The sequence below is a fragment of the Spiribacter onubensis genome, assembly GCF_040838425.1.
GTDB classification, from domain to species: Bacteria; Pseudomonadota; Gammaproteobacteria; order Nitrococcales; family Nitrococcaceae; genus Spiribacter; species Spiribacter onubensis.
This window is the reverse complement of record NZ_JBAKFI010000001.1, coordinates 1-56,814: the sequence shown is the minus strand read 5'-3', so window position 1 is coordinate 56,814 and position 56,814 is coordinate 1. Positions and strand designations below refer to the sequence as shown.

General features: G+C 64.5%; 57 protein-coding genes and 1 pseudogene (1 of these 58 only partly in view). 26 read left to right on the top strand and 32 right to left on the bottom strand.

The annotated features are described in order from the left end of the window. Positions 1-744 carry the 3' portion of a S9 family peptidase gene (locus V6X63_RS00290; protein WP_367977831.1) on the top strand. It extends 555 nt beyond the left edge of the window, so 744 of the gene's 1,299 nt are visible here — the last part of the coding sequence; its start codon lies off the left edge, out of view; it ends in the stop codon at positions 742-744. On the opposite strand, the gene pqqE is transcribed toward V6X63_RS00290, so the two are convergent. The 5 genes from pqqE to pqqA are packed head-to-tail and all read right to left on the bottom strand — an operon-like array spanning position 741 to position 3,917. Beyond that, positions 741-1,874, bottom strand: coding sequence for a pyrroloquinoline quinone biosynthesis protein PqqE (gene pqqE / locus V6X63_RS00285; protein WP_367966589.1), 1,134 nt, complete (start codon positions 1,872-1,874; stop codon positions 741-743). The genes V6X63_RS00290 and pqqE overlap by 4 nt on opposite strands. Continuing rightward, a complete protein-coding gene (pqqD, locus tag V6X63_RS00280) occupies positions 1,867-2,133 on the bottom strand; it encodes a pyrroloquinoline quinone biosynthesis peptide chaperone PqqD (RefSeq protein WP_367977830.1) in 267 nt (88 codons plus the stop codon). The genes pqqE and pqqD overlap by 8 nt, the downstream gene beginning before the upstream one ends. Before the next feature lie 11 nt (positions 2,134-2,144). Then, entirely contained in the window at positions 2,145-2,912 is a 768-nt protein-coding gene (gene pqqC, locus V6X63_RS00275; RefSeq protein ID WP_367966587.1) for a pyrroloquinoline-quinone synthase PqqC, read from the bottom strand. Next, a complete protein-coding gene (pqqB, locus tag V6X63_RS00270) occupies positions 2,890-3,804 on the bottom strand; it encodes a pyrroloquinoline quinone biosynthesis protein PqqB (protein WP_367977829.1) in 915 nt (304 codons plus the stop codon). Before pqqB ends, pqqC begins: the two co-directional genes overlap by 23 nt. A 38-nt stretch (positions 3,805-3,842) precedes the next feature. Further along, positions 3,843-3,917 (bottom strand): pyrroloquinoline quinone precursor peptide PqqA, encoded by a 75-nt coding sequence (gene pqqA / locus V6X63_RS00265; protein ID WP_367967832.1) that lies wholly within the window; start codon positions 3,915-3,917, stop codon positions 3,843-3,845. Between the two features lie 273 nt (positions 3,918-4,190). Here pqqA and V6X63_RS00260 point away from each other — a divergent pair, with 273 nt between their 5' ends. Beyond that, positions 4,191-5,492 carry a M16 family metallopeptidase gene (locus V6X63_RS00260; protein ID WP_367977828.1) on the top strand — a complete coding sequence of 434 codons (1,302 nt, stop codon included), beginning with the start codon at positions 4,191-4,193 and terminating at the stop codon, positions 5,490-5,492. Continuing rightward, complete coding sequence (locus V6X63_RS00255; protein ID WP_408022289.1) at positions 5,492-6,754, top strand: M16 family metallopeptidase; 1,263 nt, start codon at positions 5,492-5,494, stop codon at positions 6,752-6,754. The genes V6X63_RS00260 and V6X63_RS00255 overlap by 1 nt, the downstream gene beginning before the upstream one ends. A 5-nt stretch (positions 6,755-6,759) precedes the next feature. On the opposite strand, the gene V6X63_RS00250 is transcribed toward V6X63_RS00255, so the two are convergent. After that, positions 6,760-8,676, bottom strand: a complete 1,917-nt coding sequence (locus tag V6X63_RS00250; RefSeq protein WP_367977826.1) for an ATP-binding cassette domain-containing protein — start codon at positions 8,674-8,676, stop codon at positions 6,760-6,762. Between the two features lie 77 nt (positions 8,677-8,753). Between V6X63_RS00250 and V6X63_RS00245 the strand changes: the two genes are divergently transcribed. The 9 genes from V6X63_RS00245 (at position 8,754) to V6X63_RS00205 (ending at position 16,674) form a co-directional block, all read left to right on the top strand. Then, the gene (locus V6X63_RS00245; RefSeq protein WP_367966582.1) at positions 8,754-9,407 is read left to right on the top strand and encodes a MotA/TolQ/ExbB proton channel family protein; all 654 of its coding nucleotides are present in this window, start codon (positions 8,754-8,756) and stop codon (positions 9,405-9,407) included. Further along, on the top strand, positions 9,404-9,820 hold the full coding sequence (locus tag V6X63_RS00240) for an ExbD/TolR family protein (RefSeq protein ID WP_367966581.1): 417 nt from the start codon (positions 9,404-9,406) through the stop codon (positions 9,818-9,820). Before V6X63_RS00245 ends, V6X63_RS00240 begins: the two co-directional genes overlap by 4 nt. Before the next feature lie 2 nt (positions 9,821-9,822). Further along, on the top strand, positions 9,823-10,230 hold the full coding sequence (locus V6X63_RS00235; RefSeq protein WP_367977825.1) for an ExbD/TolR family protein: 408 nt from the start codon (positions 9,823-9,825) through the stop codon (positions 10,228-10,230). Positions 10,231-10,268: 38 nt separating this feature from the next. Beyond that, positions 10,269-10,985, top strand: coding sequence for an energy transducer TonB (locus V6X63_RS00230; protein WP_367977824.1), 717 nt, complete (start codon positions 10,269-10,271; stop codon positions 10,983-10,985). 380 nt (positions 10,986-11,365) lie between these two features. Beyond that, complete coding sequence (locus V6X63_RS00225; protein ID WP_367977823.1) at positions 11,366-12,127, top strand: bacteriorhodopsin-like; 762 nt, start codon at positions 11,366-11,368, stop codon at positions 12,125-12,127. A 100-nt stretch (positions 12,128-12,227) separates the two neighbouring features. Then, positions 12,228-13,208, top strand: coding sequence for a polyprenyl synthetase family protein (locus V6X63_RS00220; protein ID WP_367977822.1), 981 nt, complete (start codon positions 12,228-12,230; stop codon positions 13,206-13,208). A gap of 6 nt (positions 13,209-13,214) precedes the next feature. After that, positions 13,215-14,687 (top strand): phytoene desaturase family protein, encoded by a 1,473-nt coding sequence (crtI, locus tag V6X63_RS00215; RefSeq protein ID WP_367977821.1) that lies wholly within the window; start codon positions 13,215-13,217, stop codon positions 14,685-14,687. Next, positions 14,684-15,523, top strand: a complete 840-nt coding sequence (locus V6X63_RS00210; RefSeq protein ID WP_367977820.1) for a phytoene/squalene synthase family protein — start codon at positions 14,684-14,686, stop codon at positions 15,521-15,523. The genes crtI and V6X63_RS00210 overlap by 4 nt, the downstream gene beginning before the upstream one ends. Further along, entirely contained in the window at positions 15,520-16,674 is a 1,155-nt protein-coding gene (locus tag V6X63_RS00205; RefSeq protein ID WP_367977819.1) for a lycopene cyclase family protein, read from the top strand. The genes V6X63_RS00210 and V6X63_RS00205 overlap by 4 nt, the downstream gene beginning before the upstream one ends. On the opposite strand, the gene V6X63_RS00200 is transcribed toward V6X63_RS00205, so the two are convergent. The 7 genes from V6X63_RS00200 to V6X63_RS00170 form a co-directional block, all read right to left on the bottom strand. Continuing rightward, entirely contained in the window at positions 16,665-18,446 is a 1,782-nt protein-coding gene (locus V6X63_RS00200) for an ABC transporter transmembrane domain-containing protein (protein ID WP_367977818.1), read from the bottom strand. The genes V6X63_RS00205 and V6X63_RS00200 overlap by 10 nt on opposite strands. Before the next feature lie 42 nt (positions 18,447-18,488). Next, entirely contained in the window at positions 18,489-19,562 is a 1,074-nt protein-coding gene (locus V6X63_RS00195; protein ID WP_367977817.1) for an ABC transporter ATP-binding protein, read from the bottom strand. A gap of 14 nt (positions 19,563-19,576) precedes the next feature. Next, on the bottom strand, positions 19,577-20,689 hold the full coding sequence (locus V6X63_RS00190; protein ID WP_367977816.1) for an ABC transporter ATP-binding protein: 1,113 nt from the start codon (positions 20,687-20,689) through the stop codon (positions 19,577-19,579). 4 nt (positions 20,690-20,693) lie between these two features. Then, positions 20,694-21,536 (bottom strand): carbohydrate ABC transporter permease, encoded by an 843-nt coding sequence (locus tag V6X63_RS00185; protein WP_367977815.1) that lies wholly within the window; start codon positions 21,534-21,536, stop codon positions 20,694-20,696. Beyond that, positions 21,533-22,399: a carbohydrate ABC transporter permease gene (locus V6X63_RS00180; RefSeq protein WP_367977814.1), complete on the bottom strand. Its 867-nt coding sequence runs from the start codon at positions 22,397-22,399 to the stop codon at positions 21,533-21,535. Before V6X63_RS00180 ends, V6X63_RS00185 begins: the two co-directional genes overlap by 4 nt. An 87-nt stretch (positions 22,400-22,486) precedes the next feature. Beyond that, the gene (locus V6X63_RS00175) at positions 22,487-24,028 is read right to left on the bottom strand and encodes an ABC transporter substrate-binding protein (protein WP_367977813.1); all 1,542 of its coding nucleotides are present in this window, start codon (positions 24,026-24,028) and stop codon (positions 22,487-22,489) included. A gap of 36 nt (positions 24,029-24,064) precedes the next feature. Continuing rightward, positions 24,065-24,820 (bottom strand): SDR family NAD(P)-dependent oxidoreductase, encoded by a 756-nt coding sequence (locus V6X63_RS00170; protein ID WP_367977812.1) that lies wholly within the window; start codon positions 24,818-24,820, stop codon positions 24,065-24,067. A 264-nt stretch (positions 24,821-25,084) separates the two neighbouring features. Between V6X63_RS00170 and V6X63_RS00165 the strand changes: the two genes are divergently transcribed. Together V6X63_RS00165 and V6X63_RS00160 are read left to right on the top strand one after the other, a co-directional pair. After that, positions 25,085-26,887 carry a sigma-54-dependent Fis family transcriptional regulator gene (locus V6X63_RS00165; RefSeq protein WP_367977811.1) on the top strand — a complete coding sequence of 601 codons (1,803 nt, stop codon included), beginning with the start codon at positions 25,085-25,087 and terminating at the stop codon, positions 26,885-26,887. Between the two features lie 18 nt (positions 26,888-26,905). After that, positions 26,906-27,847: an acetamidase/formamidase family protein gene (locus tag V6X63_RS00160; protein ID WP_367977810.1), complete on the top strand. Its 942-nt coding sequence runs from the start codon at positions 26,906-26,908 to the stop codon at positions 27,845-27,847. On the opposite strand, the gene queF is transcribed toward V6X63_RS00160, so the two are convergent. Together queF and gloA are read right to left on the bottom strand one after the other, a co-directional pair. Further along, entirely contained in the window at positions 27,844-28,308 is a 465-nt protein-coding gene (gene queF / locus V6X63_RS00155; RefSeq protein ID WP_367977809.1) for a preQ(1) synthase, read from the bottom strand. The two genes, V6X63_RS00160 and queF, sit on opposite strands and share 4 nt — an antisense overlap. Beyond that, positions 28,305-28,847 (bottom strand): lactoylglutathione lyase, encoded by a 543-nt coding sequence (gloA, locus tag V6X63_RS00150; protein ID WP_407826359.1) that lies wholly within the window; start codon positions 28,845-28,847, stop codon positions 28,305-28,307. The genes queF and gloA overlap by 4 nt, the downstream gene beginning before the upstream one ends. 88 nt (positions 28,848-28,935) lie before the next feature. Here gloA and panD point away from each other — a divergent pair, with 88 nt between their 5' ends. Next, on the top strand, positions 28,936-29,295 hold the full coding sequence (gene panD / locus V6X63_RS00145; protein WP_367966563.1) for an aspartate 1-decarboxylase: 360 nt from the start codon (positions 28,936-28,938) through the stop codon (positions 29,293-29,295). A 6-nt stretch (positions 29,296-29,301) separates the two neighbouring features. Here panD and V6X63_RS00140 read toward each other — a convergent pair whose 3' ends face one another. Together V6X63_RS00140 and fabI are read right to left on the bottom strand one after the other, a co-directional pair. Beyond that, positions 29,302-30,732 (bottom strand): bifunctional enoyl-CoA hydratase/phosphate acetyltransferase, encoded by a 1,431-nt coding sequence (locus V6X63_RS00140; RefSeq protein WP_367977808.1) that lies wholly within the window; start codon positions 30,730-30,732, stop codon positions 29,302-29,304. Positions 30,733-30,746: 14 nt separating this feature from the next. After that, entirely contained in the window at positions 30,747-31,535 is a 789-nt protein-coding gene (gene fabI / locus V6X63_RS00135) for an enoyl-ACP reductase FabI (RefSeq protein WP_367977807.1), read from the bottom strand. A 332-nt stretch (positions 31,536-31,867) separates the two neighbouring features. On the opposite strand from fabI, the gene xylB reads away from it, so the two are divergent. After that, positions 31,868-33,343 (top strand): xylulokinase, encoded by a 1,476-nt coding sequence (xylB, locus tag V6X63_RS00130; RefSeq protein ID WP_367977806.1) that lies wholly within the window; start codon positions 31,868-31,870, stop codon positions 33,341-33,343. Here the strand turns inward: xylB and V6X63_RS00125 are convergent. From V6X63_RS00125 to V6X63_RS00080, 10 genes are all read right to left on the bottom strand, one after another. Then, positions 33,324-34,898 (bottom strand): FGGY-family carbohydrate kinase, encoded by a 1,575-nt coding sequence (locus tag V6X63_RS00125; RefSeq protein WP_367977805.1) that lies wholly within the window; start codon positions 34,896-34,898, stop codon positions 33,324-33,326. The two genes, xylB and V6X63_RS00125, sit on opposite strands and share 20 nt — an antisense overlap. Next, positions 34,895-35,566 (bottom strand): HAD family hydrolase, encoded by a 672-nt coding sequence (locus V6X63_RS00120; protein ID WP_367966558.1) that lies wholly within the window; start codon positions 35,564-35,566, stop codon positions 34,895-34,897. Before V6X63_RS00120 ends, V6X63_RS00125 begins: the two co-directional genes overlap by 4 nt. Next, a complete protein-coding gene (locus V6X63_RS00115; RefSeq protein WP_367966557.1) occupies positions 35,563-37,029 on the bottom strand; it encodes a mannitol dehydrogenase family protein in 1,467 nt (488 codons plus the stop codon). The genes V6X63_RS00120 and V6X63_RS00115 overlap by 4 nt, the downstream gene beginning before the upstream one ends. A gap of 7 nt (positions 37,030-37,036) precedes the next feature. Beyond that, positions 37,037-37,810 carry an L-iditol 2-dehydrogenase gene (locus V6X63_RS00110; RefSeq protein WP_367977804.1) on the bottom strand — a complete coding sequence of 258 codons (774 nt, stop codon included), beginning with the start codon at positions 37,808-37,810 and terminating at the stop codon, positions 37,037-37,039. Continuing rightward, positions 37,807-38,811, bottom strand: a complete 1,005-nt coding sequence (locus V6X63_RS00105; RefSeq protein WP_367966555.1) for an ABC transporter ATP-binding protein — start codon at positions 38,809-38,811, stop codon at positions 37,807-37,809. The genes V6X63_RS00110 and V6X63_RS00105 overlap by 4 nt, the downstream gene beginning before the upstream one ends. An 11-nt stretch (positions 38,812-38,822) precedes the next feature. Continuing rightward, complete coding sequence (locus V6X63_RS00100; protein WP_367977803.1) at positions 38,823-39,653, bottom strand: carbohydrate ABC transporter permease; 831 nt, start codon at positions 39,651-39,653, stop codon at positions 38,823-38,825. Between the two features lie 3 nt (positions 39,654-39,656). Continuing rightward, on the bottom strand, positions 39,657-40,529 hold the full coding sequence (locus tag V6X63_RS00095; protein ID WP_367966553.1) for a carbohydrate ABC transporter permease: 873 nt from the start codon (positions 40,527-40,529) through the stop codon (positions 39,657-39,659). A 70-nt stretch (positions 40,530-40,599) separates the two neighbouring features. Further along, positions 40,600-41,913 (bottom strand): ABC transporter substrate-binding protein, encoded by a 1,314-nt coding sequence (locus tag V6X63_RS00090; protein WP_367966552.1) that lies wholly within the window; start codon positions 41,911-41,913, stop codon positions 40,600-40,602. Between the two features lie 104 nt (positions 41,914-42,017). Continuing rightward, a complete protein-coding gene (locus tag V6X63_RS00085) occupies positions 42,018-42,962 on the bottom strand; it encodes a sugar-binding transcriptional regulator (RefSeq protein WP_367977802.1) in 945 nt (314 codons plus the stop codon). Continuing rightward, positions 42,959-43,900, bottom strand: a complete 942-nt coding sequence (locus tag V6X63_RS00080) for a carbohydrate kinase family protein (protein WP_367977801.1) — start codon at positions 43,898-43,900, stop codon at positions 42,959-42,961. The genes V6X63_RS00085 and V6X63_RS00080 overlap by 4 nt, the downstream gene beginning before the upstream one ends. Before the next feature lie 116 nt (positions 43,901-44,016). Between V6X63_RS00080 and V6X63_RS00075 the strand changes: the two genes are divergently transcribed. From V6X63_RS00075 to V6X63_RS00055, 5 genes are all read left to right on the top strand, one after another. Then, on the top strand, positions 44,017-44,487 hold the full coding sequence (locus V6X63_RS00075; protein WP_367977800.1) for a hypothetical protein: 471 nt from the start codon (positions 44,017-44,019) through the stop codon (positions 44,485-44,487). Between the two features lie 54 nt (positions 44,488-44,541). Continuing rightward, positions 44,542-45,471 carry a DMT family transporter gene (locus V6X63_RS00070; protein ID WP_367966548.1) on the top strand — a complete coding sequence of 310 codons (930 nt, stop codon included), beginning with the start codon at positions 44,542-44,544 and terminating at the stop codon, positions 45,469-45,471. An 83-nt stretch (positions 45,472-45,554) separates the two neighbouring features. Beyond that, the gene (locus tag V6X63_RS00065; RefSeq protein ID WP_367966547.1) at positions 45,555-46,562 is read left to right on the top strand and encodes a TRAP transporter substrate-binding protein; all 1,008 of its coding nucleotides are present in this window, start codon (positions 45,555-45,557) and stop codon (positions 46,560-46,562) included. A gap of 3 nt (positions 46,563-46,565) precedes the next feature. Further along, positions 46,566-47,069: a TRAP transporter small permease gene (locus tag V6X63_RS00060; protein ID WP_367966546.1), complete on the top strand. Its 504-nt coding sequence runs from the start codon at positions 46,566-46,568 to the stop codon at positions 47,067-47,069. After that, positions 47,066-48,319, top strand: coding sequence for a TRAP transporter large permease (locus tag V6X63_RS00055; protein WP_367966545.1), 1,254 nt, complete (start codon positions 47,066-47,068; stop codon positions 48,317-48,319). The genes V6X63_RS00060 and V6X63_RS00055 overlap by 4 nt, the downstream gene beginning before the upstream one ends. Here V6X63_RS00055 and V6X63_RS00050 read toward each other — a convergent pair whose 3' ends face one another. After that, entirely contained in the window at positions 48,320-49,225 is a 906-nt protein-coding gene (locus V6X63_RS00050; protein WP_367977799.1) for a hypothetical protein, read from the bottom strand. It lies immediately after the preceding gene. A 151-nt stretch (positions 49,226-49,376) separates the two neighbouring features. On the opposite strand from V6X63_RS00050, the gene V6X63_RS00045 reads away from it, so the two are divergent. The 3 genes from V6X63_RS00045 (at position 49,377) to V6X63_RS00035 (ending at position 52,751) form a co-directional block, all read left to right on the top strand. Further along, positions 49,377-50,465 carry a PQQ-dependent sugar dehydrogenase gene (locus V6X63_RS00045; RefSeq protein ID WP_367966543.1) on the top strand — a complete coding sequence of 363 codons (1,089 nt, stop codon included), beginning with the start codon at positions 49,377-49,379 and terminating at the stop codon, positions 50,463-50,465. 125 nt (positions 50,466-50,590) lie between these two features. After that, positions 50,591-51,520 (top strand): sulfurtransferase, encoded by a 930-nt coding sequence (locus V6X63_RS00040; RefSeq protein WP_367977798.1) that lies wholly within the window; start codon positions 50,591-50,593, stop codon positions 51,518-51,520. 31 nt (positions 51,521-51,551) lie between these two features. After that, positions 51,552-52,751 (top strand): YeeE/YedE family protein, encoded by a 1,200-nt coding sequence (locus V6X63_RS00035; protein ID WP_367977797.1) that lies wholly within the window; start codon positions 51,552-51,554, stop codon positions 52,749-52,751. Positions 52,752-52,766: 15 nt separating this feature from the next. Here the strand turns inward: V6X63_RS00035 and V6X63_RS00030 are convergent, their stop codons facing one another. Continuing rightward, complete coding sequence (locus tag V6X63_RS00030; protein ID WP_367977796.1) at positions 52,767-53,156, bottom strand: DUF423 domain-containing protein; 390 nt, start codon at positions 53,154-53,156, stop codon at positions 52,767-52,769. Between the two features lie 139 nt (positions 53,157-53,295). Here V6X63_RS00030 and V6X63_RS00025 point away from each other — a divergent pair, with 139 nt between their 5' ends. Next, a complete protein-coding gene (locus V6X63_RS00025; RefSeq protein WP_367977795.1) occupies positions 53,296-54,222 on the top strand; it encodes a YihY/virulence factor BrkB family protein in 927 nt (308 codons plus the stop codon). Here the strand turns inward: V6X63_RS00025 and V6X63_RS00020 are convergent. Both V6X63_RS00020 and V6X63_RS00015 read right to left on the bottom strand, forming a co-directional pair. Then, positions 54,173-54,853, bottom strand: coding sequence for a haloacid dehalogenase type II (locus tag V6X63_RS00020; protein ID WP_367977794.1), 681 nt, complete (start codon positions 54,851-54,853; stop codon positions 54,173-54,175). The two genes, V6X63_RS00025 and V6X63_RS00020, sit on opposite strands and share 50 nt — an antisense overlap. 10 nt (positions 54,854-54,863) lie before the next feature. Next, complete coding sequence (locus V6X63_RS00015; protein ID WP_367966537.1) at positions 54,864-55,328, bottom strand: YaiI/YqxD family protein; 465 nt, start codon at positions 55,326-55,328, stop codon at positions 54,864-54,866. Between the two features lie 72 nt (positions 55,329-55,400). On the opposite strand from V6X63_RS00015, the gene V6X63_RS00010 reads away from it, so the two are divergent. After that, positions 55,401-56,099, top strand: coding sequence for a histidine phosphatase family protein (locus V6X63_RS00010; protein WP_367966536.1), 699 nt, complete (start codon positions 55,401-55,403; stop codon positions 56,097-56,099). 17 nt (positions 56,100-56,116) lie between these two features. Here V6X63_RS00010 and V6X63_RS00005 read toward each other — a convergent pair. Beyond that, positions 56,117-56,814: pseudogene (locus V6X63_RS00005) on the bottom strand (hypothetical protein); the annotation flags it as partial.

The window sequence follows — 56,814 nt, the reverse complement described above, 5'->3', positions numbered from 1 at the left end:
CATCTGTATCGCCCTTGCTGTCCGGGTACGAGAGGACCGGGCGATCGCCCGCCGCCACTCGTGGTCAGAGCGCATGGTGGGCCAACGGCCATGCGGAGTCCGGCATGGAACCCCGAGGTTCAGTTCTGGACCGGGCATGGCATCGCGGTCGTGGAGGTCAATTATGGCGGGAGTAGTGGCCACGGCCGGATTTACCGGGAACGCCTGCGTCGCCGATGGGGCATTGCCGATCGTGATGACTGCATCTGCATGGCGAAAACCCTTGCCGCAGAGGGCCTATGCGACATCCAAGAGATGTTCATTGCCGGTAACAGCGCGGGCGGGCTCACCGTATTGAATGCGCTGCGTCATTCCGATCTGTTCCGCGCAGGCCTCTGCCGATGGGCCGTGACGGATCTCGCCCGGCTGGCGACGCTCACCCACCGCTTCGAGCGCGGCTATCTAGACTTCCTGGTAGGCGATCGCAAAACCAGTGCATCCTGCTATGCCGAACGCTCACCGGCGGCCCATGCCCATGAGATCACGGCCCCGGTGCTGCTGATCCAGGGCGATGCGGACCGGATCGTGCCTGTCAGTCAGGCAACCGCCATGGCAGATGCGATGACTGTCAATGGGGGCAAGGCCGAACTCCATATCTATCCTGGCGAAGGACATGGTCTGCGCAGGGCGGAGAACATCCGCTCCGCGGCGGAGACCGAGCTGGCGTTCGTCCGCGGGCTGATCGAGCACCAGGGCTCAGGCTAGGAGAGAGAGCGACTGTTCTTAACGCTCCGCATCACCAGTGGAACCTCGACCCGGCGCTCATCGGCTACCTCCACCGCGCGGAGGACCCGATCATGCACAGGGGATTTCGGGCATACCGGATCGGTTGCCCAAGCGTCGCCGGCCAGCAACAGCGCCTGGCACCGGCAACCCCCGTGACAGCTCTGGAGCAGATCACAGCTCCTGCACGGTTCAGGCTGCCAGTCGTGGCCGCGGAAGACGTTGAACGCATGGGAGTCTTCCCAGATCGCCTTCAATGGCTCCTCACGCACGGAAGGTAGTTCAATCGGCAACTCCGCCGCGCCATGGCACGGCATGGCGCGGCCATCCGGCGCCACACCGAGAAAGGTTGTTCCCCAACCGTTCATGCAGGGCTTCGCCGTCTCGTCGTAGTAGTCCGACCCGACAAAATAAATACGCATGCGGTTCCCGGCTTTCTCCCGCCAGCGCTGGGTCGTCTCTTCGGCACGTCGTATCTGTTCGCGCGTCGGCATGAGCGCCGCCCGGTTGTGATAGGCCCAGCCGTGATACTGGGTATTGGCGAGCTCCACGTAATCGGCACCGAGATCCCAGGCGAGCTGGAGAATGCCATCGACCCGATCGAGATTGTGACGATGCATCACGACATTGAACACCATCGGGTAGTCATGCGCCTTGATCGCCTGGGCCATCCGCTCCTTGGTCTGGAAATGGTGACCTCCCGCAATCTCATCGGATGGTCCGCTCCGATCGGCCTGGAAACTGATCTGAATGTGGTCGAGGCCAGCCTGCTTGAGCCGCCCCAGCCGGTCCTCGTCCAGCCCTACCCCCGAGGTCAGGAGATTACTGTAGAAGCCAAGCTCCCGCGCGCGTCCGACGATCGTCTCCAGGTCCTTGCGCAGGAGCGGCTCTCCGCCGGAAATTCCAAGCTGGACCGCACCCATGGCTCGTGCCTGCTCCAGCACCGAAATCCACTCCTGCGTCTCAAGTTCGTCCCGATAGCGCGCGAAGGCGATGGGATTAGAGCAGTAAGCGCATTGCAGCGGACACCGATAGGTGACTTCGGCCAGCAGCCAGAGCGGGATTGGAGCCGCGTCGGCGGCAGCCCCTCTCGGCGTTTCCGCGCTAGCCATGATCCTCTCCTTCTGTCCTCAGCCAGCCCTTGGCATCCGCCTCGTCGAGAAACGCGATCACATCATCCGCGAGTTCCACGTCTGGAAACATTGCCTCGAGGTCGGTAATCAGGGCGTCCACGGTCCGACCGTCGCAGCGCGAGAGGATATGGCCAGCCGGTTCATTGAGACGGATCATCCCCTCAGGATAGAGCATGACGTAGGCCGACTGGGCTGCCTCCCACTGAAGGCGCATACCGGTGCCAAGCCGAAGTTTCACATTGCGCTCCATTAATGGTCTCTCACGGCTTGATAGGGCGGCATTCCGACGATGTAGGCCAGATACATGGCATCGAGCATGCTCCAGAGCACATCGAGCTTGAACTGGAGTATCTGCATCGCCCGCCGCTGCGCTTCGGCGGTGCGGAAGTGATTCAGCGTCAGTGCGAGTCCATGCTCCACATCCCGTCTTGCCTGGCCGAGCCGAGCCCGGAAATAGGCCAGACCGTCCGCCTCCACCCAGGGGTAGTGCGTCGGCCATGTTGCCAATCGCGACCGGTGCGCCTCGGGGGCGAAGAGCTCGGTGAGTGAGGAGCAGACGGCCTCTTCCCAGGGGCGCTGTTGGGCGAAGTTGACATACGCATCGACGGCGAAGCGAACCCCCGGGAGCACATCCTCCAGCGAGAGCATCCGCTCGCGCGGGACACCGACCGCCTCGCCAAGCCGGAGCCATGCGTCAATGCCGCCGGGATCCTCATCCCGCCCATCATGGTCGATCATGCGCTGGACCCAGTGGCGCCGGACCTCGGGATCCGGGCAGTTCGCCATAAGCGCCGCATCCTTACGGGGGATACTGATCTGGTAGTAGAAGCGGTTGATGACCCAGCCCTGGAGCTGGTCACGGTCGAGCTCGCCCCGTGCCATCATCTGCTGGAATGGATGGTGCAGATGATAGTAGCGACCAAGCGACTTAAGCTGCCGCTCGAACGCCGAGGTCGACCAGGGCGTGTCGCGATCGTGCCATTCGAGGTGGTCCTCAGAGCTCGATATCCATGCCATCCCGCGATACCTCAATGTCAAGTTCCTGTAAGCGCGCCCGCTCGGCGGACGCCGGGTCAAGAATCGGGTTGGTGTTATTGATATGAACAAGGATCCGGCGCGCTGCGGGGTAAGCCGAAAGGTACGCGATCATGCCATCGGGCCCGTCCAGCGGCAGATGGCCCATCTCCCGGGCCGTCTTGCGTCCACCGACAACTCGGGCCATCTCGTCATCAGTCCAGGTCGTTCCATCCACCATGATGACATCGGCTTCTGAAAGCCAACGATGCAGATGCTCCCCGATCTCACCGAGCCCGGGGGCGTAAAAGGCACGACGACCGTTATCCGGGTTCTCGATCAGTAAGCCGATGTTGTCTCCCGGCTCGGGGGATTCCCGGTGCGGCGAATACGGCGGCGCCTTACTCGTCAGCGGCACCGGCGTCAACCGCACCCCGGGCACTTCCGCGGGCTGCACGGACGAGCCATCCACCGGCAGGGATGCCACACGGCTTCCACAGTAATGCTTCAGTATCTCGAGGATCGGAAAACCGGTCCGGAGGTCCTCCTCAGTCCGGCTCGTGCAGTAGATTGGCAGTGGATCGCGGCTCTCCCGCAGCATCAACAATCCGGTGACATGATCGATCTGACTGTCCATGAGCGCGATGGCCGCGATGTTGCTGCTGCGCACCTCACCACTGGGATGAAGCACCGGATTGTCGATGATCTGTTGACGGATATCCGGCGAAGCATTGATCAGGAGCCAATCCCGACCGTTCCCAGAAACCGCGATCGAAGACTGGGTACGCCGCTCTCCTGTCAGCCGACCGGCGCGCGCTTCACGACACCTCGGAGAGTTGCAGTTCCACTGAGGAAAGCCGCCGCCTGCGGCGGAGCCAAGTATGCGTATGTGCATGGGTAGATGCGGGGGCGGCAAGCCGCCCCCGAGAGACTTCAGCGAGCAGTCACGTAGAGGTTGACCTCGAATCCGAGACGCATCTCTTCATATTCGGGCTTGCTCCAGTTCATCCTCAATCCTCCTGTCTTGGTTGTAACGCGCCGCATTGCACGGCAGCACGTGACCGGTTGGTCGCCCTCATGAGATGCAAGAGGCATACCACGTCAGGGCACCCCGTCCAGACATGTGAAGTGTCCCGTCGTTGCACGGAGTGACCGCCATCCCGCTGGCCGCTGTCACGTGGATGACACAGTGGATCAGCCGGGTGAAGCAGAGGGATAGCCGACGCTGGAAGGCGTGCTAGGCTCGGCTCAAACAGCCTCGGATGCGTAGCGAGACGAGTCATGACAACGAGCAGTATGCCGCGGATTGACGCGGTGGATCACATCACACTGGGCAATGGCCTGCAGGTCTTTGTCAAACAGGATCATCGCGCGCCGATCGCCGTCTCGCAAATCTGGTATCGCGTCGGCTCGAGCTACGAGAAGCGCGGCCGGACCGGGATATCGCATCTGCTCGAGCATATGATGTTCAAGGGCACAGAACGTTACCCGGAAGGCCGGTTTTCAGAAATCATTTCCCGACAGGGGGGTCGAGAGAACGCCTTTACCGGCCGGGACTTCACCGCCTATTTCGAGATTCTGGCCGCTGATCGCCTGCCGGTGGCCCTGGAACTTGAGGCCGATCGAATGACCAATCTCGATATCCGCGCGGAGGCATTGAGCACCGAGCGGGGCGTTGTACTGGAGGAACGTCGACTGCGCACCGACGACCGTCCCGAGGGACGTTTCCTGGAGCGCTACGCCGCCATCGCGGAGCCCGGCACCGGATACGCTCATCCCATCATCGGATGGGCCGACGATATCAACGCGATCGATGAAGGAGATCTCATAGACTGGTACCAGAAATGGTACTCTCCGGCCAACGCCAACCTCGTGGTCGCGGGCGCGGTGGACCCGGATGAGGTCTTCGGACTGGCACAGACCTACTTCGGCATGCTGCAGGGCTCTCCGGCCGCCGACCCCAGCGACCCGTCCCCCCTGGAGCCACCCGGAGAGCGCCGTCTCGTCCATCGCGACGCCCAGAGCCGGCTTACGCATCTGCGACTGGGCTACCGTGTTCCTTCCTTCGCCACGGCCGAAAACGAGGACGAAGGCTACGCACTCATGATGCTGGCCGGTGTGCTGGACGGCGGCGAAGGCGGACGGCTGACCGAAACGCTCATCCGCCGCAGTCGTCAGGCAACGGTGATCGACGCGACCTACAACGGCATGACCCGGCTGGATGCCGAATTCACTATCCATGCAGTCTGCCCGGATGGTCATACCGACCGGCTGGAGGAATCCCTGCGTTCGCAAATCGCGCGACTGCGGGATGAACTGATTCCCGACGGCGAACTGCAGCGGACAAAGAGCCAGCTCATCGCGGATCACTTCTTCAACATGGATGATATTTTCAATCAGGCCATGCAGGTCGGCATGCTCGAGGCGATCGGCGCGGGCTGGGAAACGTCGTCGGCCTTCGAGCATAAGGTCCGGTCCGTGACACCCGCGCAGCTGCAGGAAGTGGCAAGACGCTATCTGAAACCCGAGCGCTTGATGGTCGGCATACTCTGCCCGGCCGATGCCGGGAACGAGCCGCTCTGATGGAAACCCGGATACAGCAATGGCGCACGGGAACGGGTGTCCGCGTCCTGTTTGTCGAGCGCCGTGCGCTACCCACGGTGGACATACGCCTGACTTTCAATGCCGGCAGCTGCCGTGACGGCGCGATGCCGGGACTGGCGCGCATGACGAGCAACTTGTTGCTTGAGGGGACCGATCATCGCGACGCTGGATACATCTCCCAGCAGTTGGAGCAGCACGGCGCCCGCGCATCCACCCGCTGCTCGCGAGACACCGCGGAACTCAATGTCCGGTCCTTGAGCCATGATGCGCATCTGAAACCGGTTATCGCCGAACTCGGCGAGTGCATCAGCGGCTCGACTTTCCCGGCCGCGGCCCTGGAACGCATCCGCCAGCGCATGCTGGCAGGGCTGGCCCAGCAGGACACTGCGCCGATGGAGATGGTTGAGAAAGCCTTCACTGCGGCAATCTTCGCGCACCACCCCTACGCCACGTCGCCCGGCGGTGAGCCAGCCAGCCTGCAGTCCATCGATCCAGACGCATTACGTCTTTTCCATCGACGCTATTATGTCGCCGCCAATGCCACTCTGGCAGTTGTCGGCGATCTCTCGCGGCAGGAGGCGGAACGCATCGCCGAGCAGCTGGTTGCCCAATTGCCATCGGGAGAACCGGCGACGGCGCTGCCTCTCGCCCGCGCCTGTCCTGCGCCATGCGTCGTGCGGATTCCACTCGACGCGGAACAGACTCATGTCTCAATCGGCCAGCCTTCCCCGCCGCAAGGCCATGAGGATCATTCCGCTCTACATCTCGGCTGCCACATCCTCGGTGGCGCAGGTCTCACCTCATTACTGGCCCGCCGAATGCGCGTTGAGCGGGGGCTTTCCTACAGCAGCGCATCCAGACTGACGGCCGGGGCTGCCGGCGGCCGCTTTCAGATGAAAACCCACGTCCGCAACGATGCGCTGGCGGAGGCGCTAGCGGTACTGCGGGAAAGCCTGCAGGAGCTTCTCGAATGCGGCCCCGAGGCTGATGCGCTCGCTCTCGCCAGAGAGAACCTGCTGGGGAGCTTGCCTTTGCAGCACGCGAGCAATCAGGACCTGATCGGTCACGTCTCCACAGTGGGTTTTTATGATCTACCGATGGATCATATCCATCACTTTACTGAACAGCTGAAGGCACTTGATGCCCAGGGCGTTCGCGACGCAATGCAGCGGCATCTCGATCCCGCCTCGATGACGACGGTCACCGTAGGGCCTGAATCGGCGATTAATGCCGTGCGCTGACCGCCTCACGCCTCACGCCGGCTCTCCAGAAACTCCCAACGCTCATACGCGCGGGCCAGCTCGGCTTCGGCCGCTTCCAGGTCGGCCATGGCAGCCTGGATAGTGGTTCCGTCCGCCTGGTAAAGCGCGGGGTCGCCCACCCGCTGGCGTTCCCTGTCGACCACCGCCTCCAGCGACTCGATGCGGGCGGGCAGACCCTCAAGCTCCAGCGCCTCCCCATAGGTCAGGCTTTTCGGGTTCCTGGAACGACGCGCCTGTCCCTTTGCACCCGCCGAGCCGTCCTGGCGGTCGGCAGCGCTCCCGACCGTCCGGGTGGCCTTTGCAGGCGCCGGAGTGCGCTGCCGGAGCCAGTCCGCATAGCCGCCGACATACTCGCCGATCACGCCATCCCCTTCTGGGACCAGGACGCTGGTCACGACATTGTCGAGAAAGGCACGGTCGTGGGAGACCAGCAGCAACGTGCCGGCATAGCCCACCAGCCGTTCCTCCAGCAGCTCCAGCGTCTCCACGTCAAGGTCGTTGGTGGGCTCATCAAGGACCAGCAGGTTCGAGGGCCGGGCGAAGAGCTGAGCCAGCAGCAGACGATTGCGCTCGCCGCCAGAGAGCCTGCTGATCGGCGCGTTGGCCCGCTCCGGCGAGAACAGGAAGTCCTGCAGGTAGCCCATCACATGACGTCGTCCACCGGCTCCGAGATCAATGAACTCCTCGCCACCGGCGACGTTCTCCCGGGCGCTGCGGCTGTCATCCAGTGATGCCCGGTGCTGGTCGAAATAGGCGATCTGCAGCCCGGTTCCCTGGATCACCCGCCCGCGATCGGGTGCGAGATCGCCCACCAGCAATCGCAGCAGTGTCGTTTTGCCGGCGCCATTGGGCCCGAGGATCCCCACCCGGTCGCCACGCTGGATCCGGGTACTGAAGCCCCTCACCAGCGGCCGGCCGGCAATGGCGAAGTCGATATGTTCGGCCTCGATCACCCGCTTACCCGAGCGCTCGCCCTCGGCCATCGTCAGGCGGGCATTCCCCGGCCGCTCGCGCCGTTCCGCCCGCTCTTTGCGCATGGCCTGCAGGGCCCTCACCCGCCCCTCGTTGCGCGTCCGACGGGCCTTGATGCCCTGGCGAATCCACGCCTCCTCCTGCCTGAGCTTCCTGTCGAAGCGCGCCTGTTCCTCCGCCTCGGCGTGATCGCGCTCGGCGCGCCGGCGCAGGTAGTTCGCATAATCGCCGGGCCAGCTGGTGAGCTGCCCGCGGTCTATCTCGACGATGCGCGTCGCCACCGCCTGGAGGAATGCCCGGTCATGGGTGACGAAGACGATACTGCCGCTGAACTCGCGCATGAACGACTCGAGCCAGCTGATGGCCTCGATGTCCAGGTGATTGGTGGGTTCGTCGAGCAGCAGCACATCCGGCGCCGAGACCACGGCCCTGGCCAGCAGAACGCGGCGCTTGAGACCGCCCGATAACCCCTGGAACGGACTATCCGCGGGGAGGGCGAACCGTGTCAGGACCGACTCGACCCGCTGCTCGATCTGCCATCCACCGGCGGCATCGATGCGCGAGTGCAGGTCGGCGAGCGCCGCCGGATCGCCATCTCCCGCCCCGAGCGCCTGACTCAGGTCATGATGCCGCGCGAGCAACTGCCCCAGCTCGCCGAGGCCCTCGGTGACCACATCGAATACGCTGCCCGCCACATCATCGGGGACCGCCTGTTCGAGGCGGGCGACCACCGCCGACTCGCTGGTCTGCACGCTGCCGGCCTCCGGCTCGATCGTTCCGTCGATGATGCGCAGCAGCGTTGATTTGCCGACGCCGTTGCGCCCGACAAGGCAGATGCGCTCGCGCGGCTCCACGGTGAGCGATGCGCCATCCAGCAGCGGCGGCCCACCCACCGAGAACTCGATATCAGTGAGACGAATCAGACTCATTGGGACTCCCGACGTACAATGCACCAGCTTAACAGAGCGAATTTCATGACGGACGTGCACTGAAGTATGCTCTTCCAATGACGATTGCCGAGACGATCCTGCAGCTGTACCAGACCGGTGGGCCCGTCATCGCCGTTCTTCTGCTCATGTCGGTTATCGGCCTGACCATCATCCTGGCGAAGAGCCTGCAGTTCGCCATGAACCGTATTCATCGGTTCAGGGAGGCCCGCGCAGCGGTTGAGCTGTTCCTTGGGGGTGATCGCGAGGCCGCCCGCGCACTGGTCAGCGGAACACGCGCGCCGGCCGCCCGGCTCACGGCGCTGGCCATTCAGGGCCTGGACGCCGGCCAGATCAGCGAACCCCGGCTGCGCGAAGAACTCACCCGGGTCGGTAACGACGAGCTGCGGGCGCTGCGCGGCGGCCTGCGCCCGCTGGAACTGATCGCAGGCCTTGCACCATTGCTCGGCCTGCTCGGGACCGTGCTGGGGATGATCGAGGCCTTTCAGGCGATGGAGCGTGACGGATCCGGTGTCAGTCCGGCAGTGCTCTCCGGCGGTATCTGGCAGGCGCTCAGCACCACCGCGGTGGGGCTCGGCGTTGCGATCCCCGCGGTGGCCGCGCTGAGCTGGCTCGAGTCGCGGGTTGAGCGCCTTGGCCAGGAGATGGACAGTCTGGTGACCCGGCTCTTCACCCAAGCGCCGGTGAACCACTCGACGCCGGCCGCTCGATGACCGCCTCGACGCCAGCCATCCGGGCACCGGCATCCCGCTCAGTACGCCTGATACGACTGACGCCGCTCATTGACGTCATTTTCATCCTGCTGATCTTCTTCATGCTGGCAAGCACCCTCGAGGATCACGGCCGCGTGCCACTGGGCATCGCCGAAGGGCGCGCGAGCAGTGAGCGGCCGACCGACCGGATCCATATCGAGCTCGCGCCCGACGGCGTGACGGTGAACGGGGCGCTGATCGCAGCGGACGATATCAGCGAGGCGGTTCTCCAACACCGCCGCGAGACACCGGGAGGCATAGTCACCATCCGTGCCCGGGAGGGGGTCGGGCTGGCGCGACTGCTGCGTACGACGGCCGATCTGCGCGGGGCAGGAATCAATGACGTCGCCCTCCTTCCAGCGGCGGAGCGGTAGCGATGGGTCTCGGCCTCGACACCAGACGCGAAGTGCGGGATAGCGAGGCCGCCGTGCTGCCGTTGATCAACATCGTCTTCCTGCTACTCGCGTTTTTCATCATCGCCGGCCAGCTGATGCATCTCCCCCCCTTCGAGGTAAATCCACCCACCCTCGGCGGTGATCCGATCGATATGCCGCCCGAGGTCATCATCCACATGGCCCGCGATGGCACGCTGGCCATCGACTCACGGCCAACCAACCGGACCCGCCTCGAGCAGCGACTGGGCGAAATGGTCGGTCATGGCATGAACCCGCGGATTCAGATCATCGCTGACGGCGGAGTGGAAGCGAACACCGTGATCACCCTGCTGACGCGCATGAGAGCAGCCGGGGTGGAGACCACCGATCTCACGACACGGCAACCATGAGACGGCTTCATCCGGCGCACTGGGCACTGGCCCTTTTGATGGCGACGGTCCTGCATGGGCTGCTGCTCGTCGGCACGCCCCGCTCGCCCATCGCCAGCGGCGAGAGTGACGGCGCGCGGACGGTCACGATCAACCTCGGTTCAGCGGCTGCGCCATCTCCCGCACCCGAACCCCGTCCCGCTGAGCAGCCGACGTCATTCACCGAATCCAGCGTTACGCCGCGGGATGATGACATGAAGCCCGCGCGAGAGAAGGCAGCGGCACCGAAAGCGAGACCATCCCTGAAAGCGGAGCGCACAATCCGGCCGACACAACCGTCAAACGAAGCCACAACGGACACTGGTCCGACCGCCCGCCCCGATAAAAATAAAACTGAATTAAAAAAAGTGGCGCAGGACGCTGAAAAAGAGGGTAATTCATCTGCCTCACCGATCGGTTCGGATCAGACTGCGGAATCCTCGGCGCGCCAGATTGAATCGTACTTCGGGGAGTTGCGGCAGTGGCTGGCGCAACACCGACAATACCCCCGACGGGCGCGAATGCGGCGGCTCGAGGGAACCGCCGTGCTGGAAATCGAGCTGACCGCCGACGGCCAGGTGCGGATGTCACGCATCACCCGGAGTAGCGGCCATCAACGACTCGACGATGCCGTGCGCGAGATGCTGGTCCGCGCACAGCCCCTGCCTCCGCCGCCGGATGCGCTGGACGTCACCGGCCGGCTCGTCAGCGTCCCGGTGGAATTCTCGCTGCGTTAGCCCGCTCAGATGCCGGGCACCAGCGGGATACCGCTACATCCGCTGACGAAGACCATTGTCAGCGTCAGCGCGACAATCAATCTCGTCCATCGGCTCCGGGCTCCATCGCATCGCTGCCGGGCAGAATTGATAAATGTCATGTAAGTCTCCGTCGTTTTGATGCATAGTGTCGACCGTGGACTTTGCACCACGAAGGGGCCGGATAAAAACATCGAACGAATCGGACCCGTCACATGTCCATGGACGTGGTCTGGACCGAACAATGTTTCCGGCCGATTTCCTCAGTCAATCGAATGCACCGCAGCCGTGCGTTTCAGGCGATTGACCTGCTCCATAACGGGGCGTAGCGTCTGGAACGATTCCAAAAGGAGGAATTAACCATGGACCTTTCGACTCTCAGTCTTGGCCAGTACACATTCATTGCCAACGCCTTCTCATTCGGCCTTGCGGTGATGGCCGCCGCAACCCTGTTCCTGTGGTTCGCCCGCAGTCAGGTGGCCCCGGCCTACAAGATGGCAGTCACCATCTCCGGCCTGGTCACCGCCATCGCGGCATATCACTACCTGCAGATCATGCTGTCGTGGGATGCCGCCTTCTCGGTGATGAACGGCAACCTAGAAGTGACGGGCTATCCCTTCAACCAGGCCTATCGTTACGTCGACTGGCTGCTCACGGTACCGCTGCTGCTCATCGAGCTGATTCTCGTCATGCGGCTGTCGCGTAGCGAGACCGTATCGAAGAGCGTCTGGCTCGGTGGTGCGGCTGCCCTGATGATCATTCTGGGCTATCCGGGTGAAGTGGCCGAATCGGCCGGCACGCGCTTCACGTTCTGGGTGCTGTCGATGATTCCGTTCGTCTACATCGTCTACCAGCTCGTGGTGGGCCTGAAGGGTTCGATCGGCAAGCAGCCGGAGAACGTCCGTGGCCTGATCAACGGCGCCGCGACACTCGTGGTCATCTCCTGGCTGTTCTACCCGATCGTCTTCCTCTTCCCGCTGATCGGCCTGACCGGCGGTGCAGCGATCACGGCGGTCGAGGTGGGTTACACCATCGCCGACATCGTGGCGAAGGCGGTCTTCGGCATCCTCATCCTCGTGATTGCCATGCGCAAGTCCGAGGCCGAGGCCAACGCCGAGGCCTGATCGGGAGACCGGTCAACTGGCTCTGCCAGTGCCAATCCAGTGGTTGCCGGACGCCGTCCGGCAATCACTTCAGCGGACCGAGCGTGAGGGGGTAATCCAAGTGGCCGCAGTCGACGTCACTCAATCTCGGACACCCGACACAGTCACCGCCGCCGGGCGGGACGCGCTGAACGCATTCGCTGAACCTTCCCTGCTTGAGCAGGTTGATCAGTTCATGGTCGACCTTGTCCGCGGCATGCCGGCGACGCCGGCGCGTGATGCCGCGCTCTATCACCTTGGAACCGGCGGACACCGGATGCGGGCGAGACTGGCGCTGGCCAGTGGCGCCAACCGGTTGAGCGCCAGGGACAATATCGCGGCAGCCGCGGCCTGCGAGCTGCTGCATAACGCCTCACTGGTGCATGACGACATCAGCGATGGCGATGAATACCGACGGGATCGGCCGACCGTCCGTGCGATCCATGGCGACGATGTCGCGCTCTGCGCAGGCGACCTGCTGCTGACCAGCGCCTTCCGCGCGGCAACCCGAGTCGCTGATGCGGCCACCGCCCGCAGTCTCGCCGACTTCATGGCGGAGCATGCCGGGCGCGTCATTGGCGGTCAGAGCGTGGAGCTGGGCCAGAAATATTCCACGGTGCCCCGGCGGTTGAGGGACTATCTGCGGGCGACGCGCGACAAAACCGCGCCGCTGATCGAACTCTCGCTGAACGTCGGCATCACCACCCCTGCCCCGGCCCGCTATTCCCCCGCGCTCAGTCGCGGGATCGCCGAGGCGATCGGGCTCGCCTACCAGATTCTCGACGACATGGATGATCTGCGGGAGATGACCTGCGCGATGGATTCCGCTCGGCTCCATCCCCTGCATGCCTGGCGGCATCATCAGCCGCCGGGTCGGGCTGGAGACCATGACCGCATCCGCCGGCGATGCCTGCGACACGTCGACGCCGCCCTGGGCCGGGCCGAGCGGCTCAGTGCACAGCTGCCAGCGCCACTCAGCGATGACGTGTTTCACCTGATCGAACGACTCGCCGACAAGGCCCGTCGAGTAGCCCGGACGACCCCGCCAGTACAAAAAGGATAGGCGCCTATGCACTCCCTGATCATGGGTGGCGGTTTCGGGGGCATCGCCGCGGCACTGCGCCTCAGGGCGCGGGGCCATGACGTGACCCTCGTGGACCGCTGTCCGAGGCTCGGCGGACGGGCACAGGTGTTCGAGCGCCAGGGCTATCGGCACGATGCCGGTCCGACGGTCATTACCGCGCCGTTCCTGTTCGCCGAACTCTTCGAGCTCTTCGGGGAATCACTGCACGATCATCTGGCGTTAAGGCCCCTGGATCCGTGGTATCGCTTCCGTTTCCCGGACGACACCTTCTTCGACTACGGCCCCGGCATCGAGCGCATGGAGGCCGAGATCGCGCGCTTCAACCCGGAAGACGTCTCCGGTTACCACGGGCTGCTCGCCGAGTCCCGCGAGCTGTTCGATATCGGGTTCCGCGAGCTCGGCGACCAGCCCTTCCACCGCGCGTCATTCATGGCGCGGCAGATCCCCAGGCTGTTGCGCCTTCGCTTCGACCGCAGTGTCTGGACCATGGTCTCCCGCCATATCCAGCACCCGTACCTGCGCCGCGCCCTGTCCCTGCAACCGCTGCTCGTCGGTGGCAACCCGTTTGATACCACCTGTATCTACGGACTCATCCACTACCTCGAGCGCGAGTGGGGGGTTCATTTCGCCATGGGCGGGACCGGCGCACTGGTCGACGCCCTCGCCGGCCTGCTGGAGCGCCAGGGCGTGCGGGTCGAGAACGGCCGGAGTATCACCGGCGTGCACCGCACCGGCAATCGCGTCGAATCCGTGAGTCTTGATGATGGCCGGCAGCTTCGCGCCGACAATTTTGTCTCCAACCTCGACCCGATGCACCTCTACGGCGAGCTGATGGACAGCGTTCCGACCACAGCGCGTATCAAGCGCCGCCTCTCCAGCACGTCGATGGGGCTGTTTGTCCTCTACTTCGGCACCGACCGGCAGTATCCGGAGGTGGCGCACCACACGATCTGGCTGGGCGAGCGCTATCGCGAGCTGCTACACGATATCTTCGACCGCAAGGTGCTGTCCGAGGACTTCTCGCTCTACCTGCATCGCCCGACCGCGACCGATCCCGGCTTTGCGCCGTCCGGCCATGACAGCTTCTACGTGCTGGCGCCGGTGCCAAACCTGCTCGGCGACATCGACTGGTCCGTCGAGGGACCGAAGCTCAAGGCGCGGATCATCGATGCGCTGGAGCGCACGATCCTCCCGGGACTCGGTGCGCATGTCCGCGCCGACTTCTACATGACGCCGGACGATTTCCGTCATAACTATCAGAGTGTCCACGGCAGCGGTTTCAGCATCGCTCCTCTGTTCCGTCAGTCGGCATGGTTCCGCTTCCACAACCGCGCCGAGGGGCTACGCAACCTCTATCTGGTCGGCGCAGGCACGCACCCCGGTGCCGGCATGCCCGGGGTGCTGTCGAGTGCCAAGGTACTCGAGCGCCTGTTCCCCTCGGATGCGGAGGCGGCATGAACCCGCGTGATGTCCTGGCGCGGCATGCAAGCAGCTTTCATATGGCAAGCCGCCTTCTGCGCCCCGCCGACGCCAATGACGTGGCCGTGCTGTATGCCGTCTGCCGCCTCATTGACGACATCGCGGACGAATCCACGGACGGCGCCGGGCGGATCGAGGACTTCATTGAGGCGCTGGAGGCGGACGAACCGGAACGCATCCCGGTGGACGGGTTTGGCGAAATGCTCCGGCGACGCGCCCTCGCCACGGCGCCACTGGTGATCCTCGCCCGGACCGCAGCGACGGAAGCCGACGAAGGCTGCCTGATCGACACCGAGCAGGCGCTTCTCGACTACTGCTACGGGGTAGCCGGTACGGTGGGCGAACTCATGTGTCCACTGCTCGGCGCTGATCCGGTCCGCGGCCGGGATGCGGCGGTCTCGCTGGGGATCGCCATGCAGCTCACCAACATCGCCCGGGACGTGCTTGAGGATGCACGCCGGGGCCGCCGTTACCTGCCCGGGGAGTGGATCGGGCAGCTGCCCCCCGAGGCGATCGCCAGCGCCCGGCCAGTCCATCGGGAGCCGGTGCGTAGCGCAGTGCGGCGCGTGGTGGACCTCGCCGAGGCGCACTATGCCCGTGCAGAAACCGGCATGGCGCTGATTCCCCTGCGCAATCGCATGGCAATCCGTGTCGCCGCACGCCTCTACCGCGCCATTGGACTGCGGGTGAGGGATAACGGATGCCGCTACTGGGAGGGCCGGGTGTCACTCAGCCACCGCGAGCGGCGCCGGCTCGCGCTGCATACGGTGGCACGACCCAGGCTGGATGCCGGAGCCAGCGATCGTCCGGTATGAGTGATTTCGATCTGGCACTCATCGGCTTTGGCGCCGCCGCCATGAGCCTTGCAGTGCGCCTTACCGAAGGTTATCCCGGACGGATCGCCATCATCGAACCCCGCGCGCTGCCACTCGATGATCAGACCTGGTGCGGCTGGCGGATCGAGGACCACCCTTTTGTCGGGCAGGTCGAGCGCAGCTGGACCAGCTGGTCGGTCAGCCACGCGGATGAACATCTGGTCCGCGGCAGTCAGCACATCCCATATGAAATGCTGCGCTCCTCAGCGGTCCAGAGACACGCTCTCGAGGCGGTTGGCGGCAGGGAGGACTGGACCTGTTTCAGCGGCGCGTCGCTGGTGCATGCAACCCTGGGGGCCGACGGCTGGCGGCTTGTCCTCGGCGATGGACGCCAGCTCAGCGCCAGACGGGTTCTGGACTCCCGTGCGGCCATGCTCCGGCTGCCCAGGCCATGGGTCTGGCAGAGTTTCATCGGCCGGGAAATCAGCGGACCCGATCTCGATGGCAGCGGCCCGGTCCGGCTGATGCACTTCCTCGAGGACGACGAACCACTGCTTACTTTCGTCTACGAGCTGCCCATCAATGCGGGCCGTCGCCTGATCGAGCTGACACGCTTCACGCCGGACCCGCCGGCACGCGCACAACTCGGCGGCGCACTCGACCGATTACTCGACGAGCGCGGGTATGGCGGATTTACCGTCGAGCGCGAGGAGCACGGCAACCTGCCCATGGCGCCCATCGGACCCTACAATCGTGATGGCTGGATGCGCATCGGGACCGCCGGCGGGAGCATGCGGCCGGCCACCGGCTATGCCTTCCATGGAATCCAGCAATGGGCCGACCGATGCGCCCAGGCCCTGATTGCCGGTAACGAACCTTTCCCGCCCGGCCGTCAGCGGATCCTGGACTGGCTTGATGGCGTATTCCTGGAATCGCTCTGGGCGGATGCCGATATCGGCCGAGCGCCCGAGCGCTTCATGGCTCTGTTCCGGAAAACTCCGGCGGAGTCACTGGTGCGCTTTCTGATGAGCCAGCCCCGTCCAGGGGACGTGTGGGGTGTACTGCGTGCCCTGCCGGCACCACCGATGGTCGCCGCCGCCGCGCGCTACAGCCTCAGCCGGAGCAAACTGGCGCAACGGGCTCAGGCGTAACGCGCACTGCCCTGCTCGCCGTTCGGTGCCGAGGGCGCCCGGAACTGCAGGGCCGCGAGATGTGCATAAAGGCTGTCGGACTCCAACAGCTCATCATGTGTCCCCACCGCGCGAATCCGCCCCGCGTCCAGCACCGCGATCCGATCGGCATTACGGACCGTTGCCAGACGATGGGCGATGACCACACTGGTCCGGTCCGCCATCAGGGCGGCCAGCGCCGTCTGCACCTGCTGCTCGCTCTCCGCGTCAAGGCTGCTGGTGGCCTCATCAAGCAGCAGTAGCGCCGGGTCACGAAGAAGCGCCCGGGCAATCGCAACGCGCTGACGCTGCCCACCGGACAGCTGCACGCCACCGGGGCCGATATGCGTGTCCATGCCCTGCGGCAGTGCGTCGATGAAAGCCCTGCAGTTGGCCGCCTCAGCCGCCCGGGCAATCTGCGCATCGGTTGCCTGCGGATCGCCGAAGCCGATGTTATTCCGCACAGTGCCGGTGAACAGGACCGAGGTCTGAGCGACCAGCGCCATGGCGCGTCTCAGTGCCGCCGGATCGGCGTCGCGCAGGTCGACACCGTCGAATCGGATCCGGCCTGAATCGGGATCATGAAAGCGCAGCAGCAGACTGATCAAGGTGCTCTTGCCGGCGCCGGAGGGGCCGACCAGCGCCAGGGTCTCACCGGGGTGGATCTGCAGATCAACGCCGGCAAGGGCAGCGGGCTCGGGGCGAGTCGGATAGCGGAACACCACCTGCTCCAGAATCACCGCCCCCTGCGGCGGTGATGGCAGCGGCACCGGTCGGTCCGGCGCGCGGATATCCGCCTGCGCATCCAGCAGCTCAAACAGCCGCTCGGCAGCGCCCGACGCCCGGAAGAGCTCGCCGGCGACCTCCGAGAGTACGCCGACGGCCCCCGCGGCCAGTACCGCATAGAAAATGAATGCCGAGAGTTCGCCGGCCGACATCGTGCCAGAGAGGACCGCATGGCCACCCCGCCAGAGCACGAATGCGACGCCGCTGAAAGCAAGCAGCAGAGCAACCGCATTGAGCCCGGCACGCTGGCGAATGCGCCGCACCGCGGTGGCGAAGGCCTCCTCAACCCGGACACCAAAGGCCTGACGGTCCACCGGCTCATGGACGAACGCCTGCACGGTCTCAATGCCGCCCAGCGTCTCTCCGGCATAGCTGCCCACATCAGCGATACGATCCTGGCTCAGTCGGGACAGTCGCCGCACACGGCGTCCGTAGATCAGCATTGGCGCAACAACCACCGGGATGCCGATGATCACCAGTCCGCTGAGCCCGGGACTGGTCACCACCAGCATGACCAGCGTCCCGACCAGCAGCAGGGCGTTGCGCAGAGCCATTGAGAAGGTCGAACCCAATACGCTCTGCAGCAATGCGGTGTCCGTTGTCATGCGCGACTGGATCTCACCCACCCCGTTGCGCAGGTAGAACCCCGGCTCCAGCGTCAGGAGGTGGTTGAACACGTCACGCCGGAGATCGGCCGCCACCCGCTCACCGATCCACATCACCCAGTAGAAACGCAGCGCCGAGGCCACCGCCAGCACCAGCACGATCAGGCCGGTGATCAGCAGGGCCTGGTCCAGCGCCGCCTGGGTTCCCTGGGCAAAGCCACGGTCGATGACGAGCCGCAGGCCCTGACCGATACCCAGAACGCTGCCCGCCGCGACGATGAGGGCGCCGCCCGCGATCAGTGCCTGGCGCCAGTACGGCCTCAGATACCCTGACAGGCGCAGCAGACCGCCGAACTTCTGCACCGCGGATCTCCAGAATGCGGATGATCCGTCAGCATAACGCCCTCAAGCAGCCTCGACGAGCACCCCATCCCGGAACACGCGGAGATGAGAATCCTCGAGGCGCAGCTCTATGACGTCTCCCACGTCGCCGGACCAGTCATCAAGACGGGCCCGGAATCGCGTCCCCGCCGTCTCCAGCTCCAGCACCTGATCCAGGCCCTCAAACCAGATCCGCTCGACACGGGCCGTGATCGCATGCCCCGCGCCACCGAGATTGACGTGTTCCGGGCGGAAACCGATCTTCAGGTCAGCGCAGGCCTCGAGTCCAGGAACGACGGGAACCTGCAGCTGCCCACCGAGCACCCCGATGGCGTCTCCCTCGCGCTGGGCCGGCAGGAAATTCATGGCCGGTGAGCCGATGAAATAGCCGACGTGTTCCGTTCGGGGGTTGTCGAACAGGGTCTGCGGATCGCCCTGCTGAACGATCTCGCCATGGTTCATGACGATAATGCTGCGGGCGAACGTCATCGCCTCGTTCTGATCATGCGTCACCAGTACCATTGTAATGTTGAACGCCCGATTGACCTCCTTGAGCTTGCGCCGGAGCTCGAACTTGAGCTGCGGATCGATAACCGTGAGCGGTTCATCGAGAAGCAGTGCGCTCACGTCATCACGCACCAGACCACGGCCCAGTGACACGAGCTGCTTCTGGTCTGCGGTCAACGCCACCGCAGGCCGTCTGAGCAGGCGCTCCAGGCCGAGCAGTTCGGCGACCTCCCTCACCCGGCGATCAATCTCGGCACCCGGCCGACGCCGACAGACCAGTGGGAACCCGAGGTTCTGGCTCACGGTCATCGAGCGGTAGATCACCGGCACCTGGAATACCTGGGCGATATTCCGGGCCGCCGTCCCCAGCCTGGTCACATCCTCGCCATCGAACAGCACCCTGCCCTGGCTTGGCTGGATCAGCCCGGAGATGATGTTGAGCATGGTGCTCTTGCCACAGCCGGACGGGCCGAGCAGCGCATAGGTCTCGCCGTCCCGCCATGTCATCTCCAGCGGTTTGAGCGCATATTCCGGGTCCGGCGCATCGGGTGCATAGGAATGTGCAAGGGATTCGAGATGAATTTCCGCCATGATCGTTACCGCCTTCAGTCCACGCCCCGGGAGGGACGGGCGACATGCGCCAGCGCCCCGTTGCGATCGAATACGAATACCGTTGAGAGCCGGGGGCGCACGTGGATCTGCGAGCCGACCCGATGATTGACCACCGCGCGCTCGTGCAGCACCAGATGACATCCCGCCATGTCCAGATGGGTAATGGTCTCGGAGCCGCTCACCTCGGTGAGGGTGACCTCCGCCGGCCGCCCCTCGGGCGCCAGCTGAAGGTCACTGGCACGCAGGCCGATGTAATACTGACCCGGCGAGAGCCCCGCCTCGCCGATATCGGCAAGCCGCTCCCGTCCAAACAGCGCCTCCAGCGGGAAATACCCGAGGCTCTCCACCTCCGCGGCGTCCGAGTCCAGCGTCATCGACAGGATGTTGATCGGCGGGTCATTGACGATGCGTGCGGCGCCGATGCTGGCCGGTGCGTCGAACACTGCCCGCGGCAGCCCTTCCTGCACCACACGGCCTTCTTCCATGAGCAGCAGCCGGGAACTCATCTGCAGGGCCTCCGACGGCTCGGTGCTCGCATAGATGACGATCGTCGACTGACGGCCGGCCAGCAGCTCGACCAGGTCCTCACGCAGCTGCTCACGGAGCTTGTAGTCGAGATTGACCAGTGGCTCGTCAAGCAGCAGCACCGGGGCATCCTTGGTCAGTGCACGGGCTATCGCCACGCGCTGCTGCTGCCCGCCGGAGAGTTCTCCGGGCCGACGCCCCGCCATCGCCGAGAGTCCGACCTTGTCGATCATCCCGCGGGCCCGTTCCCTGGCCTCCGCGGCGCCGACGCCCGCCCGGCGCAACGGAAAGGCGACGTTATCGAGCACCGATAGATGGGGGTAGTTGATGAACTGCTGGTAGACCATCGCGACGGGCCTGCGCCAGGGCGCCAGGTCATTCCAGCATGTATCGCCATGCCAGATGCGCCCGCCGTTGAGATTCTCCAGTCCGGCAATCGTCCGGATCAGACTGGTCTTGCCGGCACCGGTACGGCCCAGGAATGTGTAGAGCCCACCCGGCTCGAGATGCAGCGAGATGTCATCCAGCCAGATCTCGTCGTCAACGTTCAGATTCAGGTTCTGCAGGGTCAATGCCGACATGGGTCTACCTCACTGCACCGGCCAGGCCGCCACGCGAGAGGAACCGCTCGACCACGAAGGCGAGCAGGATCAGCGGCGCGACGGAAATCAGAGCGGAGGCCGAGAGCGACCACCAGGGCGTGACCGAGGAGTTGAGGGCCACGATCGCCACCGGTAGCAGCTGGGTGTTGGTGAACGTGAGGGTGAACGCGAAGAAGAAGTCGTTCCAGCCGAAGATCAGGCAGAACATACCCGCCACGATCAGCCCCGGTATCGAATTGGGCAGGATGACGCGATAGAAAGTGGTCATCGGCGTGCAGCCGTCGAGCCAGGCCATTTCGTCAAGCTGCCGCGGGACGTTGTTGAAGAAGTCCACCATGACCCAGACCGCAATCGGCAGCAGCAGCGCGATATACACCAGAACCAGTCCGGCAAGGGTATCCAGCAGCCCCAGCTGGCGGAGCAGCAGGAAGAACGGAATGGCCAGGACAATGGGCGGCATGATGCGCTGGGAGATGAAAAAGAAGGTGATATCGCCGTTGCGTACGAATCCTGCCTTGAAGGTGAAGCGCGACAGGCCGTAGGCCGCCAGCGTGCCTAGCACGATACTGATCAGCGACGCGGAGCCCGTCACGATGATGCTGTTCATGTACGGCCCGGTGATGTCTGTACCGCCGGCCCCGCCAAAGAGCGTTTTCCAGCCATGCAGGCTCGGCTCGTACTGGAGCCAGGGAATCCAGGTCGCGCCACCGGTCACGCCATTGGCCGTCTTGAACGAGGTGGTCAGCGCCCAGAGGAAGGGGAACACCACGAAACAGGACCAGACAAGGATCGCCAGGTACTTGATCACAAGGTATAGGGTTTTCATGTCCGATCCTTCACGAAGAACCTCACGAGCACCTTGGCGATGATCGTCAGGCTGATGATCATGATCACGAGGTAGGTCACCGACAGCGACGAGGCGTATCCGAGCTGGAAATCCCGCAGGCCGCGGATATAGATGTAGTAGCTCGAGGTTTCGGTTGCCGTTCCCGGACCGCCAGAGGTCATCACGTAGACCGACTCCATGATCTTGGATGCCTCGATGAGACGGATTAGGATGGCCGCGATGGATATCCCCGCCATCGCCGGAAAGGTGACGGCAAAGAAGGTCCGGATCGGGCCGGCGCCATCAATCTTCGCCGCCAGGTAGGGTTCCTTCGGCAAAGAGACCAGCCCGGCCAGCAGCAGCAGGAACATGAACGGCGTCCACTGCCAGATCTCCACGATCATGACACTGATAAAGGCCAGCGTCGGCTCGGACAGCCATGGCAGGCCGTGCAGTCCCAAAGCCTGGAGTATGCCGTTCAACGGCCCAATGCTCTCATGGAAGACCGTTCGCCAGATGACCGACATCACGACCGGCGTGGTCATCATCGGCACCAGAAAGAGCACCCGGAAGAACCGTCGCGCCCGAAGATCACCCCAGACCAGCAGGGCCAGCGCAAAGCCAAGCACATACTGAATCAGCACAGTGCCCACGGCCATGACCAGCAGTCGACCCAGCGCCCCCCAGTAGCGGGCGTCCTCGAGCAGTCGGCCGTAGTTCTCTCCGCCGATCCAGTCCAGGCCGGGCTGGAAGACATCCCAGCTGGAGAAACTCACCCGGATGGTGAACAGCAGCGGAAAGATGATGATTGCCACCAGCACCAGGAGACCAGGCAGCAGGAATAAGTGTTTTTGTCGATACATGCGCCCCGCTCCGCAATGCGAACCCGTCAGACCGCGCCGGGAAAAGGGCCGGACCGCGCATGCGATCCGGCCCGATCACCACGACGCCTAGCGGGCGTCCTCCAGCTCCACGACATTGGCGTATGCCTCGCGGACCCGGTCGGGACCAATCCGCTCGACGATCTGCGTCCACTCCTCGGCAACGCCGTCCAGTGCCTCCTGCGGCGTCGACTGACCGGCCACCGCCTCGGCGACACCCGCGGCGAGCGAGGTCATGAACTGACCGACGCCGGGCACACGCAGATCGAACACACGGTTGTCATAGCCGTCGATGCTCTGCAGCGTCTCGACATACTGCGCCGCCATGTCCGGATCCCAGCCAAGCTCGCCGGCCCAGAATTCGGAATCGAAGTGGTCGGCCCGATAGGGGTTCACGCCAAAGCGGCCAATCTGCAGGTCATGCTTGGTGTTGGCCTCGTTGGCGAAGAAGCACAGATAGTCAAAGGCCATGTCCTTGTTCTGACTGGCCTCGGAGACCGCACTGGTCCAGCCCCAGGTGATGTAGGCCGCACGATTGGGCTCCTCGAAGGTATCCCACTCGCCGGTCTCGCGATTCCAGACCTCGCGGGCACCGGGCAGCATGGCGGTGTTGACCTCGTTGCGGATCGGACTGTCCTCCTGCTGCGCCTGGATGAGCGCGTCATCCCAGCTGTAGCTCATGAGCGTCTCACCACCACCGAACGAGAAGATCTCGTCACCAAGCCCGAAATTCGTACCTCCCGGCGGGAAGGCCTCCTGGGCGTCGACGAACAGCTCGAGGCCCCGGACCCAGCCCGGGTTGTTGATCAGCGGCTCCATGGTCTCCAGGTCGAAGAAGAAGCCGCCCTCGACATCCGGATGCTTGGCGTAGGGTGCGGCACGGCTGATGAAAGCCGAGAACATCAGATCGTCACGCTTGACGACCTCGGCCGAACCATAGTTCGGTTCACCATCACCATCCCAGTCCCAGCCGCTGAAGACCTTGGCAACCTCGTTGTACTCCTCCCAGGTCTCCGGAACAGTCAGCTCACGGCCCGTCTCCTCCAGGAAGCGCGCCTGCATCTCGGGATCGCTGAAGATGTCCTCACGGAACTTCAGGTAATGGCGGTCACCATCCATGATGTACTGCTTCATCTCGCCGCCCCACATGCCGACGTCGCGGGTGGTGTCGGTGAGGCCCTGCATGCCGCTGGAATTGCGGTACGCCTCCGGTACCGTGGCCAGATAAGGGTTGAAGTCACCCACCCAGAGCGAGGCGTAGAACAGAACGTCATAGGCATCCTGACCGGTCTGGAACGGGATCATGATGCGCTGGAAAAGGTCTCCGAACGGTACGTGGACCACTTCCACCTCGGCACCCGTCAGCTCGGCGAACTGTTCGGCGTGCAGCTTGGTGGGCTCGCCGATCACCGGGATAGCGTGGGTGATGATGGTCAGCTCGCGGCCGCTGTAGTCCTTCGCGTCGATGGACTCATAGCTGCACATGCCGGGGATATCTTCCTCGATGCCAAAGCGCGTGTAGTCCTCGGCCGAGGCCATACCGGCCGCCAGCGCGAGGGCTGAGGTCGCCGTAGCGACCTGCAGGGAACGCAACAGTGTCTGCTTGCGCATGATTCTCTCTCCTCCTGATTTTTATGGGCTCCGGAATCAGAGCATGACTTCGCCACCATTGGGCGAAATGCAGGTGCCGTGGAAAAAGCTGCCATCGTCGGATGCCAGCAGCAGCGCCGCGGGGGCGATCTCCTCGACATCACCGAAGCGACCCAACGGGATCGCCGCCTTGAGGCCGTCGAGGACCTCCTGAGCCAGCGGGGTCAGCAGATCGGTATTGGTCACCCCCGGCGCGACCGCGTTCACGAGGACGCCCGTATCGGCACACTCCAGCGCCAGGGCCCGCGTGAAGGTCATGTTCGCGCCCTTCGCGGCGCAGTAGTGCGTCAGGGAAGGGGCGCCCTTGTAGGCGAGCTGGGAGGTCACGTTGATGATGCGACCCTCGCCACGGGCTTTCATGTCCTTGTAGCCCGCCTGGGTCATGAAGTAAGTCCCCTTGACGTGGACCGACCACATCCGATCGAAGTCCTCCTCGGAGATGTCTTCGAACGCCTGCGTGATGTTGAAGCCAGCGTTGTTGACCAGGATGTCGATCTGACCCAGCGCGTTCTTGGCGTCGGCATAGAACGCCTGAACGTTGGCCGGCTGGCTGACATCACACTCGGCGGCGAACGCCCGGCGGCCCATGGCCTCGATTTCGGCGGCGGTCTCCTTCGCCCGGGCGTCATCGTTGTAGTGGCAGAACGCCACGTCGGCGCCATTCTCGGCGAACAGCGTCGCGATACCCTTGCCGATGCCGCGCGAACCCCCGGTGACGACGGCGCGCTTGCCCGCCAGTTTGTCTGTGCTCATAGTCGCTCTCCTCCTGCTGTGTTGTAGGTCGCCTATACCAATACAGCAGCGCCAAGATGAATTGCAAGTACCTGATTCTAAAGATTTTTTATGTACAGAAAGTGAACACCCACATGGTGCTGTTCACAATCTGGACAGTTCGACGGGCGGTCAATGCATTCAGCTTGATCCCCCCTATAAAGGGGGGTAGCTTCAACCGTCTGACGCCAGAACCCCATCCCGCTTATCGGAATGACAAATCGGGGTCGGCGCGAGGAGGAAAATATGGTTGTACAGACGCAGGAACTCTCCAGAGCGAGGCAGTATCTGGAGCGCCGCGGGCGCGTCTCCAGCAGCTCCCTGCCGCCGGATATCGCCGACAGCTGGCAGCGTTGTGTCGATCTCGGGCTTGATCCGCTTGGCAAAGTCCGCATGCCGAACCTCGATTCGGGTTCACTGCGGGATGCCTGCGACGCCCACGAGCAGCTGATCCGTTATGCCCGGCCGGAGATCGAGCTGCTCTATGACCAGATCGCGGGTTCCAACTTCATGATCGCGCTGGGCAGCCCGGATGGGCTGATCCTGCAGACGCTGGTCGACCAGCAGTTCGCCGACAACGCAGCGGCGCACACCGTGGTGCCCGGTTCCACGTGGACCGAATCGGTACGCGGCACGAATGCCCTCGGCATCGCCCTCAAGACCGGCCGCCCGGCCCATGTCTACGGGCAGGAGCACTACCTGCGCGCCAATGCCGGCGTATCCTGCATCTGCGCCCCGATCTTCGATGGCCACGGGGCGATCGCCGGCCTGCTTGACGCCTCCACGACCGCCGCGCACCGCCAGGAGCACACCGCGGCGCTGCTTCAGATGTCCGCCGGCAATATTGAGAACTGCCTGATCCGATCCCGCTTCGAGGACCAGCTCGTCCTGCTGTTCCATCCGCGTCCGGAATATCTCGATACGCTCAGCGTCGGCGTCCTCGTACTCGATGGCGATCATCGCATCGCGGCATTCAACCGGCGCGGCGGTATCTTCCTCGCCGGTCTGAGCGAGCTGATCGGCAAACCCTTCTCCGCGGTGTTCGAGGAAGGGCTGGAGAGCCTGGCAGGCCGGCTTGGGCGCGGCGAGACGATTCGCGTCCGCGACCGCTTCGGGTCCGCGGCCTCCATGCGCTGCCTACCGAACCGCGCAAGTTTCGCGCTATCGGCACTTTCCGCGCCGAGCGCCGAGATCAGCCTCGACGGCGGCGGACCGAGCGCGGGCACACAACCGGCGTTGGTCCTGGAGGATCCCACCCTCGCAGAACGGGCAACCGGGCTGCCACAGGCCGCCCATAGCGGGATGCCCATCTGTCTGGAGGGCGAGACCGGCACCGGCAAGACAGCGCTGGCCACATTCATTCACGCGAGCAGCGGACGCGAAGGCCCCTGGGTTTCACTGCAGCCGGGTGATGGGATCGGCCCGGAGATTGAGAGTCAGGTCCGTGGCGGCACGCTCTATCTGGATGCCGTCAACGACCTCTCGATGGCCGATCAGGAGGCCCTCCTGCGCCTGCTCGAGCGCCTGGACGGTGACACGCTGATCATCAGCGCAAGTACCGCATCGGCGCAGCATCTCATTGACCAGGGGCGGATACGGCCCGAACTCGCCTACCGGCTGGCCGGTTTCGTGGTCGTCATCCCGCCACTGCGGGACCGCGATGACCTGATTGAACTCACGGATCACTTTCTCGCTGAGATCCGGCCCGGCCTCACCATCGACAGCGCCGGAATCGACCGCCTGCGGGCGCATGACTGGCCCGGCAACCTCCATGAGCTCAGAACCCGGCTGACGCGAGCCGCGGTCAAGACATCGGGTTTCCGGCTCACGGCCGCGGACTTCCCGGATATCGGTGGTACACCCGACGCCCCGGTCTCGGCGGACCGTATCGCCGAGGTCCTGCTCAAGCTCACCGACAATGGACTCAAGTGGCGCGATGTCCACGGTCAGACCATCCGGTTGATGGTCGATCAGTGTGAGGGCAACGTCGCCGAGGCCGCACGTCGTCTGGGGCTTTCCCGGACCACTGTCTACAAGTATCTGCAATAACCCATGGAGCCTCCGGCTATGCCGACCCCGCATCACCTGCACGCCACGCCCGAGACCGTCGCCTGGGGCTATCTGGACGCCGCCCGCGAACCGGTCATGCATGTCGCCTCAGGCGATGAGATCGTCATCGATACCATCTCCGGAGAGCCCTGCAACCTGCCCGACGATGCGGGCCGGATGCTGCCGGATCATCGCGCCGTGCTGGAAGCGCAGCGCAAGGAGCGTGGTGAGGGCGTCCATCACCTCACCGGCCCGGTTCACGTGGAAGGGGCCCGTCCCGGCGATTTCCTCCAGGTGGACATCCTCTCCGCCAGGCCACGCCAGGACTGGGGCTTCTGCGAGATCCTGCCGCTCAAGGGCATTCTTCCCGAGGAGTTCACCGACTATCAGCAGATCCTCATCGACATCGACCGCGACAGCGGCATCGCCACCCTCCCCTGGGGACAGTCGTTCGCGCTCGATCCGTTCTTCGGCATCATGGCAGTGGCGCCGCCACCGGAGTGGGGCCGTCTGGGCTCACCGGTCCCCTGGGCCTTCGGCGGCAATATCGACAACCGTGCGTTGACCGCTGGTACCACCCTCTATCTGCCGGTTTTCAATGACGGAGCCCTGTTCTCCGCCGGCGATGGCCATGGCCGACAGGGGGACGGAGAGGTCTGCATCGATGCCCTGGAGACGGCGTTGCAGGGGCGATTCCGACTCACCGTCCGCCGGGACATTGACGAAGCCGGACCGTTCGCCGAGTCAGACGCGCATCTGATCAGCATGGGACTGCACCCGAGCCTGGACCGCGCCGCTGAGCAGGCCGTCCGCCAGATGGTCCGCCTGATCACCGCCCGCAGCCGCCTCGACCGCAATCAGGCCTACATGATGTGCAGCATGCTTGGCGATCTCCGTATCACACAGGTCGTGGACGGCAACAAGGGAGTACACATGCTCTATCCCAAGGACATGCTCTAGCCTCGCCCGCGATAGGACGACACGCCCTGCTCGGGGATCCAGACATCCGCCGGCGGCTCTCCGGTCTGATAGAACACGTCAATGGGGATGCCGCCGCGTGGGTACCAGTACCCCCCGATCCGCAGCCAGACCGGCTCGAGCAGGTCCGCGAGGCGCCGGGCAATGGTCACCGTGCAGTCCTCGTGGAACGCCCCGTGGTTGCGGAACGAGAACAGGAAAAGCTTGAGCGACTTGCTCTCCACCAGCCAATGGCCGGGGATATAGTCGATCACCAGGTGAGCGAAATCCGGCTGACCGGTCATCGGGCAGAGCGAAGTGAACTCCGGGGCGGTGAACCGGGCGACGTAACGGACATCCGACTGGGGATTGGGCACTCGCTCCAGGACCGCCTCTTCCGGCGATGCCGGAATAGCGGTCTGGCTGCCGAGCTGCGACAGCCCGGCGTAGATATCTTCGCTCACAGGGCATCTCCCAATTGCTTGAGGCGGGCCGGCTCGACGATCTCGATCCAGTAGCCATCCGGATCCCGGATGAAAGCGACATCCGGGAGCCTGCCCTGCTCAGGCCGCTTGACGAACTCAACGCCGTTGTCGTCGAACCACTGCACGGCGGCATCGAGATCCGGCACGGCGATGCAGATATGACCGAAACCCTGCGGGTCGGTGTTGCCATCATGATACTGCAGGTCGGGATCGTCCTCGCTGCCCCAGTTGTGCGTGAGCTCCAGCAGTCCCCGCTGCGAGAACGTCCAGGCCGTCCGTTCGCCGGCCTCCTCCGGCGGTGTCTCCGTGCCGGCCGGGGTGTTGAGGAAGTAGAGCGAGAAGCCGAGCGCCTCGAAGTCAAGGCGCCGCAGGACGCGCATGCCCAGCACACCCGTGTAGAAGGCGAGTGAGCGCGCTGGCTCCTTGATGCGCATCATGCTGTGATTGAGCGTGAATCCCTCGGTCTGCGGCGCTGGCGCCTCGGTCACGCCGGGATAATGCTCGGTACTGAACGTCATGGATGACCATCTCCGGTGATTTCAATATGGTGTCGCGGTTGCTCTACCATTGGGCCACGAACAGGCGACGAGGTCACGGATTGACGCGATGAAGATTTCCATGTTGCAGGCCAAGATCCACCGCGCCACGGTCACGGACGCGAACCTGGATTACGAAGGCAGTATCACCATCGACCGGGCCCTGCTGGACGCCTCGGGACTGGTCGCGTTCCAGCAGGTCCACGTCTACAACATCACCAACGGCCATCGCTTCGAGACCTACATCATCGAGGGTCGACGCGACGGCGGTGACATCACCATCAACGGCGCCGCGGCGCACCTTGCCAGCCCCGGTGACAAGGTGATCATCGCCGCCTACGCCTGGATCGATGCCGTGGCCACCGCTGACTGGCAGCCCACCCTGGTATTCGTCGATGAGGCGAATCGGCAGAAGACCCTCCACCACTGAGGGAGCCTAAACGACCGCATCGACGGCCCCGCGGAGGGTATAGCCGACATGATCGAGGTACTGCCTTGCCAGACCGATACCGGTCAGACGGCTTCCCAGGTCGTCATCGCGATTGCTCATCACCACGGGAACCCTCAGCCCGAGGAGGAGCCCGGCACCCCGCGCGTCGGCAAGGTGACTCAGCTGCTTGACCAGCATGCTGGCGGCTTCCAGGTCGGGGGCAACCAGCACGTCCGCGCGGCCCGCGACCGGGGAAGCCACACCGCGACCTCTTGCGGTTGCCTCGGAAATGGCGGTATCAAACGCCATCGGGCCATCGACGACCGCCCCGGAAACCTGCCCGCGGTCGGCCATCTTGCAGATCGCCGCGGCATCCAGGGTCGAAGTCAACTTGGGTTCGATGGCCTCCGATGACGAGAGCATGGCGACCCGCGGTTCGCTGATCCCGAGGGCATGGGCCAGTGATACCGCGTTGCGCACGATATCGCGCTTCTCGAAGAGCGCTGGATGGATATTGACCTGTGGGTCGGAGATCAGCAGCGGCCGCGGATACGTGGGGACATCAAACGCCATGACCTGACTGGGTGTGCGCTCCGTTGCAAGCCCGTTATCCGGCCTGACCAGAGCGCTCAAGAGCTCATCCATCGGCAATCCGCCCTTGATGATGGTCGCCACGTCACCGGCGGCCGCCATCCCCACCGCCACCTCGGCGGCCGCATGGCTGTGGCGGGTATCGACCCGATCGAAGGCAGCGATGTCCACGCCAGCGTCCTCGGCGGCGGCATCAATCCGAGCCGCCGGACCAACCAGCACCGGACGGATGACACCCTCACCCGCCGCCACGGACAGCGCCCGCATGCTCTCGATATCCACCGGGTGCACCACCGCCGCTGTCACCGGCTCGTCGTAGTCGGCTCCGGCCAGCATCTCTGAGAGACGGCCGCGCTCGGCAAGCCGGACCGAGGGCATGACCGCCCGCGGACGATTGATCCGCTCCGAGGGGGCCAGCACCCGCGCCTCGCCATCCAGGACCAGCGCATCATCCTGGTTCCGGCACTCGCAGCCAAAAACGACATGGCGCTTTTCATCCAGCTTCTCGCGAACCGTGACCGTGACACGCACCTTATCCCCGAGCGTCACCGGCGCGCGGAATCGCAGCGTCTGTTCGAGGTAGATCGTCCCCGGCCCGGGCAATTGGGTACCCAGCACCGTTGAGATCAGCGCGCCACCCCACATGCCATGGGCAATGAGCTCATGAAAACGGCTGCTCCGCGCAAACTCCTCGTCTACATGGGCCGGGTTGACGTCGCCCGACATGACCGCGAACAGCTTGATATCGTCCATGGTGAGACGTTTCTCGAGCGTCGCCGAGTCGCCCACCGCCATTTCCTCGTAGGTCCGGTTCTCGATCGTGGTGGTCTGGCCAAGGGCCCCCATCGTGTCCTCCTTGATCAGAACTGAATGTGATGGCCGGCGTCCACATAGTGGATTCCGCCAGTCACTGCTGAGCCGGCATCGGAAATCAACCAGGCCGCCGTGTTGCCGATATCATCCACCGAGGCCAGCCGTCTCAGCGGCGAGCGCGTCTCGCCATCGGTGGCAAGTGCCTCGAAGTCCTTCAGTCCGGAGGCCGCCCGGGTCCGGATCGGGCCGGGTGAGATGGCGTTGACGCGGATTCCCTCCGGCCCCAGCTCCGTGGCGAGATAACGGGTGGATGATTCCAGTGCGGCTTTTACCGGCCCCATCAGGCCATAGTTGGCCACCGCCTGATCGGCGCCGTGATAGGTCATGCCCAGCAGGCTGCCGCCGTCGCGCATCAGCGGTTCGGCGAGGCGGGCCATGCGGATGAAGGAATGGCAGGAGACATCCATGGCCTGGGCGAACCCGGCCGCCGATGAATCCGTGAGCCGACCATGCAGGTCCTCCAGCGGCGCGAAGGCAATGGAATGGATAACGAAGTCGAGCCGCCCCCAATGCTCCTCGGCCCGCCGAAACAGCGCAGCGACCGAGTCGGGATCCTGCACATCACAAAGCTGATACTCCGGTCCGCCCATCGCCTCGGCAAGCGGTCGAACGAACCGTTCCGCCTTCGGGCTGGCATAGGTCACCAGGCACTCCGCCCCCAGCGCGGAGAGCGCCCGGGCGCAGCCGTAAGCGATGCTGTTTTCATTGGCAAGCCCGGTGACGATCCCCACGCGACCGGCTAGCGAGAACGCCCCTGATGGCGCCATCGTGCTCATGCTGGCTCCTGTTCCTGCTCATGCCGCACTGCACACTTAACAGGAAGGGCATGTCAGCTGCAATCGTCGGGCGCACCAATGAATCGCGAAGGTCTCACTCGACCGGGTCTCAAAGGCGATATGGTCGTAGGCATCGGTGTCGATGATAAAGGCTGACGGCTTTCCATGCTCTGTGGTCTTTACCGGCACGCGGTTTGCCCTAGCTCCTTATCGCGTTTCAGGTTCGTTAGCCGTTCAACTCTCACGGTCTATCCGCTCCACGCTGGATCACACCGCCGGTACCCGTTATCGCGGTATCATTGCAAAAGAAAAACCGCCGAAGAGGTACCACCGTGAACGATACCCAGCCGATTTTCCTCGGACTCGATCTCGGCAGCTCGGCGGTCAAGGCAGTCGCGGCGCGGAATCATTCGGTGATTGCCCAGGCCAGTGCCGAGCTGAGCATTCAGTCATGCCGGCCAGGCTGGTCCGAGCAGTCCCCCGACGACTGGATAAATGCGGCGGCAGTGGCCTGTCGGGCCGTCGTCGATGAGCTTGGATCCGAGGTCAGCCTCGTCGCCGGGGTCGGGCTCTCCGGGCAGATGCACGGCGCCACTGTTCTGGATGCGCACGGGCAACCGCTCAGGCCCTGCATTCTCTGGAATGATAGCCGGTCGGCGCCCGAATGCCGCGTTCTCGAGGAACGGCTGCCCGGCCTGGCAATGCGCGCCGGTGTCCCGCCCATGCCCGGCTTCACGGCGCCGAAACTGCTCTGGATCGCCCGGCACGAGCCCGAGCTGTATGCCCGCATCCGCCATATCCTGCTGCCAAAGGATTACCTGGGGTTATGGCTTCATGGCGAACTTGTCACCGACCGCTCCGATGCAGCGGGCACACTCTGGCTGGATGAGGCACGGGGTGACTGGGATCGCGAGCTGTGCGAGATCAGCGCCACCGACCCGGCCTGGCTGCCGTCCATTCACCCCGGTACCGCCAGGGTCGGCGGACTACGGAGTGAGGCAGCTAAGGCCTGCGGTCTCCCGGCGGGTCTGTCGGTTTTCGCGGGTGGCGGTGATGCGGCGACCGGCGCGGTCTCGATCGGCGCCACCCGGCCGGGCCGTGGCTTCGTCTCGCTGGGCACGTCCGGGCAGCTGTTCCTCTGTACAGACGGATACCGGCCCAACCCGGCGCGGATGGTACACGCTTTCGCCCATACACTCCCCGACACGCATTATCAGATGGCCTGTATGCTGAACGGGGCCCGGCCGCTCGCATGGCATGCGGAGATACTGGGCTGCCCGGTGGCCGAACTGGTGGCTTCGGCGGCGGAGGCCGACAGAGCACGAGCCCCGATCTTCCTGCCCTATCTGACCGGCGAGCGCAGCCCTCACGCCGATCCCTACATCCGCGGGGCGTTCTTCGGCCTGGAGGATGCCACGCGTCGGGCAGAAACGGCCTATGCCGTCATGGAGGCCATCGCCTTCACCTTCGCGGACGCCGCGGAGAGCTTCGGCGAGAGCCTGGACGCGGCCCCGCACCTGCTCGCCGTGGGTGGCGGCACCCGCAGCGAGGCGCTGCTGCAGCTCATTGCGGATTGCACCGGAAGGCGGATCGGGCGCAGCGACGGTGCCGAGGCAGGTCCGGCGCTTGGCGCCGCGCTACTCGCCGCCGTCGGGGCTGGCGCAATGGATCAGACGGAACTGGCCCGGAGCCCCGACGTCACACTCTGGCTGGAGCCCGGCGAGGAAGATGCCCTGATCGCGGACCGGCTGACCCGCTACCGGGCACTCTACGATGCGCTCGCACCGCTCAGCCAACCTGATCGATAGCATATCTTTGTTTCTGCAGGGTATTGAAAATCTTATAGTCCCGATCGAAAAGGCGCGAGGCGTCGGGGACCGGCTCGAAGGCGGCGGTGCGATCAATCAGCGCGGCGGCAATCGACGCGAGATCGCGATTGTCACCCGCAGCCTTGAGGGCCAGAGCGGCCGTCCCGTCAATGACACGGTCGCCAGCCTCGCCGCATACCATGCGCCGACCGGTCACATCCGCAAACAGCTGAATCAGCAGGCGCGTGCGGGAGAAGCCGCCAAGCATCGCAAGCTCATCCCCGTCCCAGGGCATCCCGCCATGCTCAAGCAGCTGTCGAATCCCCAGCGCCAGCGACACCGCACCACGCCAGTAGACCCGGCACAGGGCATCCATCCCGCGCTCCAGCGGCAGTCCCGTGATCAGGCCACGCGCGCTCGGGTCGCCGAACGGAGCCCGGTTACCGGCAAAATCGGGCAGCAGGTGTATATCCCCGGCCAGATGAGGTCCCTCGGACGCGTAAAGCTGATCGATCCGGTCCAGCACCTCGGCATGCGAAGGTCCACCCCGCTCACCGCCCGGCGACCAGAGTTCGAGCAGATGGTCGAGCAATGCCCCCGCTGCACTCTGACCGGCCTCGCTGACCCACGCGCCGGGCATGATGACATCGCGATAAGGCCCCCAGAATCCCGAAGCGCCCGCGCGGGTTGAACCGACCGACATGATGACGTTGGAGGTTCCGGTGATGAGATTCAGACGATTTCCCGCGGCGTTGGGCGAGGTCATACCGGTGGCGCCCAGTGCGCCGGCGAATGCATCAACCAGACCGACGGCCACCGGAATGCCGGCGCTCAGGCTCATGGCATCGGCCGCCGATCCGGACAGCGGGCCTGCAACCGTACCCGGCAGACGGATGGGGATGCTGAATCCCACACGCTCCGGCAGATCTTCAAGACCGATTGTCCGGAGATAATCAACCAGCCAGCCGGAGCGCCCGTCATACGGCCATTTCGCGACCATGCTGCAGAGCGAGCGTACCGGGACACCCGTGACATCCATCGCCAGGGCGTCCGACAGATCCAGCGCCTGACCGAGCCGCTGCCAGTGAACTGGCCGATGACGTTTGATCCACAGCAGTTTCGGCGTCTGCATCTCCGGCGAGATGAATCCGCCGTTCCGATCCACCAGCGCATGGGGCGATTGGCTGCAGTCCCGAGCCTCGTCGGCCGCGCGATGATCGCACCACGCGACGACATCACCCTCGCCGGGATCGGTCGAGAGCGGCTCACCGGCGGCATCCCTGAGCACCAGCGAGCAGGTCGCCGACAGGGCAAGCCCCGATATGGCCGCAGGCTCGACACCAGCGCTGTCGACAGCCGCTGAGACCGCCTGGCGCACAGCGATGCGGATATCGCTGAACCGGTAGGTGCGGTGCTGAGCCGGGCCTTCGAGCAGTGGAAATGCGCAGATCTCTCTGGCCAGTTCACAACCGTCCGCCTGGACGACACCGGCGCGCGCGCTGCGGGTACCCACATCCACGGCGCAGACGAGGCGTGATGGCCTGACGGTGCTCACGCGGTGGCGGAAAGGACGGCGGGCAGTTCTCTCATATCCGAAATAATGGCCATCGGCGCATGATTTGCAACCGCGGCGTGCAGGCCGGCCGGCCGCGCGTGGGATCCACCGACAAAGGCGATCACCCGCATGCCCGCAGCATGTGCGGCATCCAGCCCAGCCGGACTGTCCTCGACCACGATACAGTGCTCGGGATGACACCCCATTTCCCGCGCGGCATAAAGAAAGAGATCCGGTTCGGGCTTGCCCCGGGCGACCATGGAGGCGGTGAATAGATTCGGTTCAAACAGGGGCAGCAGCCCGGTGACCTCCAGCGAGTGGCGAACCCGATCCAGCGCACTGGAGGAGGCAACGCAGACCGGGCCTTCCAGTGCCCCGACGACCCCGGCGATATGGGGAATTCCCTGGAGATCCGAGGCCAGCCTGTCCATCAGCCGCTGATGGATAGCCGCGCGGTGTGATGGTTCAAGCGCAAGTCCCCGCGCCTCCCTGAGCCAGTCGACGACATGGCCGAGGGAGCGGCCGAGCAGATACCGGTAGCCGTCCGCCTCGGAGAGATCACATCCGAGCTCGCCCAGGACTTCCTGGGTGACGGCGAGCGAGAGCGGCTCGCTGTCCACGAGGACCCCGTCGCAGTCGAAAATCACCAGCGGCGCGTTGGCGCTCATTGCAGGTAGGCCTCCAGCGTGGCCGCCGTTCCCCGACGCCAGAGCTTGTCAAGCCATCCGGCGAAGGCCTCGGCGAAGCGTGCATCGTCCCCGATACCGCCATAGATGCTTGTCTGCGCGAGCCATCGGGCCGGCTCCGTCCTCGCCGCCGCCGCGATCGGACGGAGCGTTTCCCAGTGCGGATCGTTGGGCTCAATGGGCGCACCCGCGTCTGTTTCTCCGGCGCAGTAGCGGCACCACAGCGCGGACTCGAGTGCCAGGCCCTCGAGGCTGCCACCGTCGGCAATGGCATCGCGGATGATTGGCACGATGAATTTCGGCTGGCGGTTCGACCCATCCAGACAGAGACGACGGATGGTGTCACCGATCTTCGGATTGGCGAATCGCCTTCTGATTTCACTGAAGTAGACGTCGAGCGCAATGCCCGGAACCGCGGGCACGCGGGGGATGATCTCGGTCTGCTCCAGGCGCTCGAGGAATGCGCCGACCCGCTCGTCGGCCATGGCCTCATGCACGTATTCGATGCCGAGCAGGCCCGCCGGGTAGGCGATCGTGGCGTGCCCGGCGTTGAGGATCCGCAGCTTCATCGTCTCGAAGGGCGAGACATCCTCGACGAACTGGACACCCACCTGCTCCAGCGGTGGCCGGCCCAGCGGGAACCGGTCCTCGAGCACCCACTGCCGGAAGTCTTCGCAGAATACCGGCCAGCCATCCGTCACCCCGAACTCGTCGGCCAGCAGGCGTCGCTCGCGGTCGGTAGTGGCTGGTGTGATCCGGTCCACCATGCCGTTGGGGAAGGCGACGTTACCCGCAACCCATTCGGCGAAAGCGGGGTCCTGGAGCCGGGCGAGGCCCGTCAGCGTGCCGCGGGTGACATCGCCATTATGCGGGATATTGTCGCAGGACATGACGGTGAACGGCGCTGTCCCGGCATCCCGGCGGACCCGCAGGGCGGCCAGAATCAGCCCGAAGACCGTGCGCGGTGATTCGGGCGCCTCGGCATCCGCCAGCAGGTCCGGGTGGCTCGCATCGAACCGGTCATCGGCATCCAGGAAGTAGCCTCCCTCGGTGATGGTCAGGGAGACGATCCGGATATCCGGGCGGCTCAATCGCTCAATGATCGCTGCCCCCTCCCCGGGTGGCACAAAGTCGAGCATGGAGCCGATCACCCGCGCCCGGCTGACGGTGGCGGACTGCTCCACCAAGGTGCTCAGCCACTGCTGATCGGCCAGCACGGCCCGTCCGGCCCTCTCCTCGGGGCGGACGCCACCGCCGACGATCCCCCAATCGAGCGCCAGGCCGCGGTTCATCAGCTCATCGAGATAGGCCGCCAGATGAGCCCGATGGAAGTTACCCATGCCGAAATGGAATATCCCCGCCGACAGCTCCTGGCGATCATAGCCCGGCCGTGCGACATCCCCTGGCAGGCACGAGAGCGTATTCTCCGACAATCTGACCGTCACATTGACCTCAACTCATCCAGTTGCCGCCATCGACGTTGTACGTCTGGGCAACGATGTATTCGGCTTCTTCGCTGGCGAGGAACACGGCCATCCCCGTGAGGTCGGTGGCCTGGCCCATGCGCCCATAGGGCACGGCTGCGCCCACTTCACGCTTTTTCTGACCCGGTGGCTTGCCCTCGTAGCGCGCAAAAAAGGCATCCACGCCGTCCCAGTGCTCGCCATCGACCACACCCGGCGCAATGGCGTTGACATTGATCCCGTGACGGATCAGATCCAGCCCGGCCGACTGGGTCAGGCTGATCACTGCCGCCTTGGACGCGCAGTAAACGCCGACGAGCGGCTCACCACGGCGTCCCGCCTGGCTTGCCATGTTGATGATATGGCCACGCAGGCCGCGCTCGATCATGTGACTGGCCACCGCCTGGAGCGTGAAAAGCACGCCGGCGACGTTCACCGAGAAGATGCGCTCGTAATCGGCCCGCTCGATCTCAACGATGGGCGCCGCGCTGAACAGGGCCGCGTTGTTGACCAGCAGATCGATCTGACCGAGACGTTCGACGGCCCCGGCGACGCCCGCCTCGATGGAAGCCTGCGAGGCCACATCCATCTCAACCGCCACAGCGGCATCGCCCAGGCTCGCCGCGACTTCCGCGGCACGGGCCTGGTCGATATCGGCAATGGCGACCTTCGCGCCCTCCGCCACATAGGTCCGCGCGAATGCCTCACCGATGCCTCGCGCGCCACCGGTGATCAGCGCATGCCGGCCCTCCAGTCGTTTCATTGAATCCGCTCCCCCTCCGCATCAAAGCGGTGAATCCGATCCGCCCGCGGGGTCAGCCGGATTGGGTCGCCGTGGTCGTAGGCGACCTCCCCGCTGGCCCGTACCGTCAGGGTGTCGGCCACACCAGTTCCGTGGACATGCAGGAAAGTATCCGAGCCAAGATGCTCGGAGACGCCGACGGTGCCGGACCACTCCCCTCCATCCTCGCTGATGCGGACGTGTTCAGGCCGCACGCCGATGGCGTGGGCGTCGTGCGCCGCCGCCGCCGGGCCCTCGATGAAGTTCATGCGGGGGCTGCCGATAAAGCCCGCCACGAACCGATTGCGCGGATGCCGGTAGAGTTCGATCGGTGACCCCACCTGCTCTATCCGCCCACCCTGCAGCACCACGATCTTGTCGGCCATGGTCATGGCCTCGACCTGGTCGTGGGTCACATAGATACTGGTGGTCTTAAGGCGTTTGTGCAGTTCGGAGATCTCCAGACGCATGCCGACGCGGAGCGCCGCGTCCAGGTTGGATAGCGGCTCGTCGAAGAGAAAGGCCGCCGGCTCGCGGACGATGGCCCGGCCAATCGCCACGCGCTGCCGCTGACCACCGGACAACTGACCCGGCCGACGGTCCAGGTAGTCGGTGAGGTTGAGCACCCGGGCCGCGTCCTCCACCCGCCGGTTCTGCTCGGCGGCATCGAGTCCAGCCATCCGCAGCGGGAATGCGATGTTCCGCCGCACACTCATATGCGGGTAGAGCGCATAACTCTGGAAAACCATGGCAAGCCCCCGGCGCGCCGGCGGCACGGCGGTCACATCCTCGCCATCAATCCGGATCATGCCGCCACTGACATCCTCCAGGCCGGCGATCAGGCGCAGGAGCGTGGACTTACCGCAGCCGGATGGGCCGACGAACACGACGAACTCACCATCCTCGATGGTCAGATCCAGTGGCGGGATGACCATGGTGTCATCGAACTGCTTGGTGATCTGCTCAAGCGTGATATGTCCCATGAAATCGGTTCCTATTTGACCGCGCCGAAGGTGAGGCCGCGGACCAGCTGTTTCTGACTGAACCAACCCATAATCAGGATCGGCGCGATGGCCATCAGGCTGGCGGCACTCAATTTCGCGTAGAAAAGCCCTTCCGGACTGGAGTAGCTGGCGATGAAGGCAGTGAGAGGTGCCGCATCCGCCGCCGTGAGATTGAGCGTCCAGAACGCCTCGTTCCAGGCCAGGATGATGTTCAGCAACATGGTCGAGGCGATGCCGGGTACGGCCATGGGCAGCAGCACGAAAAGCACTTCCTCGCGCAGGCCGGCGCCATCCATGCGGGCCGCCTCGAGGATATCGGCGGGGATTTCCCGGAAGTAGGTATAGAGCATCCAGACGATGATCGGCAGGTTGACCATCATCATCACCGCCACCAGGGCGACACGCGTATCGAGGAGGCCGAGTTGCTGACAGATCAGGTAGATCGGCAGCAGGACGCCAACCGGCGGCAGCATTTTCGTGCTCAGCATCCACAGCAGCACATCCTTGGTGCGCCGGCCGGGGACAAAGGCCATCGCCCATGCCGCCGGGACCGCGACGAGCAGTCCCAGCGCCGTCGAGCCAAGCGAGATGATGACGGAATTCCAGAAATGCCCGAAGTAGTCCGAGCGACTCTGGACCAGCCCATAGCTCTCGAACGTCCAGGCGGACGCGAGGACGTCGAGCGGCGCAAGGATGGCATCGCCCTCCGACTTGAACGAGAGCACCGCAATCCAGAGGATCGGGAAGAAGATCAGCAGGCCGATGGCCCATCCGGCCGCCGTATTGACGATCTTGCGGGGTATGGAGACTGCGCGTGCCATCGTCTAGCGATCCAGGTTCCGGCCGATCATCCGCATCAGGAAGATGGCCACGATGTTGGCAAGGATAACGGCGATCACGCCGCCCGCGCTGCCGGCCCCGACGTCGAAGCTGAGCAGGCTTTCCTTGTAGATCAGGTACGTGAGGTTGGTCGAGGCGTTGCCCGGCCCGCCAGAGGTGGTGACGAAGATCTCCGCGAATATCGACAGCAGAAAGATCGTCTGGATCAGAACGACCACGGTCATGGGACGTGCCAGATGCGGCAGCGTAATGTGGATGAAGCGCCGCAGCGCGTTCGCTCCGTCCATCTCCGCCGCTTCAAGCTGCTCGCGATCCAGCGACTGCATGGCGGTCAGCAGGATCAGCGTGGCGAAGGGCAGCCACTGCCAGCTGACGATCCCGATCAGGGAGGCGAGTGGCGCATCCGCCAGGAAATCGAAGGGTTGCAGACCCAGTGCCCGGGCGGCATGACCGAAAAGCCCGTTGACCGGGTTGAGGAACATGTTCTTCCAGACCAGTGCCGAGACAGTGGGCATGACGAAGAACGGCGCGATGACCATGATCCGCACGACGCCCTGCCCCCAGAGCGGCAGGTCAAGGAGAAGCGCCAGGAGAATACCCCCGATGATGGTGATCAGCAGCACACCGCCCACCAGCAGCAGTGTGTTCACGAGTGCCTCGGTGAACGCCGGATTGGTCATGAAGAACGCGTAGTTCTCCAGACCGACGAAGGGCTTCGGCCCCGGCATGAGCAGGTTGTAGCGCAGCAGCGAGAAATAGATCGTCATCCCCAGGGGGATGGCCATCCAGCCGAGCAGCAGCACGACGGACGGCGAGATCATTGCGCGCGCGGCGATGCGCGATGCCTTGGTGGCCATTCAGCGGGATCCATCCGTGCAGTGGAGGTAGGGAAAGCCGGGGAGAGCGGCCTCTCCCCGGCGCGCATCGTCAGTCGATGTAACCGGCTCGCTTCATCTCGCGCTCTGTGAGCTGCTGGGCGTTGGCCAGTGCTTCCTCCGCGCTGATCTGTCCGGCAAGGGCCGCCGAGAACTGCTGCCCGACCGCTGTCGCGATGGACTGGAACTCGGGAATCGCCACGAACTGAATGCCGGTGTACGGCACCGGATCCACGGTCGGATTCTTCGGATCGGCGGCATCGATCGACTCGAGGGTCATCTGCGCAAACGGCACCTCGGCATATTCCGGATTCTCGTAGAGCGAAGTCCGCGTCCCCGGTGGGACGTTGGCCCAGCCCTCTTCCTCGGCCACGAGCTCGAGGTAGTCCTTGGAAGTCGCCCAGTTGATGAACGTCTTGGCCGCCGCCTCGCTGTCGGTACCCGCCGGAATGGCCAGCGACCAGGCCCAGAGCCAGTTGGCGCGCTTGCCAAGGCCGCGATCAGGCGCCAGTGCGAAACCGACATGATCCGCGAACTTCGACTCCTCGGGGTTGGTTACGAAAGACGCCGCCACCGTGGCATCGATCCACATCCCGCACTTGCCCTGCTGGAAGAGCGCCAGGTTCTCGTTAAAACCATTGGAAGACGCCCCCGGCGGGCCGTAGTTCTCCATCAGATCCAGGTAGAAGTTGAGCGTCTCCGACCAGGCCTCGGTGTCAAACTGCGGATTCCAGTCCATATCGAACCAGCGCGCACCGAAGCTGTTGGACATGGCGGTAATGAAGGCGGCGTTCTCACCCCATCCGGGCTTGCCACGCAGACAGATGCCGTAGACCTCATTCTCCTTGTCGGTCATGGCCGCCGCCGCTTCGCGGATGAACTCCCAGGACGGCGCCTCGGGCATCTCCAGACCTGCTGCCGCCATCAGATCCGTGCGATACATGACCATGGAGCTCTCGCCGTAGAACGGGGCCGCGTAGAGTTCACCATCCACCGTCAGCCCCGAGCGGATCGCCGGCAGAAGATCATCGATCTCGTAGCTGTCGGGCAGATCATTCAGGGAGACGAGCCAACCCTGCTCGCCCCAGATCGGCACCTCGTAGGTACCGATGGTCATGACGTCGAACTGACCGCCCTGAGTGGCGATGTCCTGCGTCACGCGCTGGCGCAGCACATTCTCCTCGAGCGTCACCCATTCGAGTTCGATATCGGGATGCTTTTGCGCGAAATCATCCGCCAACTCCTGCATGCGGATCATGTCGCCGTTGTTCACGGTCGCGATGGTCACGGTCTCGGCCTGCGCCGCGCCCGCCGCCATCGCCGTTGCCGTGGTGGCACCCAGCAGGATGCGTGTCAGCTTGCTCATGGCTCTCTCCTCCGTATTGAGCATTTGCTTATTGCCCGAATAATTTCCCAGCAACACGCGAAACCGTCAAGCGGCCGTTGTGCCGCATCGCAGCAATCAGGGTTTTAATCGCTCAGGAGTGCTTCCGCCGTGCGCTCGTCGGTGACCAGTCCAGTAATCAGCCGACCGGTCAATGCCGCCCGGATGGCGGGCTGTTTACCGACACCCTGGGCGGCCGCGATCGTTGGGACCTCCGGCACCGCGGACAGGGGCGCACTGGTCACCCGCGAGTTGATCTCATCATCCACCAGCTTACCGTCGCGGTCGAAGACGAATCCGAGGATCTCGCCGACGGCCCCGCGCGTCGCCAGACGGCGGCCGTCATCCGGCGTAATGAATCCATCCATCACCAGCGGCGCTGTTTCGTGAATCGGTCCGATACCGACAAAACGCACATCGGTATCAAGCGAGAGACGGCGGGTCATGGCGAGCGTTTTCTGATTAAGCAGCGCGCTGCGCTCTTCCGGCGAGGCGGCAATCACGGGAAGAGGCAGCGGATAGGTTCGCGAATCGACGCGGTCAGCGATGGTGAAGAGCACGTTGTAGTACGCCGTGGAGCCATCCGGGCTGATATTGCCGGTGAGCGACACGATTCGGTGATCCACGGCGGGTATACGCGGCAGATGCTCCACCGCGGCGCGCAGCGTCCTCCCCGTCCCCAGGCCGATGATGCATGGCTCGTCGGCCACCAGCCAGGACTCCAGCAGATCGCCCGCCGCATGAGAGACGGCGAGACTGGTTGCCGTGTCCGACTGCAACGTCGGCACAACGGTGCAGTCGGACAGTCCGAAGCGAGACCGCAGTCCACGGGAGAGCATCATGCAGTGCGCCACCGGATGATCGATCCGGACCTTCACCAGCCCCATCGCCATGGCATGGGCGACAAGTCGCTGCGCCGCCTGCCGCGAAATGCCCATCTGCGCGGCGATTTCATCCTGCTTGCAGCCGCCGACATAAGCCAGCCAGGCCGCCCGGGCGGCATCATCCAGTCGATCCGATCCGTCCCTCATCCGCCGAGCTCTTCGCGCCAGGGTGGATTGGCGCCGGCCCGTTGCACCGTCAGCCCGGCCACCCGAGCGCCCCAGGCAATGGCCTCGGTAAGGACCTCGGCATCAGGCGCGGCGAGAAATCCCCGGGTGAGGCATGCGTTGGATGCCAGACAGGCGAGAAAGCCCGCGTTGAAGGTATCACCGGCACCCACGGTATCCACCACTTCCACCGGCACCACCGGTACATGCAGCTGGCCGCCGTCGGGAAGCCATGCCTCGACCCCTTCCCCACCGCGGGTCACCAATACGAGGCCGGCGCCCTGACGCCGGAGTCCGGCCACCTGACCGGCCATCGACTCCGCACCGGGCTCCAGCCACGCAAGGTCTTCGTCGGAGACCTTGACCACATCCGCGACGGCAAAAAGCCGGCGCAGGCGATCCCGATAGCGCACGTCATTCTCAATGAATCCCGGCCTGATATTCGCATCGACCATGATGACCCGCCCTTCGGAGCGCTCTGCCAGCGCGGCATATGCATCCGCGGCCGGTTCGCAGGCCAGACTGATCCCACCGAAGAAAAGCGCGGATGCCGACTCCGGCAAGGCCGGCATGTCGGATACTTCGAGCATCCTTCCGGCGGACTGCTCATCGTAGAACCGGTAACGGGCCTGACCGGCGTCCAGCCGCACGAATGCCAGCGTGGTCGGCTGATCCGAGACGACGGCATAGCGGGCATCCACCCCGCTCTCGGCAAGCGCCTCGCGCAGCAGGTCACCGAAGAAATCGCTGGACAGTCCCGTGACCAGCCCGACATCCATGCCGAGCCGGCCGAGCGCGATGGCGGTGTTGAAGACCGCGCCTCCCGGATGGGGCGAGAATGCCGCCCGCCCGTCGGCGAGCACCTCCGGCAGCATGTCCACCAGCGCCTCTCCACAGCAGAATATCGTCGGCTCGCTCATCACTCCGTCCCGTTTCGTCAGCGGGGACAAGATTAAATAAAAAGCGGCATGGTTCACAGCGAGGCCCGACCGCGGTTGCCACCCTACTGTCGTTCACTGGCAAGGGAGGCACTCCGATGGCCCGAGACTACGTCCGCCCCGAGATACCGGATTCGCTCTACGCTGAGCTCACGCAGGGCCGGCAGCTGGCGATCAACCCCGACAAGCCGGATCTGCTCATGGCACTCGACCGCGTCCAGCATCAGGCCCGAAAGCGACGACTGCGTGCGCCGGAAGTGCTGCGCGCCTGGCATCGGTTCACCCATGGAGACCGCGCCATCGTCAGCATCGCGGCCCAGACAAGCGCTCCTGAGCACTACGAATGGCCCGTCCACGTCACACTGTTCCAGGCCGTCACCATCACACCGCAGCTCACTGGCATCATCCTGGACCGCGCCGCCATCCATCCCGGCCAGCAGCTCGAGTGGCCCGTGCCGGATGAGCCGGGCTCGGCCCGGACCCGGCGGAATGCCATTGTCACGGCCTTCTGGCTGCATCTGAGCGACCGGGACATCCTCTCGCTGGATGCCCATACCGCGGCGGCCTGAGCGAAGCGAAAGCCCTTTCACCGGACGGGTGGCAGGCATAACATGCCCGCCACCATGAACGACGCCACTGCTTCCAGAAACCGCATTCTCCTTGCCTGCGCCGGACTGACCGGCACCGCCTTTTTCTGGGCCACCAATGCGGTTCTCGGCCGAGCCACCGTGGGCGAGATTCCACCGATCTCACTGGCCTTCTGGCGCTGGGTAACGGCTCTCATCATCCTGGCGCCCATCGGTATACCCGCCGTGATCCGGCAATGGCCCACGGTCAAGCGTCACTGGCGCGCCATGGCCGTTCTGGCCGCGCTCAGCGTGGGGCTTTTCAATACCCTGCTCTACGTGGCCGCCCAGACCACCACGGCGCTGAATATCGCGCTGATGAACGCGAGTCTGCCCATCGCCCTCGGTCTGGCCGCGCATTTCACTCTGGGCGAGCGCCTTGACTCCGTGCGCGGTCTTGGCATTGCGCTGGGGTTCTTCGGCATTCTGACCATCATCACTGAAGCCGATCCGATGCGGCTCCTGCGCCTGGAGTTCGTCCCCGGTGATCTGGTGATGCTGGGTGCCGTGGCATCGTGGAGCACTTTCTCCGTCGTGCTGCGACGCCAGGCCGTGCCCCTCAGTGCCGCCGCCTTCCTGACCGTGCAGATCGCCCTCGGCATTCCCGTGGTCGCGCCGTTCTATATCGCGGAGGTCAGCCAGGTCGGCCTGCAGCTGCCCAATCCATCGAACCTGTGGGTCTTTCTCATCGTCGCCGTCGGCCCGGGCCTGCTCGCCTACACATTCTGGAACAACGGCGTCCGCACCATTGGCGCCTCCCGGGCCGCTCTCTTCCTCTACCTCATCCCGGTTTTCGCGGCGATCCTCGGCACCATCTTTCTGGACGAGGGGCTGGCGGCGTTTCACGCGGTCGGCGGCGTCTTCATCCTCGCCGGCCTGCTCCTGGCCAGCCGGCGTCAACGCCGCCGGTCAGGCGGGCGGAAATAGGACACATGCCCCCATGTCCTGACATTGACGGCCTACGCATGACAAGGAAAACTCTGGGCCGCCATTCACAGGAGGAGACACTCATGGCTAGTTTTCGTGGCACGTTGGGCGCAGTGATGCTCGGGCTCGCACTGACCCCGGTCATGGCCGGTGCGCAGAGCAACACCGACTTCAGTGACATCGAGCCGATCGATATCCGCCTCGCGCACGTCGTCAACGAACAGGACGGTTTCCATATCGCCGCCGAAAAGTTCAAAGAAATTGTTGAAGATCGGACGGATGGCGTTGTTTCCGTTGAGATATTTCCCAACGCCCAACTGGGTGACGAGCGCACGCTGCTCGAGAGCATGCAGATCGGCACCGTCGATATGGGCGTGATCACGAACGGCCCGGTCGCCAACTTCGTCGAAGAGATCGCCGTATTCGAACTGCCCTTCCTGTTCCCATCGCGCGAGGCCGCGTACGAAGTACTGGACGGGCCGGTCGGCCAGGACCTCCTCGACGAACTCGAGCGGGTCAACCTCAAGGGGCTGGCCTACGCTGAACGTGGTTTCCGCAACCTCACCAACAGTCGCGGCCCGGTCACCGAGCCGGCCGATCTGGATGGCCTGAAGCTGCGCGTCATGGAAAACCCGGTCTATGTCGATACCTTTCGGGAACTGGGCGCGAACGCCGTGCCGATGGCATGGACCGAGGCGCTGACCGCCATGCAGCAGGGTACCATCGACGGCCAGGAGAATCCGGTCAACGTCATCCACTCCTTCGAGCTGAACGAGACGCAGACGCACATGACGCTCAGCCGTCACACCTATGCGCCGGCGATCTTCGTCATGGGCATGCCGGTATGGACCGAGCTGCCGGAACCGGTCCAGGGCGTTATCGAAGAAGCCGCGCAGGAGGCAGCCGAGTATGAGCGTCAGGTCAACGAAGAAATGGAGGCCGAACAGCTCGCCGAGCTCAAGGCCTCTGGCATGGAAGTTGTCGAGGACGCCGATCTCGAGGCCTTCCGGACGGCGGTCGGCCCGGTCTACGAGAAGTACAGCGACCGCTTCGGTGATTATCTGATCCGAATCCGCGAGCAGCTGGACTAGGCCTTGCTTCGGTCACTGCGGGCGGTCGAAAGCGCCATCGATGCCGTGCTGCAACGCATTGCGTTCGCCGGCATCGTGGCGCTGGTCGCCGTCATGTCACTACAGATCGTCTCAAGGGTGTTCTTCACGGCGACAAGCTGGACGGAGGAAACCGCCCGCTACCTGCTGATCTGGCTGACCTTCCTCGGTGCCTGCCTGGCCTACCATCGCGGCCGGCATATCGCCGTCACCGTTCTCGGCGATGGCCTTCCCCCGTCGGGACGGCGGATCTGTCAGGGCCTGATCGCCCTGGTCACAATCGCCTTCATGGCGGTCCTGCTCCAGGTCGGGCTCGACTACATGGAGCTGCAGTCCTTCCAGCAATCGGCGGCTCTGCGCATGCCCATGTCAACGGTGTACTCGGTCATGCCGCTGAGTGCCGCGATCATGGCCTACATGGCCCTGATCGATCTGCTTGAGGCCGTGCTTGGGGAACGCCCCGATACAACCGGCCAACGCACCTCATGACGCTGCTTCTGTTCGCGGTGTTCTTCGCCCTGCTGATCCTCGGCGTTCCGGTGGCGATCGCCATCGGCGCGAGCACCACCGCCGCGCTGTGGGCCGACGGCCTGTCCCTGATGGTTCTGCCCCAGCGGCTTTTCGCCGGTATCGATTCGTTCGCGCTGATCGCCGTCCCGCTATTCATCCTGGCAGGCGATCTCATGGCCGGCGGACGGGTCAGCGAGAAGCTCGTGGCGTTCGCCGATGCCCTCTTCGGCTTTCTCAAAGGCGGGCTTTCCATCGTTTCGGTACTCGCCGGCATGTTCTTCGCGGCGATCTCGGGCTCCGGTGCGGCGACAACGGCCGCCATCGGATCCGCCCTGGTGCCGGAGTTGCGGCGCAAGGGCTACGAGCCGGCATCGGCGGCCAGTCTGATTGCCGCGAGTGGGACGATCGGTGTCGTGATCCCGCCATCGGTGCCGCTGATCATCTATGCGGTGATCGCCCAGGAGTCGGTCACCCGGCTCTTCCTGAATGGGTTCATTCCTGGCGTCATCATGGGCGTCGGGCTGATGGCGATCGCCATCACCGAGGCCTATCGGCGAAACTATCCGCGCGGTTCAGCCTTCAGCCCCGGCAATGTGCTGGGCACGCTGAAAGATGCATTCTGGGGGCTGATGACGCCGGTCATCATCCTCGGCGGAATCTTCTCCGGGGTTTTCACGCCCAGCGAGGCGGCGGTGGTGGCGGTCAATTACGCCCTGCTGGTGTCCCTGCTGGTCTACCGTGACCTTCGCCTCCGTGACATCTACCGGATCATGGTGCGCTCGGTCATCACGACGGCGGTCATCATGTTCGTGATCGCGACGTCGTCGGTACTGAGCTGGACCCTGGCCAACTGGAGTATCCCGGGGACCCTCGCCGAGGCGGCCCTGTCGCTGTCGACCAACCCCTATGTGATCATGCTCCTCGTGGTGGCGGTCATTCTGCTCACGGGCGTGTTCATCGAGACCGCCAGCGCGCTCATCATCCTCACACCGGTCCTGTTGCCACTGGTGACACAGCTTGGCGTCGATCCCATCCACTTCGGCCTGATCATCGTGGTGGGCCTTGCCATTGGCATGATCACTCCGCCGGTGGCCATCAACCTGTATGTGGCGTCTTCGGTAACGGAGCAGCCACTCGAGCGCATCGCCCGGGCGGTTCTGCCCTATCTCGCATGCCTCATCGCGGTTCTGCTGGGCGTGGTCTACCTGCCCATGCTGCTGGGCGGCTGATCAGGCGAGTGACTGCAGCTCAATGGCCGAGTTGGCTCGGGCACCGGACGTCTCGAGGAGCTGGCGCGGCAGATCCGGCATCCGTCGCCCGAGTCGGGCCGGGACGCTGACCTGATAGCGGCAATAGCCATCATCAGAGGCCGACCAGGCACCGATATGCGGCGCGCCGGTGGCGTTCTCCCACTCCTGGCGGTTGAGCTCGTCGCACAGCCAGGCCAGTTCGTCGCCGTCCGGGTACTGCCTTGGCATCTGCAGCCGGTACTGGAAGCCGCGTCCGACCAGCGGCGTGTTACCCCCCACCGCCAGCGAGATGCTCGCCCCACGCACCGGTGGCCAGCCGAGGGGCTGTGCGACCAGCCCGTCCGGGGCCCGCTTGATGACGCGCCATGCGTCCGGCTCAACGCCGGCGATGCTCTGCAGGCAGTTACGCCACACCCCGAGCCCCGCCCGATCGAGATGCCGATTCTCGGGCTGGGGGGCGTCGAAGAGCGTGCCACCGGCTTCCATGGCCGCCAACCTGACCAGGTGCCGACCGGTGGCATGCCAGGGCACTTCGGCATCCACGCAGACCCGACTGCCGATCATCAGCCCCGCGCGCATACCCGGCGATGGGCCCTGTACCGCACCCACCGCACTGCGCGGATTCAGTCGCGACGCACGCATCTGCGGCGAGCCGGGAAACGCCACATTGCCCCGTGGCACGGTTTTGATGGAGACCGCTGGATAGCGCACCCCGGCATCCACGCCCACCCCCTGAACCCGACATGGCATCACGTCGGTGATGGTCTGCTGCCGGGTAATCCGAAGGCAGTCGCCGTCACGCGCGGTGTCCGCATCGGGCTCGCGGGCGAGTAACTCGGCGAGTTCATCGATCACGGTCTCCAGTGAAGGTAATCCGGCATTCATGTCTCCCGACGCTACGCCCTCCAATCCGCCATGTCATGCCCTCCCAGCAAGGAGTCGTATCAAAGGTGGGCATGGGCCGCGCCGAATGACCGGGAACCTTGATCGCTTTCGCCGATCACAGCATTACCGGCTCACTCGGGGGGATACGTCCATGCGCCGTCCATCGCTGCTGGCACTTACGCTCCTTTTCGGAACATCCATCGGACTGGCACAGACCACGGTCGAGACCATCGCGGAGGGCTTGGAGCATCCCTGGGCCCTCGCCTTTCTGCCGGATGGTGAGGCGCTTGTCACCGAGCGTCCGGGACGTCTGCTACGGGTCGATCCGCAGACCGGCGGGCGCACGGTCATCAGCGGGACCCCCAGCGTTGATGACCGCGGCCAGGGCGGGCTGCTGGATATCGAACTGCATCCCGAATTCGCCGACAACCGTCTCGTCTATCTGACCTGGGCCGGAGAATGTGACGGTGGCAATGCCACCCACCTGGGCCGCGGGCGCCTCGACGGTGACCGACTGGCGGACTTCGAGACGCTATTCGTGGCCGAGCCCTGCGTGCGCAGCATGAAGCACTATGGCTCGCGCATCGTTTTCGACCGGGACGGGTACCTCTTCATGACTACCGGGGATCGCGGCGAGCGCGATCGCGCCCAGGACCTCGCGGATCACAATGGATCGGTCCTGCGCCTCCATGACGACGGCAGCATCCCGGCGGACAACCCTTTCATGGAACGATCGGATGTGCAGCCGGCGATCTTCAGTTTCGGACATCGGAACCCGCAGGGCGCCGCCATCCATCCGGACACAGGGGCGCTATGGATCCATGAACACGGACCCCGCGGCGGCGATGAAATCAACCGGCCCCGACCCGGCGCCAACTTCGGCTGGCCCGAGACCACCTACGGCCGTGAATACTGGGGGCCGGAGATCGGCCCCGATACGCTGGCCGGCACCATCCCGCCCATTCATCACTGGACGCCCTCCATTGCGCCATCCGGTATGGCGTTCTATACCGGTTCCGCTTTTCCGGACTGGCACGGCGATCTCTTTATCGGCGCCCTCGCCGGCGTCCATCTCGCGCATCTGCGGCTGAATGATGGCCATGTCATCGATGAAGAGCGCCTGCTGACGGATCGTGGCCGGCGCATCCGCGCCGTCGAGACGGGCCCGGACGGCGGAATCCATCTGCTCACCGATCATGTGAATGGCGAACTCCTGAGGCTGGCGCCCGCTGCCCGGTAGGCGCGCGCCCGGCGCGGGACGGTTATTCGCTTTTATCATTATCAAATTACGATAAATTCTTTTTAATTCTATGACCGCCCCTCTAGAGTGCTGGCATTCAAGGATCAGCAATCAGGAGGCTCATCATGATCATCACCGCCGCCATTCGAGGGGCCGTTGCGCTCGCCGCCCTCGCGCTTTTGACCGGCCTGGCGCAGGCCAGCTCGGATGCTCTGGTCAGCACGGACTGGCTCGCCGACAACCTCGATCGCGAAGACGTGCGCGTGATCGAAGTCAGCGTCAACCCGGGCAAGTTCGAACGCGGCCACATCCCGGGCGCCGTCAACTTCCGCTGGCATACGGATCTCGTCGACACGGTGAGCCGGGACATCATCTCCCGTGATGATTTCGAGGCGCTGCTGCGCGATGCGGGTATCTCCGACGACACCGAGGTCGTCCTCTATGGTGACACCAACAACTGGTTCGCAGCCTGGGGCGCCTGGATCTTCGATATCTTCGGCGTGGATAACGTCCGGCTCCTCGACGGCGGCCGTGAGAAGTGGGAAGCCGAGGGGCGCGAGCTCGGTATCCGGCCGGCCAGTTACGCACAGGGGGATATCACCGTCGACGAAGCGGATGACTCCATCCGCGCCTTCCTGCCCGAGGTGGTCGAGGTCGCGAGCAGCGACGAGCCGGCCGCGCAGCTGGTGGACATCCGCTCGGCCGCCGAATACGAGGGCCGCATCATCGCGCCTGATGGCGTGAATGAACTGTCGGTGCGCGCCGGCCACATCCCGGGCGCCGTCAACGTCGGCTGGGGCAATGCGGTCAACGAGGACGGAACGTTCAAGTCGGCCGATGAACTCCGTGCACTGTATGCCGAGGCCGGCGTGGATGGCAGCGAGCCGGTGATCACCTACTGCCGCATCGGTGAGCGCTCCAGCCATACCTGGTTCGCGCTATCGAAGATCCTCGGCTATGACGTGAAGAACTATGACGGCTCCTGGACTGAGTATGGCAACTCGGTGGGTGTCCCGGTCACCAACCTGGCCGGCACCGTCTGGGGCGGACAGTAACCGAGAGCGGGCAGTCGTCCTGTCTGTAAAGATGCCAGATATCTCCGCCACAACGAGCGCTCCGGCCCTGGGTCGGAGCGTTCTGCTCTCCAGCGCATTACCCGTCACCATCGCCATCGGCATACTCATCTGGGCATGGCGACTGGACGGCGGCGCGGGCGGGCCGCTGACCCTGAGTGTGCTGCTCGGCGCCGGTTTCGGCGTCCTGCTGCAGCGGTCCCGATTCTGCTTTTTCTGCGTGACCCGTGACTTCCTGGAGGGACGCGACGCCCGCGGTCTGCTCGGCATCATCGCCGCGCTTGTCATGGGCACGCTGGGATACCACCTGATCTTCGGGCTGTTTGTGCCCGACCCGGGCGCCGGCCGTCTTCCCCCCGATGCCCACATCGGCCCGGTCAGCTGGGTACTGGCTGTTGCCGCGTTTGCTTTCGGGGTCGGGATGTCGCTGTCGGGCTCCTGCATCAGCGCCCATCTCTATCGGCTGGGCGAAGGCGCCACCGGGTCGATCGCGGCACTCGCCGGGGTGCTGGTCGGCTTTGGGCTGGGTTTCGCCACCTGGAACACGCTCTACCTCGCCGCCATCGACCGTGCACCGGTGCTCTGGCTCCCGGCGATGACCGGTTATGGCGGGTCGGTGCTGGTCCAGACCGGTGTTCTCGGCGGCCTTGCCCTGCTGCTTATGCGGTGGCACCGGCCTGACGCATCAGCTGCACCGACGACATCGGCAGGCCTCCGCAGTTGCCTTTTCGGGCAGCGATGGCCGGCCTACGTCGGCGGACTGTTGATCGGCATTCTGGCCATCATGGCCTACCTGCGCGTGGCGCCACTGGGCGTGACCGCCGAGATCGGCAGCGTCGCGCGCACCGCGGGGGCCGGATTCAGCCTGCTACCGGAGCGGCTGCAGGGCCTGGACGGCTTCTCCGGCTGTGCCACAGCAGTCAAGGATGCCCTCCTCTCGGAGAACGGCGCCTTCATCATCGCCCTTGTCCTCGGCTCGCTCGCCTCCGCACTGGCCGCTGGAGATTTCCGCCCGCAGCGAGTGACGCTGGGTAATGCCGCCGGCAAGCTCACCGGCGGCATCCTCATGGGCTGGGGGGGCATGACGGCACTCGGCTGCACCGTGGGGACACTGCTCTCGGGCATCATGGCGGCCGCCGTGTCCGGCTGGGTGTTTGCCTTCTTCTGCCTCCTGGGACTATGGCTCACCTGGCGGCTGCAAAACCGGCGATAGAGCCGGGACGCACGTTCAACCGGCTTCGTTCGCTCTCCAGCCCGTCCAGATCAGGGCCGCCCAGGCGAACATGAGGATCGTCCCGCCGACCGGCGTGATATAGGTGATGGCCATGATATCCAACAGGACGGCAATGTAGATGCTGACACTGAAGAGCACCGTACCAACGAACATCAGCCAGGCCGCGATGCGAAGGCGCCCGGCCGTCTCACTCGCCAGCGGGAGGGCAAGCCCGAGCCCGAGTGCAAGCAGGGCCACGGCATGCACCTGGTTGTAGCGCACGGCGGTCATCAGATAGCGGAAATACTCCGCATCGACGTTCGGGCGGATCGCATGCTCGGAAAATGCACCAAATCCTACTGAGAGCAGACCAAGCACGCCGGCGAGGAGGACGAAGACGGGCATCAGGAGACTTCCCCGTTACTGAATGAGAGAACAGACACGAAACTGAATGGTATCGCAGGCCGCCCGGGTGCGGCGATGATCAAGTCCATCCTCCCGGCTTGCCTGGCACGGTATGATCACAACCATGCCGGCCCAACGCATGCCCAACAGATCCTCAAGCGACCAGCCCGTTCGCCAACGTGCACGGGAGGGCGTCAAGCTCGCCGCTGAGACCTTTCAACTCTGGTTTGCGCACAACCCCTTCGGCAATGCCGCGGCGCTTGCCTTCTACACGCTGTTCTCGCTCGCGCCGATCATGATCCTGGTGATCGCAGTGGCCGGGCTGGTGCTCGGCCCGGAGGCGGCGGAGAGCCGCATCGTCACGAGGCTGCAGGGGGTGATCGGCGACGAGGCCGCCGAGGCGGCCCGGCAGATGGTCGCCAACACGCATGTCCGCGAGGCGGGCTGGCTACCGACCCTCTCGAGCATTGGCGCCATCCTGATCGGTGCCACCGCGGTCTTCGTCCAGCTGCAGCGCTCGCTGAACCAGCTCTGGGACGTGGTCATCGGCAAGAAGCGCGCCGCCCTGCTCACAGTGATTTACAACCGGCTCATCTCGCTTCTGGTGGTGGGTTTGTTCGGCCTGATGATCATCGTCTCGCTGACGGCGACCGTGGCGCTCCGGGCGGCCACCGAGTTCGCCAGCGCCTGGCTGCCGTTCAACGTCGCCCGCCTCGCGCAGCTCGAGCCGTTAGTCAGCATGACCCTTATCGCCCTGTTTCTGACTGCGATCTTCCGCATCCTGCCGGATACTGAACGCCCGATCCGCTGGCGTCACACATTCCCGGGGGCACTGCTTTCCGCCATGCTTTTCATGCCAGGCCGCTACCTGATGGCGACCTACCTCACCCTTAAGGCACCGACCTCGGCCTATGGCGCCGCCGGCTCGCTGGTGGTGCTGATGCTCTGGGTCTACGGCTCGGCGCTCATCGTCCTGCTGGGCGCGGCACTGAGCCGCGCTCTGCATGATCGCAGTCCTACGGACAGCCCATCCGCGTCGCCAGCGCGCCCAGATCGTCCGCAATGAAATCCGGCTCCGGCAGCCCGGACAGGGTCAAGACTGCCTTACCCGGGCGCCGGACAAACGCGCCCTGGCAACCCACGGACTGAGCCCCGATCGTATCCCAGACATGACAGGCCACCAGGCAGAGGTCGGTGATTGGCGCGCCGAGCGCATCGGCCACCTGGCGGTAACATGCCGGCGCCGGTTTGAAACGCGATACGGCGTCGACGCTGAAGTGATCCTCGAAGAATCCGGCGATATCGGCACCCTCCAGCGCCGCGAGCGAGCCCGGGGGTGGCGAATTGGTCAATGTCACCAGCCGGAAGCCGCCGGCCCGGAAGCGCTCCAACGCGGGGGCCACATCGCCCACCGCCGGCATGGCACCGATGGCCTCGGCCAGTGACTGCACATCCGCGTCGCTGATCCCGACGCCGACGATCTCGCCCCGCATGCGCAGCACCGCGGCCGCCAGCTCATTGAAAGGCCGGTATCGCCCGGCGAGCGTCAGCGTCTGGGAGTACAGGATGAGCTCGGCAAACCATTCAAGCATGGCGTGGCGTCCGCCGAACAGGGACTCGAATACCGGCTCGAGGGACGTCAGGTCGAGCAGTGTCTCGTTGACATCGAAGACGAGAATCGGGGCGGGTCGAGTCATTGCCTCCTCCTCAGCGCGCCAGATAGCGGTCGAGCGCATCGGCGAAGCGTTTGCGATCGGCGGCGCTCAGGCTGGCCGGGCCGCCGGTGTGGATGCCGCTGCTACGCAGGGTTTCCATGAAATCACGCATCTGCAGCCGAGCGCGGATGTTTTCGCGGGTCTGCGCTTCGCCGCGGGGCGTCAGGACACGGGCACCCTTGTCGATGACCTCGGCGGCGAGGGGAATGTCGCTGGTGATCACCAGATCACCAGCGGCAACACGACGCACGATCTCATCGTCGGCCACGTCAAAACCCGATCCCACCTGGACGGTGTCGATCAGCGGTGATGGCGGCGTACGAATGGGCTGGTTGGCAATGAGCGTCAGCCTTGCCCCCACCCGCTGAGCGGCACGGAAGAGGATCTCCCGGATCGGCACGGGGCAGGCATCGGCATCCACCCAGAGGTGAACTTCATGGGTCGCGGTATCGGCCATGGCAGCAGCCTACCAGAGCCCGGGATCAGTCAATGCATTGCGGCGTCTCCAGCCAGTCGCTAGTCTCCGCGGATGATGCGACTGCTTTTCATCCGCCACGCACAGACCACGGCCAATCACGAGGGCCGATGGCAGGGCCATACCGATACCCCCCTGAGCACCCTGGGCCAACAGCAGGCGCGCTGTCTGGCGGAAGGACTGTTCACTGCCTTCAAGGAGCAGGGTGTCCAGCCCGGTGTGATCTACAGCTCACCGCTGGGCCGGGCGCAGGCCACCTCGGCGGCAATCGCGACCGCATTTTCACTGCCGATCAAGACCCTCGCCGATCTGAGCGAGTACCACGTCGGCGTATTCTCTGCGCGGACCTGGCCCGAGCTGGAGGCGGAACATCCGGCAGTCGCCCGGCGGTTTGCGGCGGAGCGCGACTGGAACGCCGTCCCGGAAGCGGAGACCCTGCAGTCGCGCGAGCGGCGGGCTTCCGCTGTGGTCGAGTACCTGCTGGCGACGCATGGGGCCGGGGACACGGTGCTATGCGTGACGCACGGAGGTTTCCTGCAGTACCTGCTCTCGGCGGTGCTGGACACCCGGCGCATCTGGGGAGTTCGCCCGCACAACACCGCCATTTTCGAGTTTGAGCTCACGCCGGAAGGCCATGCAGAAACCCGGGAATCCCCCGCGGGCCTCAGCACCTACCGCTGCCGCATTCTGCGATTCAATGACACCCAGCACCTCGCCGGGCTGGCGGATCTAAAAGCCGGCGAGGCGGATTAATGCGAACCCGATGGCGTTCAGCCAGCGAACAACTGATCCGCGTTTTCTGCCGTCAGCAGCCGGTCGGACCACTTCAACAGCGTCTCGCCATCGGCGGCCTCGATACGATACCGGTGAACCTCGAGTGCTTCCGGGCCGAACTTGTGCTCCACAAGCCGCATCAATAGCGTGCGTTCTCCCTGCTGGATGCCCTCCTCGATGCCGATGCGCCTGCCCTCCTGAAGCCCCTGCTCTTTCCAGTTCTGAGTCCATTCCTCGACGCGTTCTGACAGCATGCCCCGTACCTCCTGAAGATCGCTCAGTGATTCAAAGTCTACCCCGCGAATACGTCCCGGTAGCAAGACACGCTTGATCCAGATGGTGAAACTGCGCCGGAGCGGCATTTGCTCAGGCCGCTGCAGCCAGTCCACCAGACGAGCGAGTACCCGCTCTACATCGGCTGGTTCGCGGCTGCATTCGAGTTCGAATAGCGCCGAGGTGAGATTCCTGGCCGCCAGTTGCCCTGCTTCCGCAAATCGCCGTTCATCAAGCAACAGATACTGCAGGTAAGGTCGATAGATCTCTAACCCGCCAGGAATCCCATCGATGGGGAGTGTAGGTAATTCTGTGTGTGAGCCATACGATAGATCCGACAGGGAGATGAACGTATGGCACGTAAGAAGCACACCGACGGTATTAACCGGGATATTCTCGACGAGCTGATCCGCGAGCGTGG

Coding starts and splice junctions, on each gene's coding strand:
- pqqE (WP_367966589.1), bottom strand. CDS start 1,874: ATGGCTAGCGCGGAAACGCCGAGAGGGGCTGCCGCCGACGCGGCTCCA.
- pqqC (WP_367966587.1), bottom strand. CDS start 2,912: ATGGCATGGATATCGAGCTCTGAGGACCACCTCGAATGGCACGATCGC.
- pqqB (WP_367977829.1), bottom strand. CDS start 3,804: ATGCACATACGCATACTTGGCTCCGCCGCAGGCGGCGGCTTTCCTCAG.
- V6X63_RS00260 (WP_367977828.1), top strand. CDS start 4,191: ATGACAACGAGCAGTATGCCGCGGATTGACGCGGTGGATCACATCACA.
- V6X63_RS00255 (WP_408022289.1), top strand. CDS start 5,492: ATGGAAACCCGGATACAGCAATGGCGCACGGGAACGGGTGTCCGCGTC.
- V6X63_RS00250 (WP_367977826.1), bottom strand. CDS start 8,676: ATGAGTCTGATTCGTCTCACTGATATCGAGTTCTCGGTGGGTGGGCCG.
- V6X63_RS00245 (WP_367966582.1), top strand. CDS start 8,754: ATGACGATTGCCGAGACGATCCTGCAGCTGTACCAGACCGGTGGGCCC.
- V6X63_RS00240 (WP_367966581.1), top strand. CDS start 9,404: ATGACCGCCTCGACGCCAGCCATCCGGGCACCGGCATCCCGCTCAGTA.
- V6X63_RS00235 (WP_367977825.1), top strand. CDS start 9,823: ATGGGTCTCGGCCTCGACACCAGACGCGAAGTGCGGGATAGCGAGGCC.
- V6X63_RS00230 (WP_367977824.1), top strand. CDS start 10,269: ATGGCGACGGTCCTGCATGGGCTGCTGCTCGTCGGCACGCCCCGCTCG.
- V6X63_RS00225 (WP_367977823.1), top strand. CDS start 11,366: ATGGACCTTTCGACTCTCAGTCTTGGCCAGTACACATTCATTGCCAAC.
- crtI (WP_367977821.1), top strand. CDS start 13,215: ATGCACTCCCTGATCATGGGTGGCGGTTTCGGGGGCATCGCCGCGGCA.
- V6X63_RS00210 (WP_367977820.1), top strand. CDS start 14,684: ATGAACCCGCGTGATGTCCTGGCGCGGCATGCAAGCAGCTTTCATATG.
- V6X63_RS00205 (WP_367977819.1), top strand. CDS start 15,520: ATGAGTGATTTCGATCTGGCACTCATCGGCTTTGGCGCCGCCGCCATG.
- V6X63_RS00195 (WP_367977817.1), bottom strand. CDS start 19,562: ATGGCGGAAATTCATCTCGAATCCCTTGCACATTCCTATGCACCCGAT.
- V6X63_RS00190 (WP_367977816.1), bottom strand. CDS start 20,689: ATGTCGGCATTGACCCTGCAGAACCTGAATCTGAACGTTGACGACGAG.
- V6X63_RS00185 (WP_367977815.1), bottom strand. CDS start 21,536: ATGAAAACCCTATACCTTGTGATCAAGTACCTGGCGATCCTTGTCTGG.
- V6X63_RS00180 (WP_367977814.1), bottom strand. CDS start 22,399: ATGTATCGACAAAAACACTTATTCCTGCTGCCTGGTCTCCTGGTGCTG.
- V6X63_RS00175 (WP_367977813.1), bottom strand. CDS start 24,028: ATGCGCAAGCAGACACTGTTGCGTTCCCTGCAGGTCGCTACGGCGACC.
- V6X63_RS00170 (WP_367977812.1), bottom strand. CDS start 24,820: ATGAGCACAGACAAACTGGCGGGCAAGCGCGCCGTCGTCACCGGGGGT.
- V6X63_RS00165 (WP_367977811.1), top strand. CDS start 25,085: ATGGTTGTACAGACGCAGGAACTCTCCAGAGCGAGGCAGTATCTGGAG.
- V6X63_RS00160 (WP_367977810.1), top strand. CDS start 26,906: ATGCCGACCCCGCATCACCTGCACGCCACGCCCGAGACCGTCGCCTGG.
- gloA (WP_407826359.1), bottom strand. CDS start 28,847: ATGACGTTCAGTACCGAGCATTATCCCGGCGTGACCGAGGCGCCAGCG.
- panD (WP_367966563.1), top strand. CDS start 28,936: ATGAAGATTTCCATGTTGCAGGCCAAGATCCACCGCGCCACGGTCACG.
- V6X63_RS00140 (WP_367977808.1), bottom strand. CDS start 30,732: ATGGGGGCCCTTGGCCAGACCACCACGATCGAGAACCGGACCTACGAG.
- fabI (WP_367977807.1), bottom strand. CDS start 31,535: ATGAGCACGATGGCGCCATCAGGGGCGTTCTCGCTAGCCGGTCGCGTG.
- V6X63_RS00120 (WP_367966558.1), bottom strand. CDS start 35,566: ATGAGCGCCAACGCGCCGCTGGTGATTTTCGACTGCGACGGGGTCCTC.
- V6X63_RS00110 (WP_367977804.1), bottom strand. CDS start 37,810: ATGAAACGACTGGAGGGCCGGCATGCGCTGATCACCGGTGGCGCGCGA.
- V6X63_RS00105 (WP_367966555.1), bottom strand. CDS start 38,811: ATGGGACATATCACGCTTGAGCAGATCACCAAGCAGTTCGATGACACC.
- V6X63_RS00100 (WP_367977803.1), bottom strand. CDS start 39,653: ATGGCACGCGCAGTCTCCATACCCCGCAAGATCGTCAATACGGCGGCC.
- V6X63_RS00095 (WP_367966553.1), bottom strand. CDS start 40,529: ATGGCCACCAAGGCATCGCGCATCGCCGCGCGCGCAATGATCTCGCCG.
- V6X63_RS00090 (WP_367966552.1), bottom strand. CDS start 41,913: ATGAGCAAGCTGACACGCATCCTGCTGGGTGCCACCACGGCAACGGCG.
- V6X63_RS00085 (WP_367977802.1), bottom strand. CDS start 42,962: ATGAGGGACGGATCGGATCGACTGGATGATGCCGCCCGGGCGGCCTGG.
- V6X63_RS00080 (WP_367977801.1), bottom strand. CDS start 43,900: ATGAGCGAGCCGACGATATTCTGCTGTGGAGAGGCGCTGGTGGACATG.
- V6X63_RS00075 (WP_367977800.1), top strand. CDS start 44,017: ATGGCCCGAGACTACGTCCGCCCCGAGATACCGGATTCGCTCTACGCT.
- V6X63_RS00070 (WP_367966548.1), top strand. CDS start 44,542: ATGAACGACGCCACTGCTTCCAGAAACCGCATTCTCCTTGCCTGCGCC.
- V6X63_RS00065 (WP_367966547.1), top strand. CDS start 45,555: ATGGCTAGTTTTCGTGGCACGTTGGGCGCAGTGATGCTCGGGCTCGCA.
- V6X63_RS00055 (WP_367966545.1), top strand. CDS start 47,066: ATGACGCTGCTTCTGTTCGCGGTGTTCTTCGCCCTGCTGATCCTCGGC.
- V6X63_RS00050 (WP_367977799.1), bottom strand. CDS start 49,225: ATGAATGCCGGATTACCTTCACTGGAGACCGTGATCGATGAACTCGCC.
- V6X63_RS00045 (WP_367966543.1), top strand. CDS start 49,377: ATGCGCCGTCCATCGCTGCTGGCACTTACGCTCCTTTTCGGAACATCC.
- V6X63_RS00040 (WP_367977798.1), top strand. CDS start 50,591: ATGATCATCACCGCCGCCATTCGAGGGGCCGTTGCGCTCGCCGCCCTC.
- V6X63_RS00035 (WP_367977797.1), top strand. CDS start 51,552: ATGCCAGATATCTCCGCCACAACGAGCGCTCCGGCCCTGGGTCGGAGC.
- V6X63_RS00030 (WP_367977796.1), bottom strand. CDS start 53,156: ATGCCCGTCTTCGTCCTCCTCGCCGGCGTGCTTGGTCTGCTCTCAGTA.
- V6X63_RS00025 (WP_367977795.1), top strand. CDS start 53,296: ATGCCCAACAGATCCTCAAGCGACCAGCCCGTTCGCCAACGTGCACGG.
- V6X63_RS00020 (WP_367977794.1), bottom strand. CDS start 54,853: ATGACTCGACCCGCCCCGATTCTCGTCTTCGATGTCAACGAGACACTG.
- V6X63_RS00015 (WP_367966537.1), bottom strand. CDS start 55,328: ATGGCCGATACCGCGACCCATGAAGTTCACCTCTGGGTGGATGCCGAT.
- V6X63_RS00010 (WP_367966536.1), top strand. CDS start 55,401: ATGATGCGACTGCTTTTCATCCGCCACGCACAGACCACGGCCAATCAC.